Source organism: Bacillus cereus group sp. BfR-BA-01522, assembly GCF_022662635.1.
Taxonomy (GTDB): Bacteria; Bacillota; Bacilli; order Bacillales; family Bacillaceae_G; genus Bacillus_A; species Bacillus_A cytotoxicus.
Genome location: NZ_JAKUDY010000001.1, coordinates 115,344 through 173,014 on the forward strand (window position 1 = coordinate 115,344; position 57,671 = coordinate 173,014).

Below are 57,671 nucleotides of genomic sequence, written 5' to 3' on the forward strand. Positions count from 1 at the left end.
GGAAAGAGATTGATACATTGTAGGGAGGAAGGGAAATACATGACAGTTGATTATCACCTCTCCCCTTTATTTATCTCGCTATTTTAGGGCTCATAATCAGTGGGGGGATGAAGAAAGCCCCCACTGATTAAAGTTTCACTTTATAAATTTTAATGTAGCAACAAGTGACGATCGCAATTTCATCAGGTGCACACTATCCAAATGATTTAGGACGGTGCGGGGATGGCGACATTTCAGAAGCGAGTAAGAGTGATGAAGTGAATCGAAGAGCAGTAAAACAGCTTGAATAAAAAATGATTTTGTGATGAAAACCTCTCTTTTTGTTCACACTATAAAAGAATGAAAAGGAGGGTTTTTTATGCCAAAACAACAAAATCAAAAGATAAAAGGTATGAATGAAAGCTATACTTCTCAAACAAATGAAGAAGTTGATTCTGTTATTCAAGAACAAATTAGCGATACGGTAGCTGAAGGAACAATCGATGCGAAACTTCAGAAACAATCAAATGAAGCACAGTAAAAAAAGAGGAGAACGATTCGTCTCCTCTTTTCTTTGAAAAAGTGTCGATGTTCTAAACGATAATCAAATTTCTTGGCTTTTTTCATATATATTTTTTACAATAAATGAAGAAGTGTTCATTTTTGAAATAGAAGAGGTGCTTATTTTGGCAAAAATATTAGTAGCAGGTAAAGTTCCAGAAATCGGATTACAATTATTAAAAGAACATGATGTAGAAATGTATGATGGAGAAGAATTAATCTCTGCCCAGGAATTAACAAAGCGTGTCCAAGATAAAGATGCTTTATTAAGTTTGTTGTCTACGAAAGTGACAAAAGAGGTCATTGATGCAGCGCCGAATTTAAAAATTGTAGCAAACTACGGTGCTGGATACGACAATATCGCTTATGAATATGCAGCGGAAAAGGGGATTCTTGTTACGAACACGCCGAAAGTGTCTACAGAAGCGACAGCAGAATTAACATTTGCACTTTTACTAGCAGCAGCAAGAAGAATTCCAGAAGGTGATACGTTATGCCGTACAACAGGATTTAATGGCTGGGCTCCACTATTCTTTCTCGGAAGAGAAGTATATGGGAAAACAATTGGAATTATCGGTCTTGGAGAAATTGGAAAAGCGGTTGCGAAACGCGCAAAAGCATTTGGCATGAATGTGCTTTATACAGGACCAAATCGAAAACAAGAAGCTGAGCGAGAATTAGATGCTACATATGTATCGCTAGAACAATTATTACAAACAGCAGACTTTATTACAATTAACTGTTCGTATAACAAAAGTTTGCACCACATGATAGATGAAGAACAATTTAAAATGATGAAAAAAACGGCGTATCTTATTAATGCAGCTCGAGGTCCAATTATAAATGAGTTAGCGCTTGTTCATGCATTAGAAAGAAATGAGATTGAAGGAGCAGCTCTTGATGTATTTGAATTTGAACCGAAAATTACAGAGCAATTAAAAGGACTAAAAAACGTTGTTCTTACTCCTCATGTTGGAAATGCAACATTTGAAACAAGAGACGCTATGGCGGAAATGACAGTGCGAAATATTTTAGCTGTATTAAAAGGAGAAGAAGCACTAACACCTGTAAATTCAAAAATATTGGTAACAAAATAAGAGAAGTCTTCCTCAATGAGGAAGACTTCTCTTATTTTGTTTTGTTAGCTTTTTTTTTATGAGACGGTCTCTGTCGAATAAATTGGGATAACATATACAAAATATAAAGAGGGATGGCAATAAATAGAAAAACAGAAATATTACCAAAGCTTGTTTTATACATTGTATAAATAATACCAATTAAAAATAATGTAATAATGATACTATAGCGCGGAATTGGTACATCTTTAAGACTTGGGATACGAATGCGGCTCACCATTAAAAATGCAAACGTTACAAATACTGTAATAAGAACAATTTTAGGAATGGTATGCGAGAACAATGTTAAGAAAGCAACAAGTCCTCCCGCAGCAGTAATTGGAACACCAGTGAAATACTTCATAGAGGTAGATGATGGTGTCACGTTAAATCGAGCTAAACGATATGCTCCGAAAAGAGGAAATAGCCCAGCTATGTATAGTCCGATAATCCCATAATTTGAAAAAGATGTATAGTACATTAAAACAGCAGGTGCAGCCCCAAATGTCACAACATCTGCTAATGAATCAAGTTCTTTTCCGAGTTGTGAATCGACACGTAATAAACGAGCAATTCGACCATCAAGACTATCTAGCATCATCCCGATGAGTACTAAAATAGCAGCTGATTTATAATAACCTAAAGATGCATAGCCGATTGACAAAAATCCACTATATAAATTTCCGAGCGTAAATAAGTTTGGAATTGCTGCCCTATACAAAATATGATCCCTTGCTTTCTGTTATAAATTCTTAATTAGTGTATGAAAGTTTACTCATTTTATCATACCATAAATTTCTTTCTCATACGAAAAAAATTCTCAAATTGTGAAAGGTTTTACAACAAAATATATGAAACATTATATTATAAAATGATGTTGTTAAAAAGAGGGAATTTTCTATATATATATGACTGTTTCATCCGTTCCAGCAATGAAACAGAAAAGCCCATGCCGTTTTTGTTTTAGCATGGGCAAAACTAAGCACTTTTCCAAAGTTATTCAAATTGTGTCGTCATAGTTCCTGTTTTATATTGATTATTAGAATCAAAGCGTAGTAAGTCACCATAAATGATCTTATCTGAGTAATTTAATTCTGTTTTTGCTTTTTCAAGATATGGCTGACAAAATGAGAGATCAGTCGGTTCACCAGTGCTTTTTTTGTAGCATATATTTTTTGTATAAATGTAGTCATTTGTTACAAAACTACCGTCCCGCATAATCATAAGTGGATTTGTGTTGTTTAGAAATAAATCGGTACCAAATTCGATTGATTTCTTTGTTTTTATACCAAGTAAATGTAGTAAAGTTGGTTTTAAATCAATCTGACCTGAAACTTTAGAAATTACTTTTCCTTTTTGGCCTGGTATATGAATAATGAGTGGGACACGTTGCAATTGCATAGAATCAAAAGGTGTGATAGCATCCCTTCCAAGGAAATGAGCCATTGCTGCATTATGATTTTCTGAAATGCCATAATGATCTCCATAAATGACAATAATAGAATTATCATATAGTCCTTCTTCTTTTAAACGATTAATAAATAGTTTAATAGCTTCATCCGTATAACGAACGGTTGGGAAATAACGATTGAGAACACCGCTTTCAGAATGATATTCACTAATATATTGGTCTTCTGGATTTAAAAGAAACGGAAAATGATTTGTAAGAGTAATAAATTTCGTATAAAAAGGCTGCGGTAAAGATTTTAACTTTGAAATAGATTGTTCAAAGAATTCCTTATCTTTTAATCCCCAACCGACAGACATTTGTTCCGTTCCTACATAATCATTTAAATGAAAATAACGATCGTATCCAAGCGCTGGATACATGATGTCACGATTCCAAAATGTTTTATCATTTGAATGGAAGACAGCAGAATAATAACCATATTTTTTTAGTTGTTCTGGAGTTGCTGTATACTCATTTGTCGCATGAGTAAAGAAGACAGAACCACGATCTAATGGATAAAGTGAATTCTCAACGATAAATTCTGCATCCGATGTTTTACCTTGTCCAGTTTGATGATAAAAGTTATCAAAATAGTAACTATCTGTGATGAAACGATTTAAAAACGGAGTAATTTCTTTCCCGTTAATTTTTTTGTTAATAACAAAATTTTGCGTAGACTCCATGGAAATTAAAATGACATTTTTTCCTTTTGCGATACCGAACAATTCTTTATCAAATCCTGCATCTTTTGTGTCTACATAGTTTTTAATTTCAGAAAAGCCATCTCCGCTCGCAAATACACGCTCGGCAGAATTTTTCGATTGAAGTGTAATATCAAATACATGATATGTGTATAATCCTAAATTTTTAACGACTGTTTGTCGATCAAAAGATCTTGAGAACAACTGTGGTTTATAAATGATAGATACAATGAGCTGTAATGCTAATAAAGCTGTAATACTACCGAAAAAGGTTCTCTTTTCTGTTTTTGATAACGGTGTTGTATTGCAAAACTTCGGAAACTTACGTGAAAGAAACATTAAGATGATTACATCTGCAAATAAAAGTAATGTTTTATACGTAAAGAGTTCTTTAATACTTGTTCCTAAATCAGCCATATTATTCGTTTGGAATAAAACAGGAAATGTAACAAAATCATTATAAAACCCGTAAAACATTGCATTCCCAAATAAAATAAAGGAAAAAATAAAGCTGATTCCAATAATAAGTCGATTTCGATATTTCGATGCAAGCAGTGCAAACCCAAAGAATAATAGTAAAGAAGCTAGCGGGTTGAACAAGAGCATGATTTCTTCAAAGAAATTATCAATTTTAATATCGAAAGCTAGCTTGTACACAATATATGTTTTTATCCATAATAAAACGACTGCGACAAGCGCAAATCGTAATTTTGGAAACAAGTGTTGCAGCATATAGTATACTCCTTTCCTATGTTTATGACAGTTCTTGTAATTGTACTTTGCTAAGTAGAAGCTTCACTTTATATATACGAACAGCCTTATATGGTTATGATTATTGTACTATGTGTACCATTATACGAGAAGAGAAAAGAATTGTGGATGCTTTTTGTGAGAATCGATTAGAACAAGAGAAGTGGGAGATAATAAAATGAAATGACAATCATGCAAAGAACGGAATCAAACATTGCATGAGAATGGGAGGATATCATGAAAAAAATAATTTATTTCGTACTATGTAGTATCTGCATTGTATGTTCTTTTCCTAGATCAGCTGCGGCTCAATACGATGCTCCTTTGCTGGAAGATGCTCTTTACTCAGTATTGTTTCCACAAATAAACGCTGCAATGGAAAAGCATTATGGAAAATTAAAGCCGTATGATTGCCCGAAAATCGTTAGCTTAAAAAAACTTTATAGCGGTACATATGTATTTCAAGCAGTCATTGAAGTAACGAAATATGAACCAGGCACAGGGGGAGAAAAAGTGCCTCCTTTTGAGAAAGTTAACGTCACTTTTAATAATGAAGAAGGGGAGTGGAACGTAACAAAGGTGGAGGTAAAGCGTTTATCAGATCATACAAAAATAAATTGTAAAAAATAGTTTGACAAATAAATTATCTCTTTGGTATTGTTAATAGCAACATAAGATGTTTGACAAATAAATAGACTTACCTCATCTATTCTCAAAGGTAGAGGCCGCGATAGGAAAGAGTAAACTATAGGAGATTGAGTGGAATCGTTGATTATAGTCTGAAAGGGACTGTCGCCGAAATATAAGAATAACCACATTATTCATATATTGGGACTATGTTGAATAAATGTAGTACTGTCATAAGATTTATTTTTATGGAGAGCTATTTGGAGATGTTGATGCGGTTTCTTATTTGAGAAGATAACAACTTGTTTATTTTTTCAATATGTATAATTTCTAATAAGAAACGCGTGTGAACATTGTTCCGCGCGTTTTTTCTTTATCCTGCATAATTCTCCCCCGCCTTAAGATTTCGAGAAGAATAAGGGGGATTGGTGAGGGCTCACAATCAGTAGGGGAGGAAGAACTCCTACTGATTAAAGTTTTACTTTATCTAAAAGCGTGACAATGAATAGAAGATTGGGGTTATGAGTTTTAGAGAAAATAAGGGAGGAATTTACATGTATTTACACGGCACGAGCCGGATTAATGAACAAGGACACTTAGAAATTGGAGGGTGCGATACAACGCAGTTGGCGAAACGATATGGGACACCGCTTTATGTATATGATGAAACTGCAATTAGGGAAAATTGTCGTGCGTTTCACCATGCTTTTCAAAAAAGCGGGTTCTCTTATCAAGTAGCATATGCAAGTAAAGCGTTCTTGTGCATGGAGATGTGCCGAGTAGCATTAGAGGAAAATATGTCTTTAGATGTTGTTTCGGGCGGGGAGTTATATACCGCTTTACAAGCAGGATTTCCAGCATCACGCATTCATTTTCATGGGAATAATAAAACAGAAGAAGAAATGAGAATGGCGCTAGAAGCAAATATTGGATGTTTTGTAGTAGATAACTTTTTTGAATTAGAAGTATTACATGATTTAGCGGAGCAGTATAAAAAAATGGTGAATATATTGATTCGTGTCACACCTGGTGTAGAGGCGCATACACATGAATATATTACAACAGGCCAAGATGATTCGAAATTTGGTTTTGGTGTTTCAAACGGGCAAGCACTGCACGCTATGGAACGTGCATTAGAAAAAACAAATTATAATGTGTTAGGTATACATTCGCATATTGGTTCGCAAATTTTTGAAACAGCAGGTTTTATTCGTGCGATTGAAGTATTACATCATTTTTTAGAAGGAGTAAAAACAAAAACAGGTTATACAATTTCGGTGCTGAATGTAGGGGGGGGATTTGGTATTCGTTATACGGAATCGGATACACCACTTACTCTTGAGGCGTATGTGCAAGCTGTAACAGATGCGGTAAGAGAGCGATTTACAGCATGTGAGTATCCACTTCCGGAAATATGGATTGAACCTGGTCGCAGTATTGTTGGTGATGCAGGAACAACAATTTATACAGTAGGCGCAATAAAAAATATTCCTGGTATTCGTAAATATGTTTCAGTCGATGGGGGAATGACAGATAATTTAAGGCCTGCATTATATGGTGCACGCTATGAAGCGATGCTTGCAAACCGTGCAAATGTAGCAAACGAAGAAGTTGTCTCAATTGCAGGGAAATGTTGTGAGAGCGGAGATATGTTAATATGGGATGTTTATCTTCCGCAAGTAGTCTCTTCAGATCTATTAGCGGTGTCTTGTACAGGTGCATACGGGTATTCTATGGCAAATAATTATAATCGGATTCGTAGGCCAGCCGTTGTATTTGCGAAAGATGGAACATCTCAAGTGGTAGTGGAGCGCGAGTCGTATGAAAATATAATTGGGAACGATCGCATACGTATAAAAGAGCTCGTTTAAAATAAAAAGGAGTTGTTCAAAAGGGAACAATTCCTTTTTTAAATAAAAAAATATAAAATATATCGGAAAACTAGGATTGAAAAAAATCAGAATTATGATACAATACGAATTACAAAGCTTATCAAGAGAAGCGGAGGGAACTGGCCCTATGAAGCTCAGCAACCTGCTCATAGCAGTAGCAAGGTGCTAAGTCCAGCAAAATGGCATCCATTTTGAAAGATAAGGTAACATATATTACCGAACAGTCTTTTCGAAATGGAAAAGATTTTTTTATGAATAAAAAGGGGGACTGTTCGTGGGAGTGCGTGGACATTTTGATGAAGTAGCTGAAAAGATTCAAGCGATGCTTGCTGATATGAAATATGGTTCTGTTACAATTGTTGTGCAAGATGGAAAAGTGATTCAATTAGAAAAAAGTGAAAAGGTACGCTTGAAATAAAAGCGCTGACTAGAAAAACTAGAGGCGGTTTTAATCTATTTTATTGGATTAAAACCGTCTTTTTGCTTTTTATAGGGGGAAAAACATGTTGACATATGAAACGTGGGAAGAAGACAGTATGTCTTTTTCTGAGAGAGATGAAACGAAAGGGGCGTTAGCTGTATTAGAGTGGGCGTATAAACAATATAATGATGAAATTGTATATGCGTGCAGCTTTGGGGTAGAAGGGATGGTTCTTTTACATCTTATCAATGAAGTAAATCCATTTGCTCAAGTTGTCTTTTTAGATACAAATGTTCATTTTTGCGAAACGTATGCGCTAATTGAGCGAGTGCGTCAACGATTTCCAAAGTTGAATATTATTGAGAAACAACCCGGACTGACGCTCGAAGAACAAGAGGATAAGTATGGAAAAGATTTATGGGAACATAATCCTAATCTTTGTTGTAAGCTTCGGAAAATTTTACCTCTTGAAGAATTGTTAGCGAATAAAAATGCATGGATTTCAGGATTAAGAAGGGAACAATCTGAGACGAGGAAGCATACAAAATTTATAAATCAAGATCATCGCTTTCAATCGATTAAAATTTGTCCGCTTATTCATTGGACATGGAAAGAAGTGTGGCGTTATGTGTATAAACATAATTTGCCATACAACCCATTACATGACGTTGGTTATCCAAGTATAGGTTGTGAGAAATGTACATTACCTGTAGGCAAATATGGAAGTTCAAGGGATGGCCGGTGGGCTGGATCGGTGAAAACGGAATGTGGACTTCATGACCAATGAAGTTTTTAGTGATCTGAAATAGAGAAAAGAAGGAGTATAGAAACATGACTGCAACAAATTTTTTAGTAAATCGTATTGATGAAACATATGATACAGCAAATATTGTACAAGAAATTGAACTAGACAGCATCGCTTTAAGTGACTTGGAACTGCTTGCAACAGGAGGATATAGTCCGCTTATCGGTTTTCTAGGAGAAGAAGAGTATCAATCTGTTGTAGAAACCATGCGATTAACAGATGGAAGTATATGGAGTATTCCAATTACACTTCCAGTAACAGAAGAAAAAGCAGAACAATTACAGGTAGGAGAAGAAGCTCTGCTCGTAAAAGATGGCGTCACATATGGGGTCATTCAAATAGAAGATATTTTCACGCCAAATAAGGAAAAAGAGGCATTATTTGTATATAAAACGACTGAAGATGCTCATCCAGGAGTGAAAAAATTATATGAACGTGCAAATGTGTATGTAGGAGGCGCAATTACAATTGTAAAGCGGGTTGAGCATAAGAAGTTTGCTTCTTATTATCTAGATCCAAGTGAAACGCGTGAAATCTTTGAAAAGCGAGGTTGGAAAACAGTCGTCGGTTTTCAAACGAGAAATCCAGTTCATCGAGCGCATGAGTATATTCAAAAATCAGCACTTGAAATTGTAGATGGTTTGTTTTTGAATCCGCTTGTTGGAGAAACGAAATCAGATGATATTCCAGCGGATGTAAGAATGGAAAGTTATGAAGTGCTTTTGAAACATTATTATCCAAACGATCGTGTTTTCTTAGGAGTGTTTCCTGCCGCAATGCGTTATGCAGGACCGAGGGAGGCAATATTTCATGCATTAGTTAGGCGAAACTTTGGATGTACGCATTTCATTGTAGGACGCGATCATGCTGGAGTAGGAAATTATTATGGTACGTACGAAGCGCAGGAGATTTTTAAACTTTTCACAGTAGAAGAGCTAGGAATTACGCCACTCTTTTTTGAACATAGCTTTTACTGCAAGAAATGCGAGGCGATGGCTTCAACAAAAACATGTCCGCATGGAAAAGAAGATCATGTCATTTTATCGGGGACGAAAGTAAGAGAAATGCTAAGGGATGGTGACGTTCCGCCAAGTACGTTTAGCCGGAAGGAAGTCATTGAAGTATTAATTCGTGGTTTACAAAAAGCACGGTAACAGAATAAGGAGAGAATAGCATGGACACAAATATTACGTGGCATACAGCTTCTGTTTCGAAAGAGGAGAGAAGAAAGAGGAATGGGCACCATAGTTTTGTCATTTGGTTTACGGGGCTATCAGCTTCAGGAAAGTCAACGGTAGCAAATGCAGTTGCTAGAAAATTATTTGATAGAAACATAGGGAATTATGTATTGGATGGGGATAATATTCGGTACGGTTTGAATAAAGATTTAAGTTTTTCTGAAAGAGATCGCGCAGAAAATATTCGCCGTATTGGTGAGGTTTCAAAATTATTTGTTGACCAAGGAACGATTGTGCTTACAGCTTTTATCTCACCTTTTCGAGCAGATCGCCAGCAAGTGCGAGCTATTTTTGAGAAAGATGAATTTATCGAAGTGTTTGTGAAATGTCCAATCGAAGAGTGTGAGAAACGAGATCCGAAAGGGTTATATGAGAAAGCGAGACAAGGGGAGATTAAGCTGTTTACGGGCATTGATTCTCCATACGAAGAACCGGAAAAAGCGGAATTAACTGTGGAAACAAACCGTTATTCCATTGAAGAGTGTGCGGAACAAATCATTCATTATTTACAAGAACGTAGCTTCATATAGGGGGATAGATTATGAGTTATGAAAAAGTATGGGCAAGCAATGAGAAATTAAATAGGACAGAGAAAAAGAAACTAGAGAAAGATGGTTTGGAGATTTTTAAAGAGATTCCGTATTATGCTGAAAACGGCTTCGCATCTATTCCGAAAGAAGAATGGGATTCCTTTAAATGGGCGGGGTTATACTTGCAACGTCCAAAAGAGGCAGGGTACTTTATGATGCGTGTTAATATCCCTTCTGGTATTTTAACGAATGAACAAGTGGAAGTATTAGCTTCTATTGCAGAAGACTATGGCCGTGATGTTCTCGATATTACGACAAGACAGGCAATTCAATTTCATTGGTTACAAATTGAACAAATACCGGATATTTTTAAGCGTTTAGAAAGCGTAGGATTATCAACAGCAGGAGCGTGCGGAGATATTACAAGAAATATTATCGGAAATCCGCTTGCTGGTATTGATCGTGATGAGCTCTTTGATACAGCGCCAATTGTAAAAGACATATACGAGTTCTTTCAACATAATGAGGATTTTTCGAATTTACCACGGAAATTTAAAATATCTATTAGTGCTAATGTATATAATGCAGCAAATGCTGAAATTAATTGTGCAGCTTTTGTACCAGCGCGGAAAGAAATAGATGGAAATATAGTCGAAGGGTTTCATGTGCGAGTTGGTGGTGGATTATCAGCGCGTCCTTATTTAGCACAAGAACTCGATCTCTTTATTCGCCCTCAGCAGGTGAAGGACGTAGCGATTGCTATTGCGACTATTTTTCGGGATTTTGGATATCGTGAAAAACGCCATTTGGCTCGTTTGAAATTTTTAGTAGCAGATTGGGGGCCGGAAAAATTTAAAGAAACATTACTAGAATATACAGGCCCTTTATATGAAAAGGGAGAGAGTGCTCTAAAAGGATGGAATGCCGGTTATTTTTATGGTGTGCATAAACAAAAGCAGGAAAATCTATCATATGTAGGCTTTAATGTGCCTGTTGGGCGGTTACATTCGGAGGAGTTCTTTGAAATTGCAAGAATTGCTAAGCAGTATGGAAATGGAGAAATTCGTACATGTAATTCACAAAACTTCATTATTCCAAATGTACCAGAAGAAAATGTAGAAAGTCTATTAAAAGAACCATTGTTTGAATCCATATCAGCAAGTCCAAAATCTTTCATCGGTTATGCTGTATCATGTACGGGAATTGAATATTGTAATCTAGCATTAGTGGAAACGAAAGAAAGGTTACGGCAAATTGCAGATTATTTAGATACGCAACTTGCATTAGATGTTCCTGTTCGAATCCATATGGTAGGCTGTCCGAATTCATGCGGGCAACGGCAAATTGCAGATATTGGATTACAAGGTGTAAAGCTTAAAACGAAAGAAAAAGGGATTGTTGAAGCCTTTGAAATATATGTAGGTGGAACGTTGCTTGAAGGTGGTGCCTATAATCAAAAATTAAAAGGGAAAATTGATGGAGAAGATCTTTCAAATGTACTGGTGGCATTTTTAACTTATTTTAAAGAGCATAAATTGCCAGCTGAAACATTCTATGAGTTTGTAGGTCGTGTAGGGATTGAAAATTTACAAGAGGCATTCAATACCATTATAGAAGAAGGAATTGCATCATAGGGGGGCTAACGTATGGATTTATATCGTTTTGAAGCTGTTTTAGTAAATGGTGTTGTGCCTGTAGTTGTCGTTGCGCAAAGTGAAGAACAAGCATTTCGACTTGTTGAAGTCGAATTAGAAAAATATTTCTTACCTTTGCCAGAAGTGAAAGAAATTTCTCTATATGAAAAAAAGAAGATTCGAAAAGGTGCAGCGTTTGTGATTGATGAACAAGAGACTTTGTAGTACGAAATAAACAATAATGGAAACTTCCATTCATAGAATGGAAGTTTCACTTTAACTAGGAGAAATGAGGAGAGAGGATGGGCAAAGTATATATTGTGGGTGCGGGACCAGGAGATCCAGAATTAATTTCAATTAAGGGAGTAAAGTGCATTGAACAAGCGGATGTCATTTTATATGACCGGCTTGTGAATAAAGAATTACTTTCTTATGCAAAACCAGATGCAGACCTAATTTATTGTGGGAAATTACCAAACTATCATACGATGAAGCAAGAAACAATCCATACGTTTTTAGTGAAATATGCGAAAAAAGGAAAGGTTGTAACAAGGCTAAAAGGAGGGGATCCGTTTGTATTTGGCCGAGGTGGTGAGGAAGCAGAAGTGTTAGCAAAACATGGTATTCCTTTTGAAATTGTTCCTGGCATTACAGCAGGAATAGCAGCTTCTGCGTATGCAGGTATTCCTGTTACGCATAGAGAAGTAAGTGCCAGTTTTGCTGTTGTAACAGGTCATCGCAAAGAAGGGACAGAGGAAGAAATAAAATGGAGAAATTTAGCAGAAGGTGTCGATACATTAGCGGTATATATGGGAGTTAGTAATCTTCCGTATATATGTGAGAAACTTTTGCAATATGGGAAAGAAGCAGAGACACCGGCTGCTATTATTGAATGGGGGACTACTTCGTCACAGCGTACGGTTGTAGGAACGTTAGGGACAATCGTTTCTATCGCGGAAATTGAAAATATTCAAAATCCGAGTATGATTGTCATTGGAGAAGTCGTTCGTTTTAGGGAAAAGATTCACTGGTTTGAACAGCAAACAGAAGTAGCATATTCAGTAAGCGGAGTATTGTAAAATGAAAGCAGTGCTGTATATATGTCATGGAAGTAGATTAAAAGCTGCGAAAGAAGAGGCGATACAGTTCGTTACTTCTTGTATGAGTCACATTCATGCGTCTGTTCAAGAAGTTTGCTTTTTAGAGTTGGCAAGTCCATCCATTGAAGAGGGAATTGCTGCTTGTATAAAAAGAGGAGCAACAAAAATTATTGTCATACCAGTTTTTCTATTAGCAGCAGGACATGTAAAAAAAGATATTCCATATGAATTACAAAAAATAAAAAATAAATATGAGAATCTTGAAATTGTATATGGTGATGCATTTGGAGTATCTGATTCGCTTATTTTAGCCGCTTATAAAGAAAGTGGTTTGGAAGAATATCAGGAAGAAGCAACGCTTTTACTAGTAGCAAGGGGAAGTAGTGAGCCAGAAATAGTAGAGAATATGAGGGAGATTGCGTTTTTATTTCAGCAGCAGAAGAATGTGAAAACGGTGGAAGTATGCTATTTAGCTGCAACAGAGCCAAGATTTGAAGATAAATTACAAGAAATAATAGAAAGAAAAGAAAAGCATATCGTCGTTTTGCCTTATTTATTATTTACAGGACTGTTAATGAAACATATTGAACAAGAAGTAAGTAAATATCAAAATGCGGATATACATATAAGTCCGTACTTAGGAAAGAATCCTACAGTTCGAAATATGCTAATTCAAAAGACAGAACGGCTATTAAGGAGCGATCAATATGTATCCACTTACAGTTCGAATTGAAAATAAGCGCGTTGTTGTTATTGGGGGCGGGAAGGTTGCTGGATTTAAAATTATACCGCTATTAAACCAAGGAGCAAATATTATTGTTGTGAGTCCTAAATTAGATGCAAGCTTAGTGAAACTTGTCGAATCGAAAAAAATCCGCTGGTATCAAAAAGAGTATGAAAATGGCGATTTAGAAGGGGCTTTTTTAGTAGTGGCAGCCACTAGCGATCCGTTCTTAAATGAAAGAATTGAAAAGGATGCTGGGACAAATCAATTGGTAAATGTGATTACAAATCCAGAAAAGGGAAACGTTCATTTTCCATCTACCATTCATCGTGGCAAGCTTAATATAGCTGTTTCTACAGGAGGAGCAAGTCCGAAGCTTGCGAAGAAAATTCGCGATGAAATTGCGCATAAATACGGTGAGATCTATGAAACATATCTCGAGTTTCTATATGAAGTAAGAAGAAAAGTGAAAGAATTACAATTGGAAAAACGGGAGCAAAATAGAATGCTACAAGAAGTGCTAAAGCCTATATACCTTCAAAAAGAAACAGAACGAGAATTATTTTTACAAGCATTAGAGAAAAAGAGTCAAGTAGGATAGAACATGAATCGTACTTTACAAACAGAATCGTATGATTTATAATCACAAGTATCTTTAAAATATGAAATCGATGAGCAAGAAGAGTATGTATATTTGAGGCGTTCAGAGAGCTGGGGATAAGGTGTGAGCCCGGTGCGATAAAATATACAGAATGGGCTTGCGAGAGGTATGCTGAACAATTGAGTAGGCAGCCCGGGTTCCGCCGTTAAAAGGATAGGGTATCGGATGTTTCCTGTACCTGAAAGAAGTGGGATTTTCTTAATCCAATTGAGGTGGTACCACGGTATTCCATTACATATATCGTCCTCTACATGCATAGCAGCGTGTGGAGGACTTTTTTTATTTTAAAAAGGGGGTGCGCGAGTATGAAATGAAAGGGTATAATTTACAAAAGTAAGAAAATTCAGAAAAGGAGAATATATGATGAAAGACAAACAACAATGGACGTCGAAAATTGGTTTTGTACTCGCAGCTGCTGGGGCCGCAGTAGGACTTGGAGCAATATGGAAGTTTCCGTATGTGGCAGGTAATGGAGGGGGCGGCGCGTTTTTCTTAGTCTTTTTGCTGTTAACATTATTTATTGGTATGCCTCTTTTATTAGCGGAATTTGTCATTGGACGTAGTACACAAAAAGAAGCTGTGACAGCTTATAAAGTATTAGTACCAAATAGTAAGTTATATCCATGGATCGGCCGCATAGGAGTTGTCACTTGTTTTAGTGTTCTATCTTTTTATAGTGTTGTAGGCGGTTGGATTTTACTATATTTATATTTTAGTTTGACAGGTACTTTTTGGGAGGAAGGAGTAAACTATGGTGAAGTGTTTGGAGCAACAATTTCGAATCCTACAAGTGCAGTTGGAGCACAACTTCTCTTCATGCTTTGCACTATTTTCGTTGTGAGTAAAGGGGTGGAGAAAGGGATTGAAAAGGCAAGTAAATATATGATGCCGCTCTTATTTGTTTTATTTGTTACGATTATTATTCGTGCGCTTACGCTGGATGGTGCTTTTGCTGGGGTCGAATTTTTCTTAAAACCAGATTTTTCAAAGCTAACGGCAGATACGATTCTATATGCAATGGGACAATCTTTCTTTTCGTTAACAGTGGGCGCATCTGTCATGGTTACGTATAGTTCGTATTTAAAGAAAGAAGAACATTTAGCGAAATCAGCAACATCGATTGTAAGTTTAACGGTATTTATTACAGTGCTTGCCGGTTTAGCTATTTTTCCAGCTATCTTTGCATTAGGGGTTAAACCAACAGAAGGACCAGGATTATTATTTATTATTCTTCCGGCTGTATTTGCCAAAATACCGTTTGGACAATTTTTCTTTATTATGTTTTTGATCTTATTTTTCTTTGCCACATTAACTTCAGCTATTTCAATGCTTGAAATTGTTGTTGCTTCTACAGCGAAAGATCATGTAAAGAAACGTCCTTCTGTATCTTTCATCATTGGTTTACTTATTTTTGCTGCTGGAATTCCATCTGCATTATCATTTGGGATTATGAGTGACGTTAAGATATTTGGAAAGACATTTTTTGATTTAGTTGACTTTGCAGTTAGCAATATTTTGCTTCCATTAGGTGTATTAGCTATTTCGCTATTTGTGCCAAATAAAATGCGTAAAGATTTACTGATGAAAGAATTAGAAGTTACGGAAAGAAGAGGGAAAACATTATTTAACATTTGGTTTTTCTTACTTCGTTACATTATCCCAGTAACAGTTATCATTGTATTTTTAAATGCAATTGGTATATTTAAAATGTTATAAAACAAAGTAAAACTTTAATTCAGTAGGTGCTTTTCCATCGCCTATTGATTATGAGTTTGGTGCTTGTTTGTCTAATGAACGGTTATAGGCTTTGTAAGTAACGGCGGCAGCTATAAATAATCCGATTAAAAAAGTATCGAACCCCCGAGAGTAAAGAGGCGTCCTATATAAGTTTCTTGTGCTTCTTGTAGCTCGTTTTGTAATTTTTCTTTATTCATAATCAAATCCTCCTAGATGAATTGGACTATTATTTTAGTCTATGGAAAATGCCTACAAGATATTAAAGAAATAAAAAACTCGGTATGTACCGAGTTTTTTATAGTCCGATATAAGGAGAAGGGTCTACTGCGTTTGTTTTTCCTACATTCCATTCGCCAATATGAAGTTCGAAATGCAAATGTTGACCGAAAGATTGTCCTGTATTTCCCATAAATCCTAATTGTTGTCCTTGTTTAACAGTTTGTCCGTTTGAGACAGAACGGCTGCTCATATGCGCATATACAGTTGTATATGTTTTCCCATTTATTCGGTGAGATAAGTATACAACATTTCCGTAACTAGAAGACATCTCAGAGCGAATCACAACACCATCGGCAGCGGCAATAATGGGAACTGTACCAGAGGCTGCAATGTCGATACCGAAGTGATTCCCTAAAGAACGAGAACCAAATCCAGAGGTCTTTGAGCCAGCAGCTGGTTTAATAAATCCGCCTACATTTGTATCATGTGGTACTGAGGTAGCTTCCGTTGAAGCGGCTGCTTGTTTTTTTGCTTCTTCTGCCTTACGCGCCTCTTCTGCACGTTTCTCTTCTTCCATTGCTTTTTGAACAGCTTGGCGCTGATTCTCTAAAATATTTTTCGATTCTTCTAAACTCTCAATCTCTGAATCTACTTGTGATACTTTTATATGTAAATCATTAATGAGACTTTGTTGTTGTTGTTGGTTTGTTTGTAATTCTTGTTGTTTTTGCTGTAATTTTTGTTCAGCTTCTTTTAGTTGCTGTTCTTTCTTTTCAACAGCTTCTTTTTCGTTTTTTACAGTTTCCCGATCTTGTGTTTGTTTTTTTACGATATCAGTATCATTATTTAAAATTAAACTAACGGAATACATATTATCAACGAGATCTGCGAGGTTATTTGAACTTGTTAAAACTTCAGTTATAATATTTGTTCGCGGTTTTTCTTGCATCGATTGTAAACGTTGTTTAATCACTTCTTGACGTGTATCAATATTCTTTTGTAGTTGCTCAATATGTTTCTTTTTCTCATCAATAAGTTGCTGTGTTTTAGTAATTTCTTTTTTTGTATCGTTTAAATCAGCTTCATTTTTATTAATGGAAATTGTTAATTCATCAATCTTCTTTTGTAATTCTTGTATTTCTTTCTCCATTTGTTCTTTTTCAGCTGACTTATTTTGTAGTTCTTGTTGTTTACCTTCTAATTCTGATTGAATATTGGACAGTTTATCTTGACTTGTTTCTGCGTGTACTGGTGAAAGTAACGGAGAAACAAAAAGAGTTCCCACTGCTAAAACGCTAAAAGCTGCAAATTTCTTATTCATGAGTTGTCTAGCTCCTTTCCCATCTATGATTGTATATAAGAAGAAGAATGCTGTCTATTGTTGTAATCATAATGTAAAGAAAATTTTATAAAATTGCTGAATATTGTCGAAGTTAGTTATTTATATGTCTTGTAATCCTTTTCTTTCCTACTTCAATAAAAAAATGAAAAATGGTAAATATTCATTTTTCTGTTATATGCATAAAAAGAAGGTGCAACAGAAAAACGCTAATAAATCAAAGGAGGGAGTATTCTTATGTTAGGTTTTCTTACATGGGTTTTATTTTTGTCAAGAAAAATATTTGTATTCAGGAAAACTTATTTTGTTGTCAGATTTCATTTTATGATTTATCATTTTAAAGGGAGACAAATGTAGTGAATTGTCGAATTATATGTAATACGCTTAATTTCTTTATTTCATAGAAAAATAGAGTTATAGCATCTAAGAAGGGGGTTGGCAGCAAGTATGAAGAGGATTGGACTTGCATGGCAAATATTAATAGGGCTTGCACTCGGTATTGCAGTTGGGGCGATTTTTTATGGCAATCCAGAGGTTGCAAAGTTTTTACAACCAATTGGTGATATTTTTATTCGATTAATTAAGATGATTGTTGTACCAATCGTTGTAGCGAGCATCGTTGTTGGGGTTGCAGGTGTTGGAGATGTGAAAAAGCTAGGTCGATTAGGCGGAAAAACAATTATTTATTTTGAGATTATTACAACAATTGCGATTGTTGTCGGCTTGCTGGTAGCGAATATTTTCCAACCAGGAAAAGGTATTAATATGAATGAATTAACAAAAACAGATATTTCAAAATATACAGCTACAACTGAGCAAGTACAGAGTCATTCATTTGCGGATACATTTGTAAACATTGTTCCGACAAATATTATAGAATCACTGGCAAAAGGTGATATGCTTGCTATTATTTTCTTCTCTGTATTATTTGGTTTAGGGATTGCAGCGATTGGTGAAAGAGGAAAACCGGTTCTGCAATTTTTCCAAGGGGTAGCAGATGCAATGTTTTATGTTACAAACCAAGTAATGAAGTTTGCACCATTTGGGGTATTTGCTTTAATTGGTGTGACCGTTTCTAAATTTGGTCTAGCATCATTAATCCCACTAGGGAAGTTAGTGATTGTTGTGTATGGATCGATGATTTTCTTTGTTGTTGTCGTACTAGGACTTACAGCGAAAATCTTTGGAATTAACATATTTCAGTTCTTTAAAATTTTAAAAGATGAGCTTATTTTAGCGTATTCTACAGCGAGCTCAGAAACAGTTTTGCCAAAAATTATGGAGAAGATGGAGAAATTCGGCTGTCCAAAGGCGATTTCATCTTTCGTTATTCCAACTGGTTATTCATTTAACCTAGATGGATCAACGCTATACCAAGCGATTGCTGCAATTTTCTTAGCACAAATGTATGGTATTGATTTATCGATTACACAGCAAATTACATTGTTACTTGTATTAATGTTAACATCAAAAGGGATTGCAGGGGTACCAGGTGTATCATTCGTTGTACTATTAGCAACGTTAGGTACAGTTGGAATTCCGGCAGAAGGTTTAGCGTTTATCGCAGGTATTGACCGTATTTTAGATATGGCACGTACAGCAGTTAACGTTGTTGGAAACTCTTTAGCAGCTGTTGTTATGTCTAAATGGGAAGGACAATATGATGATATAAAAGGACAAGCTTATTTGAAAGAGATATCTGGAAAACAAGTAGCGTAATAACGATTGAAAAAGCTCTCGCATCAATATGTGGGAGCTTTTCTATATTGGAAAGGAGTGGGATGTATAATGAAGAGAAAATATGGAAATGGTGCTTCGTGGAAAAGATTGTTACAGAAAACGTATGAAGTGCGGGAATGTGAGCAAGGTATGTTAGGAATTTTGCATGTGATAAAAGTAAAGGAACCTAGTTATAAGCAGTATGATCATAGTGAAATTTGTATTGTAAATGATGGCTATACATGGGTGCAGTATTTTATAAAAGGTAAAAAATTTGTTATTACAGCTATGTTAGATGAACAAAAAAATATAGTACAGTATTATATTGATATTGCTAAAGAGTTCGAAATAGATGAGAATGGCTTGCCATATTTTGATGATCTATATTTGGATGTCGTATTATTTCCAGATGGGAAAATATATTTATTAGATGAAGATGAGTTGGAAGCGGCTTATGCAGAAGAAACCATTTCCAGAGACGAATATAATGAAGCGTGGGATATAGCAAGGTGGGTTATGGAGAGAATCGAAAAAGAAGAATTTCCATGGATTTCTATTTTAAAACGTGAAATAGAAACATTGAAATGATCATTTTTTATGTATAATGATTGGTATATTCGTCGCATTATATGAATAAGAAGAAAAATACCGATTATTTCTATAAAAATAATAATTGACTTTTGATTTATAAGCGAGTAAAGTTAGGAAAGACATTATTACAAATAAAAATATGAAACCTTCTTATAAAGAGAGGCGGAGGGACTGGCCCTATGATGCCTCGGCAGCGGACTCGATTTTGGAGTGCTGTGCCAAATCCAGCAAGCATGTGCTTGAAAGATGAGAAGAGTGTTTCTTATAGATGTATAAGACCTCTTCTTCTTGGAAGAGGTCTTTTGTTATTCAGTAGAAAAGGTTTAAAACTAGGGAGAGATGATATGGTGAAGGAAACGAGAGGAAATATTTTTGCTTTATTGCCACTTGGAATATTTTTAGTACTATTTATTGGTTCTGGAATCATTACAGGTGATTTTTATAAATTGCCGATTTTAGTAGCGATACTAATTGCGGTAGGAGTTGCTTTAGCGATGAATCGGAAAGAGAGTTTTACAGCGAAAGTAGAACGCTTCGCTAAAGGAGCTGGGAATCCAGACATTATGATTATGGTATTAATATTTGTACTTGCTGGTGCTTTTTCAGAAACAGCAAAGGGAATGGGAGGAGTGGACTCTACAGTTAATTTAGCTTTAGCTGTTTTGCCACAAGGATTTATTATAGCTGGCATTTTCGTGATCGGTGCATTTATTTCATTAGCAATGGGAACTTCAATGGGAACAATTGCAGCATTAGCGCCGATTGCTGTAGGGATCAGTCAACAAACAGATATTTCAATTGCGTTAGCGATGGCAACAGTTGTAGGTGGGGCTATGTTTGGAGATAATTTATCATTTATTTCTGATACAACAATCGCAGCTGTTCGTTCACAAGGGACAGAAATGAAAGATAAGTTTAAAACGAACTTTTTAATTGTTTTACCCGCTGCTATGATTACCGTTATATTATTAGTTGTTCTTACTTTAGGAAATCATACAGAAATAAAGACACATGCATTTGATTGGATGAAAATATTGCCGTATGCAGGGGTGCTTGTTACAGCGCTACTTGGATGGAATGTACTCGTTGTATTAACAGGTGGAACCATTTTATCTGGTATCATTGGTTTTTTAGATGGGAGTTATACGTTAGCTAGCTTCTTTAAAAGTGCTGCAACAGGGATGAATGGAATGATGGAACTCGTACTATTGGCAATTTTAATTGGTGGAATGGTTGAAATCATTCAATATAATGGTGGTATTCAATATTTAATGAATACATTAACGCGTAATATCCGTTCGAAAAAAGGTGCGGAATTTGGAATTGCTGGATTAGTAAGCATGACGAATATATGCACAGCGAATAACACAATTTCGATTATATTCACTGGTCCTCTTGCAAAAAATATTGCAGATCAATATGAAATTGATCCACGAAAATCGGCGAGTGTACTAGATGTGTTCTCGTGTTGTGTTCAAGGGCTAGTTCCATACGGAGCGCAGATGTTAACAGCAGCAGGATTTGCGGCTTTATCACCAGTTGAACTATTGCCGTATGCATTTTATCCAATTTTAGTTGGACTATGTGGTGTAGTCTCAATCTTAATTGATTTTCCGAGATTTTCAAAAGTCGAGGAAAAAGGACAATTTCATAAAACAGCCTAATTTTTTATTAGAATAAGGCAAAAAAGACGCTCATAAAAGTGATTTTGAGCGTCTTTTTATCGTTTATACGTCCTTTTTAGTGGTTGTATTTCTCTTTTTTATGATTTGTAAAGTCGTCCTTTACATCTTCTCTCATTTTTTTTATCTGTATTAACCTCTGTCTCAAAATTTCACGAAAGCAACGACATTAGGTGAAAATATGCTTATAAAAGTTCGATTCGTGAAGGGGAAGTTGGCAAAAGACTGATTGTGTCTCAGTCTTAAGTCTGAGATGAAAACGGTTCTTAAGCTCGTTATGGAAAATCAAAAAAATAGTTAAGATAAGAGTATCAAATCGAAGGGAGGCGAGCACAAGATGAAACAATTTCTAGCGTTCATTGCAGCCGGTATTTTGGCTTTAATTGCTCTTGGTAGCCTTGGTGGTATGATAGGATTTGCCATTGGAGCGGGAATTGTGTACTGGAGCTATAAATCATTTGTGCGAGCACAATCATTTTTTGGAAAGTTAGCTTGGGGGATTGTTGGTTTAATCGGTCTATCAATTGCTCTTTCACATTCTCCTGCATTAATTGGTATTGTAGCCTTGGTAGTTTTATATTACGGATACCGTGAGTGGAAAAAGGAAAAAGATGTAGTAATGGATTCTACTTCAAGGAGTTCTACAAGATATAGCAACTTTGAAGATGAGTGGAATAAGTTAATGAAAAACTAGTATAAACGAATTTAACTGATAAAATAGAAGAGAGGAAGATTAGGATGAAACAATCTTTATTTGGCCGTGTACGCGATGCGATTTTAGCAGATCTTCATAATGTATTAGATGAAAAAGAAAGAAAAAACCCAATTGCTATGTTAAACCAATATTTACGTGATAGTGAACGTGAAATAACAAAAATTGAAAAGTTAATTGAGCGTCATAAAACGTTAAAAACGAACTTTGCTCGTGAGCTTGAAGAGGCACGTTATTTCGTAAATAAGAGATCTAAGCAAGCCATTATTGCACAAGAAGCAGGAGAACTGCAACTACATGAGCGTGCTTTAGAAGAAGTCGCATATTATGAAGGACAAGTGGCTCGTTTAGAAGAAATGTATGCAGGTGTTATCGAACAAATTGACGAATTAGAACGTCGCCTTTCTGAAATGAAAAATAAATTAAAAGAAATGAATGCAAAGCGTATGCAACTGATGGCGCGTGAGAATATGGCGCATGCGAATCGTCGTATGAATACAGCGCTTCATAAAATGGATGAAAGCAATCCGTTTTTACGATTTGAAGAAATAGAAGATCATATTCGTGATTTAGAACTTCGCATAAATGAAGGGTATGAACGTGATACTTTTGATATGAAAATTGCTAAACTGGAGCGCGAAATGAAAGATAAAAATGAAGTATCTTTAAACAAAGAAGGGATAAAATAATTGTAGTATATTATAAAACGAGCATATGATATAGTGATAGAAGAAAAGGTGTTGGTAAGCAATACCTTTTTCTTCTATTTATCTCGCAGTAACGGGTAGCCTGATTGGTGAGGGCTCATAATCAGTGGGGGATGAAACCCCCCCACTGATTCAAGTTTCACTTTATATGTAATGAGAAGGGGGGAGCTGAAATGAAGCAACAATTTTCAAAAACACAATTTGTGGGGATGCTCCTCATTATATTTGGATTTGGTCTTTTTATCGATATGATTTCTGGACGCTTTGAACCAGGAGGTCTCATTTTTGCCTTTATTATGATTATGTTTGGAAGACATTATCGAAAGAAGAATCGTTATGTGAGAGGTAATGTGTTTTTATTTATTGGAGGACTTGTATTTTTATTTTTTCTATTTTCATCAGCGGCTTTCGTACTTGTTGTATTCGCTTGTTTCGCATTGATCGGTTATCGACTGATTCAAGGGCAGCAGAAACAGCAAGTTATTCAAGTTCAGATTAAGGAGAAAGGATATATTGATGAGGATAAACCAATCTATCGTTCTGAACCATATTTGAAAAATATGATGATAGGAAACGTACGAATGATGGATCATATTTATGAACTAGAAGATATTAATGTTCAATATGGAGTCTGTGATGTTGAAATGGACTTAACAACGGCTATGATTCCAGAAGGAGAAACCGTCATTGTTATTCGTGGGGTAATCGGAAATATTAGATTGTACGTTCCATATGACATTGAATTATCTTTAAATCATTCGGTTATTGTTGGGAGAGTATTACTGCCAGGGCATGAAGAAACAGGTTTGAACCGAAATGTTACATTTAAAACAGAGCAGTATAGAGAAGCTCCTCGTCGTATTAAAATTATTTCTTCGCTTGTTGTAGGAGATACGGAAGTGAGGAAAGTATGATGAAAAAACAAGGAAATATTTCATGGATGTACATTCGTTATTCTATGCTATCTTCCATTAGTATTGCACTCATTTGTACTATTATCTATATGTGGAAAAGCAAGCAAGATATATATGATTTCCTATGGAAAGAATCCATCGCCTCTGTTCCTGTTGGTTTGTTAATCATGAGTACAAGTCTTCTTATTGGAGGCATTGTAGGATATGCGATTGGCTATTATGTAAAGCAGCGTATTCAAGGTTTGAATACTTTCTTATTTGAAGTAGAGCGAGGGAACTTTCCGAAAGATGTTTCGTTTACGGCAGAAGACGAATTTCATGAAATAGAGCGAAAAGTTATGACACTTACTCGAAGATTAGAAGAACAAGCTGGATTATTTCAAAAGGTAACAAATGAACGAGCCCATTGGAATGAAGAAATGAAGCAAGAAGCTATTTCTCAAGAAAGACATCGCTTGGCAAGAGAACTGCATGATTCTGTAAGTCAGCAGCTTTTTGCAATGTCTATGATGATGTCAGCAATTAATGAGCAAGTAGATCAATTTCCAGAAACAACAAAAAAACAATTGAAGCTTGTAGAGAACATGGTCGTGAATGCGCAATCCGAAATGAGAGCATTGCTTCTTCATTTACGTCCTGTACAATTGGAAGGAAAAAAACTCACAGAAGGTATAGAGGAACTATTAACAGAGCTGTCTAGAAAACAGCATATGAAAATCGAATGGTTCGTTGAATCCATTCAGTTAAAAAAAGGTGTCGAAGATCATCTATTTCGTATTTTACAAGAAGCATTGTCTAACACACTGCGACATGCAAAGGCAAAGAAAATAGAAGTACGCCTTCGTCAAATTGATCAATATGCCATTTTGAAAATAATTGATGATGGTGTTGGGTTTGAAGTTGGAGTTGGAGTTGGAGTAAATAAAGCAGGATCATATGGATTACAATCTATGCAGGAACGTGTTCATGAAATTGGAGGGACGTTAAAAGTACTTAGTTTCCCAAATAAAGGAGCACAAATTGAAGTGAAAGTGCCAATTATGATAGAGAGAGGGGGAGAATGATGATTAAAGTATTACTAGTTGATGATCATGAAATGGTTCGCATGGGAGTATCTGCTTACTTATCAACACAACCAGATATTGAAGTAGTTGGGGAAGCGGAAAATGGCAGAAAAGGTTCAGAGCTAGCATTACAATTAAAACCAGATATCATCTTAATGGATCTTGTTATGGATGAAATGGATGGAGTGGAGGCGACGCGTGCGATTATTAAGGAATGGCCGGAAGCAAAAATTGTGGTCGTAACGAGCTTTTTAGATGATGAAAAGTTATATCCTGTTATCGAGGCGGGGGCAACGAGTTATTTATTAAAAACGTCACGAGCAAGTGATATCGCAGATGCGGTGCGAGCAACTTATGATGGGGAAACGGTGTTGGAACCAAAAGTGACCGGGAAAATGATGTCTCGGATGCGCCAAAAGAAGGAACAACCATTACATGACGATTTAACAGAAAGAGAGTTTGAAATTTTATTATTAATTGCAGAAGGAAAAAGTAATCAAGAAATTGCAGATGAGCTGTTTATAGCACTGAAAACTGTGAAAACGCATGTAAGTAACATTTTAAATAAATTGAATGTCAGCGATCGAACACAAGCAGTTATTTATGCATTTAGACATCAACTTATAAAATAGAAAGGAGCTTCAACGAAGTATGTGTGTATTTTGTTGAAGCTCTTTTTTAAGTATGATTATCCAAAGTAAAAATTTTTTACATCCTCTATATGAAAATCTTTTAGTTATACTTTCAAAATACAAATGTACAAAGAAAAGGTACCTTTGCTGCAAGGTACCTTTTCCAAGGGGCATAACTCATGATTTCAACAATCTAAAGACTTACGAATGAGCTATATACTTATGATAGATGGATTCCACCTAACTCATTAGGATTGGATTTATTTTGTTTGAAATGATATATCCCCTTACCTTGATGGTTTAGGATACTTTCGATTCAGAGGTATTTTCTACCGATGGAACTAGTTTTGCGTTTTTTTGTTTTGCGACAATAAGACCAATTATTGCTCCTAAACATGATGGTAATAGCCAACCGATGCCTTCTGTATATAATGGAATCCATTCAAAGTAAGAAGTAATAAATGAAACGGAAACATTTCCTTGCTTTAAACCATCAAACACACTTACTACTCCGGCGCCGACTAAAGTGCCAACATAAACTGAGCGATAACCGCCAAAAAATTTATGAAGGAGTGAAAGGAGTACAAGGACAATTGCGATTGGATATACAACAAGTAAAATCGGTATAGAGATTGCGATAATTTTTGTTAATCCTAAGTTGGCTACGAGAAGCCCGGCTACACAAATGCCTCTAGCGAAATTTTTGTATGAAAATTTTACTAATAATGTTGAAAAATATTGGCTACATGCTGAGACGAGTCCTACGCATGTTGTCAAACAAGCAAGCGTTACAATAATAGCTAATAAAGAAAGACCATATGGACCGAATAGTTGTTGAACAATCACTGTAAGTAATTGACCACCATTTTTTGCATATCCAAGTGAAACGCTCGTTACACCTAACCAACCGAGTGCAACATATACAAGGATGAGTCCGATAGCGGCAACAAGGCCTGCTTTTGTTGTTGCGATTGCAACCGTTTTTCGATCTTCTACACCTTTTGAGCGAATGGCGTTTACAACAATAATTCCAAATGCAAGTGCAGAAATCGTATCCATTGTTAAATATCCTTCCATAAATCCTTTGAAAGTAGGGGAAGTTACATAGTCTTGCATAGCTGGACCTGACGGGCCAAGTGGCGTAAACACACTTTTTACAAATAATAAGAAAATAGAAAATAATAAAACAGGTGTTAATATATTACCGATACGATCTACTAGTTTAGAAGGATTTAAGCTTAGCCAATATACAAGAGAAAAGAAAACGACTGTGTACACAAACAATGTAAGTGAACTAGTACGAATGTCTTCGGGTAAAAATGAGCTAATTCCCATTTCATAAGCAACATTTGCAACACGTGGAATTCCCATAGCTGGACCAATTGAAATATAAACGATAACCGCAAAGAAAATTCCGAATATTGGGTGAACGTGACTCGCAAGCTGCTGCATTCCATTTCCAGAAAGAGAGATTGCAATAACGGTTAATAAAGGCAAGCCGACACCTGTTAATAAGAACCCGACCATAGCTGGCCAGAAATGATCACCTGCATTTTGTCCAAGCATTGGAGGGAAAATTAAGTTACCTGCTCCAAAAAATAAAGAGAATAGCATAAGTCCTGTGAAAAACACATGCTTTCTTGATACAGTGTTCATTGTTTTTTCCTCCTTTTATAAAAATTCATTCGTAAGAACATAAAAAACTCGCCCCTTCATAAAGGGACGAGTTATATTACCCGCGATACCACCCTAATTTATACATGTAGAAAAATATCTATCTGTATACGGCTTTGCAACGTACAACATGATACGTGTTCCTTGTAACGGAGGACAGCCGGTAAGAACTTACTATTTCTTTCAGTTCTACTTCTCGGAGATGATTTTCGGTTATGCACTGAACATTGGCTTGCAGCAAAATGCCAACTCTCTAGGGAACAGTCCTATAACGTACTCGTTCTCGTCAATGAATTTTGTTTAAGTATTTTGACAGTATTTTTGCATGTTTCTTCAAAAAAGTCAATAGTTTTTTTGGATGAAACTTTGTGGAAGCGTATTGATATATGAAATGGAGCGTATGTAATTTGCAAGAGCTTCTTGATCTGTTGGGCCTTCGATTCGATTTCGCCCTGCTTTAAACACACTAAATTTATCTCCGCCATTTGCTAAAAATGAATTGATGACAACTGAATATACTTCATTATCTCGCAATGGTGTTCCGTTTTCTAGTGAAATATTTTGTAAAGTATAATCCTTCAAACTGTAACGTAGTCCTGAAACTTGTAAAATACGCGTTTCACCTTCCCATTGTTCTTGCAAGGCTCTTCGAATTTCTTTTCCGGATAGATCCATTTTAATAAGTTTGTTTCCAAATGGCTGTATGAGAAAAGTATCTTCCCATGTAATGTTCCCTTTCTGTAAGTCGTATCGAATGCTTCCAGGGTTTACAAAGGCAATATTAGCATTCATTGTTTGGCGTTGTGCTGTAGCAATCAGTATTCCTAAATCGGATTCCCCATGTTTATTCTGCTTTCGAGTGAGCTTGTAATTTGTTACGCCTAATGTCTCTTCTACCTTAGAATGAATTTTTGAAGAATAAGTTTGTAGCCATGATGTGATGTGTGGATTCGGCAGAAGTTTCTCTTGGTAAACAGGGATAATCTCGGCTTGTTTTTTCATAATGTCTTTCGTTGTTCGATTTAAGGTAAGAGTAACGTTTGAAAAAGCTTTTCCATAAGAATAAGCTTGAACAAGTAATTTTCCGTTCATATTTCCGTTTATATAAGAATGAGTGTGCCCTCCAAAGATAATATCAACATCAGCGTCTACTTTATTTGCTAGATGAGCTAGTTCTCCATTTGTAATACCTTCATTTGTGCGACCGCCAAGATGCGCAAGAATAATAAATGCATGAATACCTTGTTGTTGTAGGTGATGCACATAATCATTAACTGTAGAAGCTTCATCTAAAAAGCGCACAGAGGACATATTGCTATACATTGTGACAAAAGGAGTATCTTTTGTTGTGATACCAATAAATGCAATCGGAATCCCTTCAATCCATTTAATTGTATAAGGTGGAAAGAGAGGCTTATTGCTACGATTATCTACTACATTTGCACATATATAAGGAAATGTACTACCAGAAAAAGTAGTTTTTTTATAAAAAAGTTCACCATTAATAAGTTGGTATAGCGTGATAGGACCTTTATCAAATTCATGATTTCCAACTGTACCTACATCAAATTGTAGTTTGTTGAGAAATTCCATAGTTGGTTCGTCATGAAATAATGCTGAAATAGGAGGGCTTCCACCGATCATATCTCCAGTATGTACAAGCAAAGTATTTGGATTTTTCATGCGATACATTTGAATATAGCTAGCGAGGTAATCTGCGCGTCCTACAGCTTTTCCATGTAGCATAGATGTTGTATTTAATTGTCCATGAAAATCGTTGAGGCTAATAATCTGTACGGGTATGTTCGGAGAAGGAATGAAAATAGAGATAACCAATTTCATCAAGAAAGTAAACAAGAAGAAGGGATACATGATGATACTCCTCTCTGCAACTCATTTTTTGAAAAGGTATCTTCTAAAAGTCTGGGTGATTGTAATACGATCACCTCAAAAAAAGCAGATTCGTAAAACGTTGGTTATGAAGAATGTAAGTATAGATGAAGAGACGTCTCTGTTTGAAGGTTCACTTTAGTGTATGAGAGTGAAACAATATTTTTTGTAAAAATTGTGTAAAACAATATAAAGGATTGTTAAATTTACAGATAAATAAGACGATTATGGGGGGAGAGAAGGAATTTTAAAATTTTATAGAGAATAATACAACAATCCACTTGCTGGAAAGAACAAACCTAAAAAGAGGTGGCAGAAATGCTTGCAATGGGAGTTTTATTGGGGATTCTCGCTATTTGTGGTTTTATATGGTTATATTATTCACGTTCATTTAAACAAGCAGAAGTGTTACTCCTTCCAAAAGGTAGTTTGTTGGCAAACCAGTCTAGATATTTAGTATGTCCAAAGTGTGGAAGTGCACAGGCTAGAAGTGGAGGCTATCAAGAGTGTTGCAAAATGAGATTATGAAATGAGGAAGCCTCACAGATAGATGTGAGGCTTCCTTACGCTTTTATTAGTGCAGATTATAAGTATTTCTTATACTTAGTAAGATAGAGGGGATCGAGTGAAGAGAAAATATGTATTATGTCTATGGATAATCTTGCTTGTATCATGTAGTAAAATAGGACAGCCGAAAGAGAAAGGACAAAACGAAGAGATGGTGAGTAGTGTGCAAGAAAGCATAAAAGTTACCATTTTACAAAAAGGAAAGATAGAAAAAATTTTGAAAGAGGAAGAGGCAAAACGGGTAGTAGATATTATTCATAAAGCTAAAAAACAAGAGATAATAGGGAGCTTCGGAGAACCTGAGTATGAAATACAAATTGAGAAGGAAGGGAAAAAGGAAATATACCGTGCATGGCTTAGAGGAGAATCTCGCGAAGGGTGGCTTCAAAATGAGAACGGAATATATAAGATTCCTAAACAGGAGACAAAGCAGCTTCTAGCTCTCCTTCCAATGATTCATCATAATCATATAGAGGGGGGGAGTTTAGCAGAAGTAACAAAAAATGATATGCAAATTACAGCTTTTCATATTAAAGTAGACAATAACAACGCACATTATACTATATTTTATACAATCTCAAATTCTTTATATAAAGCGTTAGAAACTGAAAAAGAATATTATTTTCAAATTGTGTTTCCAGAAAAGATTCAACAAATAATTGGACGGAAAACGAGTGAAATGATTTTAGGAGAGCAAGTAAGAGAAGGATATAAGCAATATGAAGCTCATTTTATCGTGCCGCTTAACAATGTATCAATTTCACAGCAAAAGGCAATAGAAGTATATTATGATTATTATGATTTATACATGTTAAATCATAACAAAGAAAGAATAGGTATATTTCAAAATATTATTCAAATTGTAAAAGATTATGGTGAAAAAATGAATTTTCAAAGATGAATGTAATCTTTCCTAGGAAATGATAATGGAGCTAGCCAAGAGGTTCGCTCCATTACTTTGTTTTTGCAGAAGGTTTATTCATTGATTTTCTTGTAATAAGATAAGAAATCATGAGAGCAGAAAGAATAATTAGAGAAATAACGAAATGATTCGGTAACAAGTCTAATAATAAGACGTAACTAACTGTATAGAAAATGAATGTAGAAGCTAAAAAAGAAAGAGTTCCTATTATGAAAACTTGTAATGTCATGTTATAACCTCCTTTCATTTATATTTTTGGCTAAAATTAGATGTTATAAACATAGTTTCCAATAAAAGAGCAAATTATGGCATAATAGAAAGAAAAAAGGAGAAAATGATGCAAAAGAAAAATACAAAGGGATTATGGGGAATTTTGGCTGCAGTCGGAATCTTTTTATTTTCTAAGCTGAAATGGGTATTAGCAATTTTGAAATTTGCTAAATTTTCAACAGTATTTAGTATGTTGTTATCACTCGGAGCATATGCAGCTATATATGGTTGGAAATTTGGAGTCGCACTCATTTATTTACTTTTCGTACATGAAATGGGACATTTATGGGCGGCGAAGCGAAAAGGTATACCTACGTCACCGGCAATTTTCATTCCATTTATGGGTGCGTTAATTGGAATGAAGGAGATGCCGAAAAATGCAAAGGATGAGGCGTATCTTGCTTATATGGGACCTTTATTTGGTTTGTTATCATTTTTACCAGCTATTCCGCTTTATATGCTAACGAATGAGCCATTCTGGGCACTCGTGATTTTACTGGGAAGCATGTTGAACTTTTTTAATTTAATTCCGGTATCGCCTTTAGATGGCGGAAGAATTATTTCGGTTGTTAGCACGAAAATTTGGATTGGCGGTCTTGTTTTATTGCTTGGCTATTCCATTTTCTTTACAAGTATTATCGGATTTTTCATTTTTGTTATAGGATGCATGGAACTGTATCGAGTAATGAAGCGTGATAAGCCGATTGAAGAATTAGGTTACAAAGTAGAAATATTAAAAACGTATCTTTCTAAATTGCAAGAAGAGTTTCTTGAAACAGGAGCAGTGCATCGAACGCTTTATGTAGCTCACCATGAAATGGGACAATTGAGACAAAAGGCGAAAGAAAAGAAGCTTGAAACAGGAGAAAGCCAAAAAATTGAAGTATTAGAGTATATTGTGCCTAAATTTGAAGCGCTTGATTATGTGCCATATGAAGAGGAAAAAGAAGAACATACCAATCGTATGAAAGAAGCGATCGCGTTATTAGAAACAAAAGGAAATCAATGGGAGAAGGAAAAGAAACAACAAGAGGAATATTATAAAGTCGATGCGAAAACAAGGTGGATTGTATTTGGTTGTTACATTGGTCTACTTGTCATATTAGGCTATGCTGCTTATGAAGGACATGTGATTCTACAGCAGTATTTACCAGCGCGAAATGTGTAGAAAAACAGTGTTGAAATGATAAGAAGTATTTATACAGGAATTCTTTTTCAATTAGAGAATGTTACAAATATAACGATTTATAGAAATAAATGTAATATTCCTAATAGAAAAGGAGTCGGCATATGAAGAGGATATTGGGTGTACTGGGAATGATTATGATAATGGGGCTTGCAAGCTATGGATGTATGAAAGTATTGTTACATTATGCAAGTAAACCTGCTGGTGTATCGACAATGCCTAAAGTAGATGATGTGAAGGAAAAAAAGCATGTATTACAATTTATCCGTACAACTCATGAAGACTATAATGATTTTTTAAATTACGGTAAAGCGGATCAATATACAGAGGGAGATTGGAATCATCTTGTGAAATGGTTTCAAGAACAAGAGCAGTTTCTAAAAGGTATACATAAACAAGTGAAAAATGAGAAGATAAAGCGCGATGTAAGACGGAGTTATGACGTTATGAAAATGGGTATAGAAGCACGGAATATTGAATATGTTGTATATGCTCATCGAATTTATCATGATTTAGATATCATTGTAAATAAGTATACGGGTGAGACAAATATATGGGGATATACGGAATTTGGAGACGGAAAAGAGGTGCAAGTTATTGAACAAGTTCTCCAAAACAAAGAGGTTTTGCCAAAAGTATCGGAATAGCTACTTTTGGCAACCTCTTTTTTTACGTATTTAGTTTTTTGTATTCAGTAAAGTGAAATTAAAGCTAGAAAATTGCGTATTCGGTAAAGAAAACTACTGACTTTTATTAAATAACTGCACCGAAGTCATATTATGAGAATAGCATGTGCTAGCACTTATTTAGTATCCCTCACTACTTTTGACATAATCTTTGTAGTTCATTTTGGAAAAGCAAAAAAGAAATTATGGTAAATAAAAGAGAAGGAGCTGTCCAAAAAGTTCCTTTAAATGACTAAAACCCATGGAGAAAATGTAGTTTCTCCGTGGGTTTTGTTATTTTTTTGATTTTTTTCCTCAAACGAGCGTTTTTTTTTCGCCTGTTTGAGGAAGTTGTGGGCTATGGCGATTAGCCACAAACTCAATCGCTTCTATTTTTGTTCTATCCAAAAAGTAGTTCTCCATAGATATGTAGTTTTGTTTTCATAAGAGCTGAATGAATTCCGAGAAAAGAGGTTCAATCCTATCTTTCATTCGTTCGGAGCGAATGCGATTAATCGTTCGAAAATCCGGCATTTGTTGCCCAGATACTCACATCATTGGTAGGTGTTCTCGTAATGATTTGGCAATATCACGACAAGAATAGATTTTTTTGCGTATACGTATAGAGAATCACTTTTGTCATCATTTTTGGGTGGTAGGAACTAGGGGCAGCCCCTTTTCTAATGATTTTCTGATCTGGGAAATCATGTTTTTTCTTCTCTTGACCAGATCAATTATAAGAGAGTACAATATCTGGTAAAGTAATGCATGTAACATAGAAGAGTATAAGAGACAGGTGAAATTCATGAATACAAGACAAAAAGAAATTTTGCTTCTGTTGTTATCTGAACCTAATGACTATTTATTAGTACAATACCTTGCAGAACAAGTAAATTGCTCCGAAAAAACAATTCGTAATGATTTTAAAGTAATTGAGGAATATCTGACGAATTATTCGAGTGCAGTTCTTGTAAAGAAACCGGGCTTAGGGGTTTACTTAGAGATTGAAGAATATGAAAAGGTAGATTTATTTAATAAACTTTATCGTATAAATAATTGTACAACGTATGAATCAGATGAAGAAAGAATCCTACGAATTGCTTATAACTTGTTAATGAATATAAAAGCAGTTACTGCACAGGATATGGCTTCTCAACATTTTGTAAGCCGGACTACTATAAAAAAAGATTTAGATAAAATTGAAAAGTGGTTACATCATTTTGACTTAACTGTCGTTTCAAAACAGCGAGTAGGATTGATTATTGAGGGGAATGAAAAAAACAAAAGGAAAGCGTTGGCTAGATTATCAGATTTAATTTGTAACTCTGAACTAACGAATCAATTTATTAAGGAACAATTTTCATATCATGAAGTTGAATTTGTTACAACTGAATTGAAAGCGCTCCAAAAACGATATGAATTGTTTTTTTCAGATGATGCATTTGAAGGATTATTAATACATACGTTGCTTATGGTACGGAGAATGAAACTGAAGCAACCCATTTTAACTTCTGAAGAGGAAATGAAAACAATGCAAGAAACTAAAGAATACAAATGGACATTAGAGTTTTTAAAACGATTAGAGAGTGTTTTCGCGGTTCATTTTACAGAAGAAGAAGCAACGTATTTAACAGCTCATATTTTGGGTGGGAAATTCCGTTATCAAGATAAAACAGGAGGAGGGGATAAACTTACTGAAAGTAATCCGATCCTTTCTAAGGTTGTAAAGCAACTAGTTCAATGCATGACACAGTCGTGTGAAATGGATTTCAGTAGGGACCAAATTTTAATCGAAGGATTAACTATTCATCTATACACCACATTGAACCGCTTGAACTATGATCTTTCTGTATCTAATCCTATGCTACATGATATAAAAAGAATGTATCCTTATATGTTTAATATGTTGATTCAGGTATTAGAAGAAATAAATAAATCTCTAAATCTATGTATTCCGGAAGAAGAAGCAGCATATCTCACTCTACACTTTGAAGCATCTGTTGAACGGTTAAATCATCAGGAAAAATCAAAAAATGTAATTATTGTCTGTCATCTAGGAATTGGTATGTCACAGCTGTTACGGACAAAAATTGAGCGGAAATTTCATCATGTCCATGTGATGGACTGTATTGCAAAAGCTGATTTACATGAATATTTAAAGAAACATCGCCAGGTGGATTTGGTTATTTCTACCGTTTTTCTCTCGGATTTAAATATTCCTCATATTGTAGTATCCCCATTATTAGAGGGAACGGAAGAAAAGAAACTAGGAGACTTCATAAAAGAATGCGATGAACCGAGTTATAAAAAACAAAAAGATTTTGTTATGCTTAATTATACATCTCCATTTTTAATATTTTTACAACAAGATGTACAACATCCATATGAATTAATTGAAAAGTTAGCATATGCTTTACATAGTAAAGGGTATGTAGACAAAGAGTATGCAGAAAATGCGATTGTAAGAGAGAAGATGTCGGCAACAACAATTGGAGCTGGGATTGCGATTCCTCACGGCAATCCTAAGTTTATTAAGGAGTCAGTCATTGCAATTGCTACATTAAAAGAACCGATTGATTGGGGGGCAGAGAAGGTATCACTTGTATTTATGCTAGCAGTTAAAAGTGATGGACAAGAGGTAACGAAACGATTGTTCTACGAGCTATCTTTAATAAGTGAGCAACCATACTTTGTTCAAAAGCTGACGAAAGAAACAAATGTAATGAAATTTTTATCCTATCTACATAATTAAACGAAAAGTGGAGGTCTAAATACTTCACTTTTTTGTTTGTTTAGGTAAAAGAGTTATTTTTCCGGAAGTTCCGGTAAAAAATGAAACTTTTATTATCATAATATTAATTTATATTATATGTAGGCGCTTACAAAGCAGTGTGAGGAGGACTAAAAATGAAACTGTTAGCGATAACATCGTGTCCGAATGGAATTGCCCATACTTATATGGCAGCAGAAAATTTGCAAAAAGCAGCAGATAAATTAGGGGTTCAAATGAAAATTGAAACCCAAGGTGGTATAGGGGTAGAAAATGAGCTGACTGAACAAGATATTCGAGAAGCAGACGGGATCATTATAGCTGCTGATAGAGCGGTAAATAAAGATAGATTCATAGGTAAAAAATTATTAGTTGTCGGAGTTCAAGATGGTATCCGTAAACCAGAGGAATTAATTCAGAAAGTAGCAAGTGGAGATGTACCCGTCTACCATTCACAATCGAAAACAGTAGCAAGTAATCAACAGGAAAGAAAGCAAAATCCGATATATCGTCATTTAATGAATGGTGTATCTTTTATGGTGCCATTTATTGTAGTTGGTGGATTATTAATTGCAATCGCATTGACGCTCGGTGGAGAAAAAACACCTGGAGGTTTAGTAATTCCAGAGGGATCTTTCTGGAAAGAAATTGAACAAATTGGCGGTGCATCATTTACATTTATGGTTCCAATATTAGCTGGATATATTGCATACAGTATAGCTGATAAACCTGGTCTTGTTCCTGGTATGATTGGTGGATATATTGCAGCAACAGGAAGCTTTTATGGAAGTGAAAGTGGCGCTGGTTTTCTTGGCGGAATTATCGCTGGTTTTCTAGCAGGTTATATAGTATTAGGAATTAAAAAAATAAAAGTCCCGAAGGCGATTCAACCTATTATGCCAATCATTATTATTCCAGTGTTTGCTACACTTGTAGTTGGTTTAGCATTTATATTTATTATAGGTGCTCCTGTCGCACAAGCTTTCGAGTTATTAACTGCTTGGCTGGCGGGTATGCAAGGATCGAGTTCAATTCTCTTAGCATTGATTTTAGGAGCAATGATTTCATTTGACATGGGTGGTCCAGTCAATAAGGTTGCATTCTTATTCGGTTCAGCAATGATTGGAGAAGGAAACTATGAAATTATGGGGCCAATTGCTGCAGCAATCTGTATTCCACCAATTGGAATGGGACTTGCTACGTTTATAGGAAAGAGAAAGTTTCAAGAGTCAGAAAGAGAAATGGGAAAGGCATCATTTACAATGGGACTCTTTGGTATTACTGAAGGAGCTATCCCATTTGCTGCACAAGATCCACTTCGTGTGATTCCAAGTATTATGGCTGGTTCAATGACAGGTGCTGTGATTGCGATGATTGGGCATGTAGGTGATAGAGTGGCACATGGTGGTCCAATTGTTGCAGTGTTAGGAGCAGTAGATAATGTATTTATGTTCTTTGTAGCTGTAATTGTTGGTTCTATTGTGACTGCACTTGTGGTAAACGTGTTGAAAAAAGATATTTCAAAAGCCGACATGTCAGAAGTAGTAGAAATAAAAGAAGTTTCAGCGACAAAAGAAATACCACAGGTACTACAAGAAACAGAAGTAGAAAGCAAACAAGTAGAAATAAAAAAATTAACAGATATTACAAGTTTAGAGTTAATTGAAACAGATTTAACAGGAGAAACACGAGATGACATCATTGATGAAATGATTCAAAAATTAAACCATATTGGTGTACTGCATTCAAAAGCAGAATTTAAACAAGCGATTATGAACCGTGAGAACGAAAGTACAACAGGAATTGGTATGAATATTGCGATTCCACACGGGAAATCAGCTGCTGTTAAGAAACCGAGTGTAGTATTTGGGATTAAACAATCGGGCATAGATTGGAAAAGCCTTGATGGAACGAAAGCGAAATTAATATTTATGATTGCAGTACCAAAAGAAAGTGAAGGAAATGAACATTTAAAAATCCTTCAAATACTTTCTCGGAAACTAATGGATGACAGTTATAGAGAGCGTTTATTATCCGTCCGAACAAAAGAAGAAGCATACAAACTATTAGATGAAATTGTATAGAATGGAGGAGTTTAATTATGACTGAACCATTATTTTTTGCACCTGTTTTTAAAGAAAGAATTTGGGGGGGAACCCATTTAACTTCTTTTGGATATGAGATTCCATCAAATCAAACTGGAGAGTGTTGGGCTTTTGCAGCGCATCAACATGGACAAAGTATTGTTAAGAACGGAAAGTATAAAGGGTTATCTTTAGGTGAATTGTGGGAAGAACATCGAGATTTATTTGGAAATGTGGAGGGAAAGCGTTTCCCTCTTCTTACAAAAATTTTGGATGCTAATCAAGGTTTATCTGTTCAAGTTCATCCAAATGATGAGTATGCCAATGTGCATGAAAACGGAGAATTGGGAAAGACAGAATGCTGGTATGTAATCGATTCCGAAGAAGACGCAGAAATTATTTATGGACATCATGCAAAAACAAAAGAAGAATTAGTGACTATGATTAAACAGAAAGAATGGAATCAACTGTTACATCGTGTGAAGGTGAACCCGGGAGATTTCTTCTATGTGCCAAGCGGAACTGTTCATGCAATTGGTAAAGGAATTTTAATACTAGAAACGCAGCAAAATTCTGATACAACCTATAGATTGTATGATTATGATAGAAAAGATTCAGAAGGGAACTTACGTGAACTTCATCTTGAAAAGAGTATTGAAGTAACTGAAACACCATGTATACAAAAGCAGTTATCGGTGAAACATGAAAAAATAGAAGATTTGAGTGTAACAAACTTTATTGAATGTCCGTATTTTTCAGTGGAAAAATGGGAGTTAGATGGATCAGCTAGTTTAAAACAAGAAAAACCCTTCCTTCTTGTTAGTGTAATCGAGGGGGAAGGGGAATTAATTAAAGAAGGCGAACACTTCTTCTTTAAAAAAGGAGATCATTTTCTATTACCTAGCTACTTTGGGGAATACAATTTGAGAGGTAACACTAACTGTATTGTTTCAAGTTTATAATATATTAAGTTAATTATCTATATATAAAATTATAAAATTATTGTTATTAAGTACGGTTCTAGTGCAAAGAATACCTATATTTGAAAGAGGTATATAGATTCTTAATGGAATTTTTATCGCGCAACTATTCTAAATAGTTGCGCGATAAACTTTAGTTGATTTTGGACAGGCTGATCCCGTAAAGTAAGTAGTCTTTTTTCATCATATGCATAGCTTCTATTTCAGAAAGAATGGATATAGCTGTTTCAAAGTATTTGAACTCTAGATAGAATGGATCCGTTTCTTTATAAAGCGAAGATCTTGTTTTACTATGTCTTTTGTTGTCTAAGTCGAGGATGTTTCCATCAAACAAAATGCTGTATATAGGTTCGTTATCATTATTACACATGTATATGTAGTATCGGAAAAGGGTGTTCCATAACTAAACTGTATCCTTTAAAATGGACAGTTTCATAAAAAGAACTTTAAAAATCAAGCACTTAAAAGATGATTCCGGTATTGTACCGGAATCATCTTTTTGAGTGTCCATTGATAACGGTCATAATGATAATCTTGCATATACTCGTCTATCACTTCTGGGTGACATTGTAATGTTTGACAACATTTATCATTTCATTCATCCTTCATATGACCGAAAAAGGATTCCATTGGAGCGTTATCTAAGCAGTTGCCTCTACGTGACATAGATTGTCTGAGCCCCATTTCTCTTACTCGCTTTTGGTATTCCGGATGAGTGTAATGAACACCTTGATCGGAATGAAGCAGGACTTCTGGATGAATGGTGCCTCCGAATCTAACTTTCCATTTTTTGAGTGTTTGATAGACGATCTCCATTTGTAAAGAGGGAGAGACGTGATAGGCTAAACTCTCTCGCATCTTACAATCTTTTACACACGATAAATATGCTTTTTTCCCTTTCTCATAAAATAAATACGTCATATCGGTTACCATCTTTTGTTCCGGTTGATTCTTTTCTAGTTGTTTCCTTACCTCACTGTAAATGATTATTCTTAAAGGTACAGTTTTGCTTGTATAAAGTTGTACAGAAATGCTTTAAATATCAGCAGAAATTGTGTGTTTCTAGAACTTGACTAACGCCTTTCGCTAACGCTTCAGTTGTTGGCACACATATATTGAAATGGCTTTGTTACACAAATCCTATTCAAGGATATGTATGAAAAAAGTAAAAAAACAATGTACAACAGATATTCCTGTACATATATTTTTGACGAAAATGGCTTAGTAGCTATATTTCACTTATACTTCCTCAATCATTTTAGAGCATATTTATTCAATCAAAAGTGTACATCTCAACACTAGCATTTATACCTCACTTCTATCGTTGTATCTATTATAACGAGGTTTGCTTATAAATATACACAAAAAAACCGAGTCATGGACTGTTTTTAGTGTTCACGATTCGGGGTACAGTTCGTAGAAGGAAATTAGTAAGTTTCATTTCCTACAAAGTATTCTGTTATCCGTATAAAAGGAAAATATACAATGGTGTATGATATAGAACTCGTTTTATAATAAATCGCCTTTATGAATCGGTCAATCTACTTCTGCCTAATTTTTATGATATGAGAACTTTATTGTAGGATAAATTTAAATTGTTCATATATTTTTCACAAAAACACCGTGTTTATAGTGATTAAAATCACAACGTTCCATCAAAAACTCTTTTACACTAACAGTAGTCAAGGAAACAGAGGAGTGAGATACAATGTTAAGTCAAAAAACAATTGAAATTGTAAAATCAACAGTACCATTATTACAAGAAAAAGGTGTTGATATCACGACACGCTTTTATCAAATTATGTTTGCGGAACACCCGGAGTTATTAAATATTTTTAATCATACAAACCAGAAAATAGGAAGACAACAACAAGCGTTAGCAAGTGCAGTGTGTGCGGCGGCTATGTATATTGATCACTTGGAAGCCATTATTCCTGTTGTCAAACAGATTGGTCATAAACATAGAAGCTTAGGAATTAAAGCTGAACATTATCCAATTGTAGGAAATTGTTTATTACAGGCAATTAAAGAGGTAGCAGGCGCACCGCAAGAAGTGTTGGATGCTTGGGGCGAAGCGTATGGTGTAATTGCTGATGCATTTATTCGTATCGAGGCGGAAATGTATGAAGAAGCAGCAAAAAAAGAAGGCGGCTGGAAAGAGTTACGTAACTTTATTGTTGTGAAAAAAGAGAAAGAGAGCGACGTTATTACATCGTTTTACTTAAAACCAGAAGACGGTGGAGAACTATCAATGTTTTTACCTGGTCAGTATGTAACGGTTCAAATTCGTATAGAAGGAGAAACGTATATACATAATCGCCAGTATAGTTTATCGGATGCTCCTGGAAAAGAGTATTATCGTATTAGTGTAAAACGTGAAACAAGTGCAGAAGCACCGGATGGGAAAGTTTCGAATTATTTACACGACCATGTTCACGAAGGAGATATTTTGCCACTCAGTGCACCAGCTGGAGACTTTGTATTAAATATAGATTCAAACTTACCGGTTGTATTAATAAGCGGTGGTGTAGGAATTACGCCTATGATGAGTATGTTTAATACGTTAACTGAGAGAGAAATGGACCGCGATGTATACTTTATTCATGCAGCGTTAAATAGTAAAGTCCATGCAATGAAAGAGCATGTCCAAAAGGTAGCAGAAAGTAAAGAAAGAGTGAAAGTATATACTTGTTATTCAGCACCAACAAAGCAAGATGTACAAGCGGAAAATTTTGAGAAAGAAGGACTTATTGATTTAGCTTGGTTACAATCTATTATTCCTTCAAATGAAGCGGAATTTTATTTCTGTGGTCCAGTACCATTTATGAAACATATCAATGCAGTGTTACTAGAGTGGGGAGTTCCAGCTGATCGTATTCACTATGAGTTCTTTGGACCAGCAGTTAGCTTACAATAAAGAGAATTTACCAAATCAAAAACGAGGTTATTTCACCTCGTTTTTGATTTGATCTCGTAATAAACGATTTACGGTTTCACGTCGCACACCAATGAGTTGACCAATTTCAGTTTGCGTTAATATTTCATAAATCGGAATGCCACCTAAATATAATGAAAACCATTGTTGTAACCGATGAAGGCGCTCCCTTGGCGAGACCGTTGTTAATTGATCAATTCGCTGTTGCATCATTCGTAATTTCGTTTGTAACTGTAGTGCAACGTTAGCATATAATTCTGGATTTTTTCGCAGCTTATCATACCATTCTTGACTCATAATAGGTTCAATTTCAGTTTTCATTAAAGCGATGGCTGTTCCGTGGTATTCTTTAGGTGAAATTAAAGAATGATGAGGAATTGTCTCACCTGGAACAATAATATTAAATAAAAATGGTGTTCCATCTTCTTGTAATCGAACCACTTTTAATAGACCTGTTTTCACAAAGTATAAGGGTCCTTCTTCACCTTGACGGAATAATAGCTCTCCTTTATGTAAAATCAATGTTAGCACCTCATTTAAATATTCCTATGTATTTTATTTTAATCGATATAGTCGAATTTGTGTTTATAATATGCATGTATATGTTCATTCGTTTTTTCATACTTATTTTTTTCGACATGGAGCGAAAGTAGAAGACATGATAAACCATGCTTTTTCTATTTTGTATCCATGTTGTAATTGTATTGACGAAATATATGCTATTACAGTAGTATACTATTTAGTGTGTAATCGTACGAACCATGAATATGCTGTAGGGGGTTTAGTATATTGTTAGATCCGAAAATGACTGATATGAAAATACCAGCTAATGCAATCATACATGTGGAAGAGATGAAAGGCGGAGTCGTTCTATCCGTTGTAATAGATGGTCAAATCATTTATACAATGGCTTACGATGAGAAAACTGATAGTTATGCTGAACTATATGATCGAAATGACAAACGAGCGTGCCAAGTACATGAAGATTTTATGGGATGGTCACTCCTTCATTAAAAAGATGTCGATATGACATCTTTTTTATATAATAGATAGACTATACAAAGGAATGCAATAAAGAGATTTAATCTGTAATAATTGATTTTGCATTGTTAGTGCTTTGTAACGATAAGATAGCTGTTTTTTCGCTATGATAAGGGTAAGCAGTTATAAGGAGTGATTCACTTGAGAAAAATGTATATATCAAATTTCATGTTGCTGTGTATGTGCATTGTCCTATGTATTGTGTTAGGTGTCTTTTTCTATTCGTGTGTATAAAAAAACGCATTCTAAGGAGAACGCGTTATAGGAATGAAGTAATAATCAACCTTGCCCCAAGGATTATTAATGTAATGCGTAATAAGTTAATGATTGCATTGCCACTTAACTTTGTATTAATATAAGCCCCGATTTTCCCTCCAATCCAAGCACCTGGAATTAAGATTAATGCATAAATCCAACTTACATTACCAAGGGAGATGTGAGTGAAAGAACTTACTATTGCTGATAATAAAACGATAAACATGGAAGTTGCAACAGCGATTTGAGCTGGAAAAGCAAACAACAGCATCATAGCAGGAACGAGTAAAGCTCCTCCGCCAATGCCGAATAGTCCAGATATGAAACCGACTATAAATGCGATAAGGATAGAAAGAAATGGCGGAAACTGATAATAAGCAGTATTTCCCTCAGTATCCGTGAAAGAACGCTTAATAACCGTTGCATTTGATAAGGAAAGAGGTTTCAGCTTATCGCGTAACATAAGAAGAATCGATACGCAAATAAGAAAGATTCCAAAGTATAAAGAGAAAGTATCTTGATTTAAAAATTTGTTTGCCCACGATCCAATGATGCCACCAGGGCCACTACCAATAAATAAAATAAGCCCACTTTTATAATCTACTCGTTTATGCTTCACATAAGCAAGCGTAGAAGAAAGGCCTGTGAAAACAACAGTTACAATGGAAGTCCCTACTGCGATTTGGGGCGATAAGCTATGTAGTCCAATCAGTAAAGGAACAACGATAATTCCTCCTCCTAGCCCTACAAGACTTCCAATTGTTCCTGCAATTAATCCAATAAAAAGTAGCATGATATATTCCAAAATTGCCAACTCCTCTATATAACAAGTCCAACATTCATTATACACACTTTTTGATAAGAAATAAGACTGTTCACAAAAAAGTCGCCTTCCTGGAAAAAATAAGGAAGGCGACTTTTGATTAAAAAATGAAATGTAATGCGTAATAGAATAAAGCTGCTAAAGAAGCGGAAATTGGGAGTGTAATGACCCAAGTAATTAACATTCTTTGGGCAGTTCCCCATTTTACACCTTTTACACGATGTGATGCTCCTACCCCTAAAATAGAGGAAGAGATGACATGTGTTGTACTAACTGGCAAGTGAATAAATGTTGCACCGAAAATAACAAGAGATGATGATAAATCGGCAGCTACCCCATTTACAGGGCGGATTTTCATAATTTGTCCACCGACAGTTTTGATAATTTTCCACCCGCCAATAGAAGTACCAAGTCCCATTGCGAGAGCACATGAGAATTGAACCCAGAATGGAATATCTTCAGAACTATGGAGGTTGTTTGTCATCAGTGCCATTGTAATAATACCCATTGCTTTTTGCGCATCATTTGTACCATGTGTATAAGCTTGTAAAGCTGCGGTTCCAACTTGGAATAAACGGAAATTTTGGTTTGTTTTTGTTAAGTTGAAATTTTTAAAAGCGACTTTAAAAATACTGTATACAATAAATCCAATTACAAATGCAACAATCGGTGAAATAATTAATGATTCGATGATTTTAATAAATCCTTTAAAGTTAATGGATGCTACACCAGCAGCAGCAATTGCAGCACCCGCGATTGCACCAATAATTGCATGCGAAGAACTACTTGGGATTCCATAGTACCAAGTAATTAAGTTCCACGCGATCGCAGCAAGTAAAGCGGCTAAAATAACTTCTGAACCGTGTTCTAATGCAAACGGATCAACGATATCTTTTGTAATTGTTTTTGCTACACCAGTAAATGTCATTGCACCTAAAAAATTCATAATAGCTGCCATAATAATCGCTTGTCGTGGCTTCAAAGCTTTTGTAGAAACAGCTGTTGCAATGGCGTTCGCTGTATCATGGAATCCGTTAATAAAGTCGAAAGCTAAAGCACAAATGACTATTAAAACAGTTAAAATCAAGACTGTATCCATGATCAAACTCCTTATGCGTTCTTCATAATAATTGTTTCTAACACGTTTGCTACGCTTTGGCAGCTATCAGCTACTTCTTCTAATTCTTCATAAATTTCTTTGAACTGAATGATCTTAATAGGATCTTTTTCACGAGAGAATAGATGCTTAATGGCATGACGACGAATATCGTCACATTGTGATTCGTAATCTTTAATCTTAATCGCGTTTGTACGAATGTCAAGCAGTTTCTTATTAGACATTAATTCTACAGAAGCAGCAATCTCGATTGCACATTGATTAATTGCTTCAACGAATTTAATCATGTATTCATCAGCTTCTGTGATAGAGTACATTTCAAATAAACCAGCACTGTGATCTAATCCGTCTAATACATCGTCCATGCTCATTGCCAGTTGTAAAATGTCTTCACGTTCAATTGGAGTGATAAACGCTTTGTTTAGCTCCATAATGATTTCGTGAATAAATGAGTCACCCTTTGACTCGTATTCTTTCATGCGCATAGAAAATTCTTTGAGATCACTAGCGTTCTTAATTTTATATTCCACAAAGAACTTAGCGCCTTCTTTTAAATTTTCAGAAACGTTCATTAACATTTCAGAAAATTTATCTTTTTTAGATTTAAAAACCATTATTGTTACCCCCACCGAAAAGTAATATATGTAAAATATATTGGCTAATCAATTCTAACAAAAAACTGTCGTTTTTTAAAACATTTTATCGAAAAGTTTACAAAAACTTAACATAACTTATCTTGATGCATTAATAATATTAGTAATCAACTGTGAATATCTTACTTGTAGAATGTCCTTTTCTTGTAAAAAGTATGAATGTAAAAGAAATACTTTACACCTAAGAATGGATTACGATATTATAATGAATTTAAAAGGAGGGAGTTTCTTCCTTTTAATACAAGAGTGTAAAGGAATGAAGGAAGTGGATAAATGAAATTGGACAACACTCATTTTAAGAACGTGCTTGAGTGGTTCAACAAGAGAAAGAAACTGCGCAATACATTATTGATTTTAGGTGGTTTATTCATAACTCTCTTTGTTGCAATAAATATAATGATATCCATTCAAGACATATCAGCATTAAAACAAGCAGTTCCACAACCAACACTTATTTATGATGCAAATAATGAAGTGGCAGCTAAGTTATCGTCTTCTAAAACAGAAGGAATTAAAAGAAAAGACATACCTGATATTATGGTTCAAGCCATAATATCAGTAGAAGACAAACATTTTTATAACCATCATGGAATTTATTATAGTGGAATTTTGAATGCTATATTAAAGAATGTTACTGCGGGTGAAGTCATTGCGGGAGGGAGTACAATCACGCAACAGCTTGCGAAAAATGTATTTTTAACACAAGAACGAACATTTTCAAGGAAATTTAAAGAATATTTTTTAACGAAAAAAATAGAGCGCACATATACGAAAGATGAAATTATTGAGATGTATATGAATCAAATTTATTTTGGTGAAGGCGCTTGGGGGATAAGGAAAGCTGCTAAATCATATTTTGATAAAGAAGTGAAAGACTTAACGATAGCAGAGGCTGCTACCATAGCTGGTCTTATTAAGGCTCCGTCTACTTACTCCCCCTATAAAAATTTCAATAAATCCATTGAAAGACGGAATATTGTGCTAGCTTTAATGAAGGAGCAAGGGTATATTTCGGAGGAACAATATAGCAAAGAAAAAGAAAAAGGACTTGTGCTACGCCGAGGTGTAGATGATAAATATAAAGGGAAATACTCACAATATGTAGATTATATTGTAAGAGAAGCAATGGAGAAATATGATTTAACCCAAAATGAAATTTTAGCTGGTGGTTATCACATTTATACCGAACTTGATCCTAAAAAACAGCAAGCGGTAGAAGATGTTGTTAATAATAATAGGTATTTTAAAGATCGTAGCTCAGATCAATTACTTCAAACAGGCATTGTACTGATGAACCCGAAAACAGGTGGTGTTCCGGCACTAGTTGGTAGCAGGGGACCATATCAATTTTTACAATTTAATCATGCGACGCAATTAAAGCGTCAACCAGGATCAACGTTAAAGCCGTTTGCAGTGTACGTACCAGCCTTAGAAGAAGGGTATGAAGTATATGATATATTGAAGGATGAACCACTGCATATAAAAGAATATGCACCTCAAAACAGCGATCATATTTTTCATGGGGATGTGACGATGTACGAAGCGATTGCAAAGTCGTATAACGTATCAGCTGTTTGGCTATTGAAACAAATCGGTTTAGAAAAAGGGCTGAAATCGTTAGAGCGTTTTGGTATTCCGTTGCAAGAAGAAGATCGTACGTATCCTATCGCACTCGGTGGAATGCATACAGGGACTTCCCCATTTGTTATGGCTCAAGCGTATGCGACATTTGCTAATAATGGAGTGCAGGTAGAGGGACATGCAATTCGCGAAATAAAAAATACTGAAGGCGAAACAGTAGGGAAATGGTATAAAAAAGAAACACGTATAACAACCGAAAAAGTTGCCCAAAAGATGACATATTTATTAAAGGGTGTTGTTGAAAAAGGAACGGGTGAAAAAGCAAAGCTGAAAAATATTGATACAGCAGGAAAAACAGGAACAACTCAAATTGTAGGTGGTCCAAGCAGCGGGGCAAAAGATTCATGGTTTGTAGGGTATACCCCAGACTTAGTAGGAGCAATTTGGGTTGGATATGATAAGACAGACCATGAGCATTATGTGCCAAGTGGCAGTCATATTACAACAACGATGTTTCGGGATATTATGAACAAAGTAGGAGAAAAAGCATCTCAAAAAGCATTCCAGTTATCCTTAATACCGGAGGCTGAATATACAAAACAGTTACAAACAATTGAAGAAGAAAAAAGAAGGAAAGAAGAGGAGAAAAGAAGAAAAGAGGAAGAACAGCAAAGAAAGGAACAACAGAAAGAATGGATTGATAAGGTAAAAGAGTGGATTCCATTTTTTTGAAAAGAGGCGATGGAAACGTTCGCCTCTCTTTTTATGGCATGTGGATGTTTATATTTGCTGCAGTTGATGATGTATAAATAATCGAAATGGTTCCTTTACGAATCGGTTCATAAGGTAGATCTTCTTCATATTGTCCGTTGTTTTTATTGTGGATGGATAGAGTCATTTCATGTAGTCCTTGATTTTGATAACGCTGTTGGAGTTCACTTGCAATTTGAGCGAAGTCTTGATAAGTGGAAGCTTCTGTAATGAGCATTCCCTTTATCACTCTTTTTTCTTTATGAGGGGAAGACGAAAGAGGTATCAGAGTTTGTTTTGCATGTACGAGCTCGTATGGAGCGGTAGCGCGGTTTTCAGCTGCGTTTGATGTTATGGTATAAATCAAAGTAAACAAGAGTCCTGAACATAAAAAAATACAAAATATGAGGACGATCCCAAAGTGTTTTGACAATAAAACTTTCATTTTCATCCCTCTTTCATGTCATTTGTCTTCATTACTTATCATACAAAATTAGCATTAAGATAGCGTAAATTTGAAGTAAAGAAACGTAAAAGAGGGATGTATAAAAGAAAGAGCCATGTTATCACGAAGGAAAGAACATCTTGTGACAACATGGTTCTTATCATTTCTTATATTTCATGTTTTTTGGGGGATAACGGAATAGAAATAAAAAAGGTTGTACCATTTGAATCACTAGCAACCTTTAAGGTACCAGCATGATTTTGAATAATTTTTTTCGTAACAGATAATCCAAGACCAGTTCCATCATCTTTCGTAGAAAAGAATGGATCAAATATATAATCTTGAATTGCTGGAGGAATACCAATTCCATTGTCTTGAAATGTAATGCGTACAAAATTTTCTAGACGATGACTTGTAATTTTAATAGATAGAGGCTTATCGCTCTTTGCATCAACAGCATTTTGAAATAAGTTTAGAAAAACTTGAACAAGTTCATGCCGATCAATCGGAACAAGTACATCTTCCAATTCAGAAGATAGATTATATTCGATAGAGATATTATGTAAAAACGCTTCGCTAGCAAGCAATTGCTGAATATATTCACGTAAAAAATTGTTGATAGGAAATGGTTCCCGTTTAAATTCGTGAGCTTTTGAAATCGATAAAAATTTTGTAATAATACTATTTGCACGATCTAATTCAGGAATTAGTAAGTTTTTAAAAAGTTCTTTATGAACAGGTGAAACATTTTCTTGTAAAAATTGTAAATATCCTCGTACTGTTGTAAGTGGATTGCGAACTTCATGTGCAATTCCAGCAGCAATTCGCCCAGATAAGGCGAGCTTTTCTGCATCACGTTCTGTATTCAAATAATGAAAAACACTAATCACGCGGAAAATTTCACCATTTTGATCACGAATAATACGATTGTTACAAATACCATAATTTTTATCTAATATTTCTTCATTATAGTTCTCTTTTCCCGTTTTTAATGTTTCTAGTGCTTTTATTTTTTCTGGTGGCAATTGTAATAAGTCTTGAATGGGTTTTCCAATTATAGCGCTTCTTACTACACCGAAATCATCAGCAGCAGCTCGATTACATAGTGTAATGATTCCGTTTTTATCAATAAAAGTCACATGATGAGAAAAAGCATCGAAAATATGAATGAAGTGCTTTTCTAGTTGTTCAAATAGAAATAAAGAATCACAAGTAAGTTCAAAAATTGGTTCTTTGTCTTCCTTTGGAATATGCTGGATAGAATACGCCTTCCCCTTCTTCTGCATCTGTAAGCCGAGCTGAGAATTTTTATATGTAAAATGATGTGGCAAGTGATTCAATAGTTGCTCATAAAAACGAACTTTATTTTCTAGCTCTTTTATTTGATTTTCCTGAGATAAAATAGTATCCTCTTGAAGCATAAGTAAATAACCCCTCAATTTAAAAATTCTTCCATATAGTATATCATATTTTGACAGAGAAACTAGTTTCATTTGATGAAAGACAAGGAAAGGAGGAGCATAAATGATTTCTATTGGATTAACAGGATGGGGAGATCATGACTCTTTATATACAGATTCCTACGAAAATAGAAATAAATTACGAACATATAGTGAGTATTTTCCTATTGTGGAAGTCGATAGTTCATTTTATGCGATGCAACCTGCTCGCAATTATACAAAATGGGCAGGAGAAACGCCGAAAGATTTTTCGTTTGTTGTAAAAGCATATCAAGGAATGACTGGGCATATGCAGGGAGAAATCCCATTTGCAACAATTGAAGAGATGTTTGAAGTATTCAAACAATCCATTCTACCTCTTCAAGAGGTAAATAAATTACAGGCGATATTATTCCAATATCCACCATGGTTCGATTGTCAGAAGAAAAATGTAGAATTGCTGCGTTATACAAAGGAGAAAATGGAAGGGTTTCCATGTGCCATAGAGTTTAGAAATCAAACGTGGTTTCGCCCTCATATGCATGATAAAACATTACAATTTCTAGAACAAGAGAATTGGATTCATACAATTTGTGATGAACCACAAGCGGGTATTGGTTCCGTTCCGCTTGTATTAGAAGCAACTCATTCTGACATGGCACTGATCCGTTTTCATGGACGAAATGTTCATGGCTGGCTCGATAAGAGCGAAAATTGGAGGGCAGTTCGCTGTTTATATCGCTATAATAGGCAAGAGTTGGCGGAATGGGTAGACCGATTAAAACAGTTGCAGAAGAAAACAAAAAACATATATGTGCTATTTAATAATAATTCAGGTGGGGATGCAGCTGATAATGCAAAACAATTGATGGAAATGATGAATATTACATACGGGGAGCCAAAGCCAGAGCAGCTGAATTTATTTGAATAAGTAGAAGCTGATTGTTCTTGATGTATGTAGAAAAAAAAAGAAAAGCACTGTACAAACAGGGGGAATGTACAGTGCTTTTCTATATGAAAAAGAGGGGTAACAATGTTACTGAGCGTTTGGTTGATTCATCAATTGTTGGCTTCATAATAAATGATAATGGTTATCATTATCATTGTCAATGGTTTTCAAAAATAAAATAAAAAATTTATATATATTTGAGAGGAAACGTCCTCCCTCTACTTTTACATTCGTTCAGAAAAAAGAGGAACTATAAACTTTTCGTAATGCCCTTAGGAAGATGACTTCGCTTCGATTTTTTTGAAGAAAAGGATGCTCTTATTTAAAATAATAAAAAACAGCATTAACGCTGTTCTTTTTCTATAACATATTGTTGTAAATCAAAAGGAGTTATTTTTTGAACAAACTCCTTGGAGATAAGTGTACTGTCTGAAATAGTAGCACCTGTTTTCTTTTGATACACTTGTTTTAATAAATCGAGTTTTTCAGCAATATCTTTTGGCAATTCAATTGTTAATGTGCTCATCATTTTCCCCCTTATTGTTAGAGTACCGCTATAATACTAGGAGAAACAAGAAAAGAGACTGTGAAACATAAAAAAGGTTACCAGCAATTAATTGTTGGTAACCTTTTTTATGTATAAGAACAATATCTACTTTATGCAATACCGATATATTTTAAAGTTTTTGATGGGGTACTATGGTCAAAGAAGTGTTGTAAAAATGCGATATCAACACCAGATTTATATGCACAATATCCCCAAGTTTTTCGAAGTGTATGTGAGCTAATCCCTTCTAAACCAACTTCTTTTGCTGCTTTATTTAAAATATACCATGCATGCTGCCTTGTAATAGATTTTGTTCCTTTTTGAGACTTTAATAATGGTTCATTTCGTTTCCATGATTTACGTTCTTTCATATACTCTTCAATTGCGTGCTGTAAGTCTTCATTTACAGCGAACCATTTATGTTTTTTCACTTTTTCATTGTAAAATAAAATGGAATGACGAACAGTGTCATTTTCATCGATGACATCTCCAACTTTTAATTGTAAGATTTCACTTACTTTTAGGCCAGAGTTAACTGCTAATACGAATAATAGGCCATCACGTTTTGAAGATTGTAAAAGTATATTTTTGATTTTTTCTAATTGTTTCTCGTTTTGAATAGGTTGTCCTGCTTGTTTCATTTTATGCACTCTCCTCTTTTATATGTGTAAAGGAAAGGATTAACTTGGTTACTACTATAAAGGGAGAGTGTGAATTCCATGTGAACTCCTCGTGAAATTAAGACAAATTATTTGACTTCTTTTACTTTTTGTAAATCAAAATAAAAAACAACCCCGTTGTCGATATTATATACACCGTAATTAGCATGGTGTAATTCTAAAATATTTTTGACAATAGATAGACCAAGTCCAGTTCCACCAGTATGGCGGCTTCGTGAAGCATCTAAACGGTAGAAGCGATCCCATATTTTTTGTAAGCTTTCATCTGGAATTGGGTTACCGTTATTTTCAATTTCAACTTTTACTTTCTCTTCTCCATCTATCACACGAATACAAATATGCTTTGTATCAGGAGTATAACGGATGGCATTACTTAGTAAATTCACAACAACTTGTTCAATACGATTTCGATTTGCTTTAACGTATATAGAACAATCTATATCCATTTCTACCTGTAAATGTTTTTCTTCCATACTAAATAGTAACTTTGTATATACTTGCTGAATAAGATCCCCAATTGAAAAAGTCGTCATTTCTAATTTATAGGTACCAGACTCTAGTTTGGCTAGTTCTAACATTTCGACAATTAATCGATTCATATTTTCTGTTTCTTCTAAAATGACGTCCGTATAGTACGTTGTATCTTTACTAACACCGTCTTTAATTCCTTCTGCAAAACTTCTAATCACACTGAGTGGTGTTTTTAATTCGTGAGATACGCCAGAAATAAATTCTTTTCTTGTTCGTTCTAATTGTCGTTCTCTTTCAATATCTTGTTGTAATTTTGTATTTGCAATATTTAGGCGATCAATACGGTCTTTTAAATTAACCGATAGCGTATTAATACTACTAGATAGACTGCCAATTTCATCGTCTGCTGAAATTGGTAATTTTTCAGTGAAATCAAAGTTAGCCATTTTTTTTGTGACTCGATTCATTTTAATAAGCGGTTTTACAATGATTTTTGAATAATAAAAGGATAATAAAATAATAACAAAAAATACGATGATAAGTGCATACACGTAGTAATCTTTTAAAACAAGCATCGCTTCATTAACAGGTTGCAACGAAGTCATGGCGAAAACAAATTCTTTAATATGTCCACTTTCTACAATAGGTTGTACGAAAATTTGACTTTTACTGTCATCATCGTCACCTACTGGATAAGTAGTAAGTTCATTTGCGTTCGCATTATCAGGACTTGATGCAAAGTTCCATTGTTGAATGGCATACAATGTTTCTATATTATTTGCAAGGCGAATTTCATTTTTAGACGGAAGGTGAATTTGAGAAATAACACCTTCAAATGTACGAATCGTATATTTTGACTGTCCTTCTGTGTACTTGTTTTTTGGAGTAATCAATGGCCCAATGTCAGCTAAGAGATTATCATTTCGCCATACATTATAATTGGTTCTAATTTTAGTAGGGAATATTGAATTTTGTCTTACAATCCCCTGAACTTGGATAGGATCGTTTACCTTCAACTGTAAATTTATAAATTTATTATATTCATCAATTGTTAAAATATTGTTAAGAGGAATCATAAGCTGTTTATTAGATAAACGATCAACGATTTCAATATAGTAATTATTTTCACTTTTTATGCTTCCATCTGAACCTAATAAGACAATATCGGAATTGGTTTTATCATGAAACTCTTGTTTTAGTTTTCTTACTTCTTCAAATGTACCATCACTTTTTTCGTAACTTGTCACAAATTTTTCAAAGGCCGTTTGAACTGTTTTTATTTTTTTATCAATATAAAATTTTTCTAAATATAAAGATTGTCCAATGAAAAAGAGGAGAAAAGTAATCGTAAATAGTGCCGCTGTTAATAAAAAAAGTTTAAAGACAATGCTTCTTTTTTTCACTTCTTCACCTCAGTATATGCATATAAATATTTTCTTTATTATAACAAACGATAGTAGTAAGTAAAAATTGAAAATCTGTCTCTGTTTAGAAAAGTTTTTTGTAAAAAGTCATATACTCGTATGAATGGTTTTCTAAATATATTTATATATCATAGCGTGTTTTAGTACATTTTTTATGAGTAGTAACGTTCTTACTTTCAAATGTAGCAAAGAAAGAAGTTATCCTGAAATATGAAAAAAGAACTCGCCAGACGTATGACGAGTTCTTTTACGCTATTATTGTTGGATTGCTGCTTCTAAAGCAATTTCAATCATTTCGTTAAATGTAGTTTGACGCTCTTCTGCAGTTGTTTCTTCTCCCGTAAAAATATGGTCACTTACTGTTAATACAGATAGGGCATTTACACCATATTTTGCTGCCAATGTATAAAGTGCAGTTGTTTCCATTTCTACTGCTAATACACCGTAATCACCAAGTTTTTTCACCATATCCATGCTCTCGCGGTAGAATACATCTGCTGTTAATACATTCCCAACACGAATATGAAGTCCTTTTTCTGTTCCTGCATCATATGCTTTCTTTAAAAGATCAAAGTTTGCAGCTGGTGCAAAATCGAAACCAGGGAATGTTAAACGATTAATATTAGAATCTGTACATGCTGTCATTGCAATAATCACATCGCGTACTTTAACATCTTTTTGAATGGCCCCACAAGTTCCTACACGAATTAAATTTTTTACTCCATAGCTTTGGATTAATTCGTTAACGTAAATGGAAATAGAAGGTACCCCCATGCCTGTTCCTTGAACAGAAACACGTTTCCCTTTATATGTTCCAGTGAACCCTAGCATACCACGCACATTATTATAGCAAGTTACATCTTCTAAAAATGTTTCCGCGATATATTTTGCGCGTAATGGATCGCCAGGTAATAAAATAGACTCAGCAATTTCCCCTTGTTTCGCTTCAATATGAACGCTCATAAAATAACCTCCTTCATTATGTATGAATACAAATCAATATCATCTGCATTATACACTAGTAATACTACTAATTTAAATCTTTTTCTTACTTTTAGTAAAATAGAAGGATTTCATAAATGGTTATATAGAATACATAAAAAAGAGAGATGGAGTAACGAAATAAGAACCCGAATTGGTAAAAAATGCGGTGGGTGATTTGATGAAAAATCTTGGGATTGCATTTGTAGCTTTATTCTTGCTTGTTGCTGGAGGTTTTTACATAAAGAAATATCAAGGAATAGCAGAAACAACTGCCATGATTCAAGAAGTGAAATGGGATATAAAGAAAGGAAAAGAAAATAAAAAAGTAGATCTTGCATTTCAGTTGTTTAACAAAAAGAGCAATGCGATTCGAGGGGTAAATGATCAACTTCGAGCAGTTGTTGTAGATGAGAATTTAGGAGAGATACAGGAGGTAAAACCTATCTTTATCGGTAGTGGATCCTATAAAATAACGCAAAAGATAGAGAAAAGTAAGGAATATACAGTTTTTTTATATGAAGACCATAATAAAACGGAATCATCCTTTTCTAAGAAAAACTTTGGAGAAAAAAATAAGAACAAGCCAAAAGGTTTGGTAGGAGATACCATTTTAACAAAGAAGATTGGTGACCACCAAGTTTCGCTTTTATTTGGTGCTCTACATCCAAATGAAGCAGCTACATTAACGTTTCAGTTTCAAGCTAAAAAAGGGGAGAAGCTGAAAATAGGCTCTCATCGGGGAGTAAAAAGTACACTTTCCATTGTTGATGAAGAGAGAGAACATTTTATATATGGAGTACCTTTTCATGTGGAAGAACAATTGCAGTATCGTATAACATTTCCACAAGAAGGAACATATAAAATATGGGGGACGTTTTATTTAAATGATAAAAAATATAAACAGGAGTTTATTGTTCAAGTACAAAAGCGAAAAAACAGCTAATCATTAGCTGCTTTTTCGCTTTCCTATTAACTTTGTTACAGCAAGCATTGTAACGGGTAATGAATGGTTTTTCCTAAATGCTAAATATTTTCCGCTCCAAACTGGTTTATATTTTTCTTTAAAATGTCGTAACCCGCTAAAACTATATGTATAACGTACATTGTTAAAAATAGCAGCGGCAACTCGTTCAGACCAAAATGATTGAGCAGACAATCCAACATTAGAAAGAGGTGCCATACCAATATTAAAGGAATGATAATCGTTTTCTTTCGCCCACTGGAATAGATGAATAAAGATTGCATCCATAATTCCGCTCGGTGCGTCAGGATAATAGCGCATTAAATCTACAGAAAGGATACCGCTTTGGTAAACAGGCATAAATGTAGTAAAGGCGATTATTTTGCCTTCTGCATCTGATAAAGTAGCGATTGGAGCACGATTGATATACTCTCTATCAAAATATCCAAGCGAAAAGCTTTTCTCTTTTTTTCCGCCAAGCCATGCGTCCGATACTTTTTTTAGCTCTTCATATAACGCATCTGAAAATGGAGGTTGGTGAATCGAGAACGTGTAACCTTCTCGTTCAAAACGGTTAAAAGTAGCGCGTAATCCAGCACGTTTCTTTCCGGAAATCGTAAATGTATTTAGGTCTACAACAGCTTCCTCACCAAGTTTAAAGAAGTTATAGCCAAAGTCATGATATAAACTCATCCATCTACTTTCAATTTGATAAAAAACGCAAATATAGCCAAATCGATCAGCTTCTATTAGAAATTCTTGCAGTACTGTCCGAAAGGAAGTAGGATCACCAATTGGATCGCCGAGTACGACTAACCGTTTTCCTGTGATAGAAAATAAAAGAAGTGCTTTTCCATCACTGCTGAAGAAGAATTGTTTATCTCCTAAAAAGCCTAGATGGCTTAATACGTTTCCACCATATTGGTCTAAAAAATTTTGCAAACGTTTATCGTTTGCTGGTTGCCCAGGAAATTCATTGCGGTAACGGTTGGCAATGAGCGAACCGATAAGTAAAAAAGTTGGCACAAAGAACGCAGCTGCAAGTGCACTTCGTTTTACTTGTGTAATATTACGAACGACAAAATCAGGTTTAAATGCATCTTTTGCTTCTGCAAATACAACTCCTAAGTTCTTGTACAAATATAAAATAATGAATAAAAATATAAATAGTTTTATGATATCTGAGAAAGATACTTCCATTCTCTCACGTACAAACCTTTTTCGGAGCATGTATAGAACAGCAAGTACAATTAGTAAAATGAAAGTTTCTTCAATATCAATCCCTTTTAACGTATTAAAAATAGCAGCACCAATTAATGAGACGATGGTCATATAGTAAGACCGTTTTGTTCCATAGTAAATCCCTCTTGATAAAATAAAAAGAAGGATACCAAATGTGAGTGATAAGCTAAAAGAAAATTGAATGAGATGTTTTGGTGCTAAAATATGTAATGCATGTGCTCGGTCTATACTCGTCGGTAAAATCGTTGACAAAATAACCATTAAACCAGCAAAAGCTGTTAGCGCTGCTGAGGCCCAAGATCCTAATTTTCCGATGAAATCGCGCTGTAATGTCCAAAGAACCCCCGTTGTTTCTAAAGCGGGTGCGATAAATGGTTTGTCTTCCATTTTTTTTAGAGCAGCCCCTGTCATTTCAAAAGCAGCAAATATAAGGCCGAGGCAAAACGGTAAAATATAGTATACAAGTCTGTATAGTAACATGGCAGGTAATAAAACGCCTGTATCAATCCCGTATTGTCCTAAACCACTCAAAAATACAAGGTCAAATGAACCAAGACCACCTGGGACAAGACTGATAACCCCAGCTAAAGCAGCAATTACATATACCCCTAAAAATTTACGGAAATCGATGTGAATTCCAAATAGCATCAAAATCACATACATAACAATTCCAGCAGAAAGCCATTCCACTAAAGAAACAAGTGAATAGAGAACGGTTGGATTTTTTTCTTCTTCTTGTCCATCTACATTTTGTTTTTTTCTATTTTTTAGTTTTGAAAAACCAATATATAGAGGAACAAAAAGAGCGAAGAAGATGAGAACGGGCCATAGCCAAGGGTTTTCATGCAAAATAAACTGTGTA

54 protein-coding genes, 2 pseudogenes, 3 riboswitches and 2 other annotated features (2 of these 61 cut by a window edge) are annotated in these 57,671 nt (G+C 35.0%); of the genes and pseudogenes, 36 read left to right on the top strand and 20 right to left on the bottom strand.

What is annotated here, in order from left to right; genetic code table 11:
• From hisE to MR059_RS00615, 4 genes are all read left to right on the top strand, one after another.
• Positions 1–23: the 3' end of a phosphoribosyl-ATP diphosphatase gene (gene hisE / locus MR059_RS00605; RefSeq protein WP_011984213.1), read on the top strand. It extends 301 nt beyond the left edge of the window; 23 of the gene's 324 nt are visible here — the last part of the coding sequence; its start codon lies beyond the left edge, outside the window; its stop codon occupies positions 21–23.
• Positions 24–164: 141 nt separating this feature from the next.
• Positions 165–290, top strand: coding sequence for a hypothetical protein (locus tag MR059_RS21755; RefSeq protein ID WP_255815432.1), 126 nt, complete (start codon positions 165–167; stop codon positions 288–290).
• A gap of 68 nt (positions 291–358) precedes the next feature.
• Positions 359–520, top strand: coding sequence for a DUF4025 domain-containing protein (locus MR059_RS00610; RefSeq protein WP_011984214.1), 162 nt, complete (start codon positions 359–361; stop codon positions 518–520).
• 145 nt (positions 521–665) lie between these two features.
• Positions 666–1,637 carry an NAD(P)-dependent oxidoreductase gene (locus MR059_RS00615; RefSeq protein ID WP_011984215.1) on the top strand — a complete coding sequence of 324 codons (972 nt, stop codon included), beginning with the start codon at positions 666–668 and terminating at the stop codon, positions 1,635–1,637.
• Between the two features lie 31 nt (positions 1,638–1,668).
• Here the strand turns inward: MR059_RS00615 and pssA are convergent, their stop codons facing one another.
• Together pssA and MR059_RS00625 are read right to left on the bottom strand one after the other, a co-directional pair.
• Entirely contained in the window at positions 1,669–2,376 is a 708-nt protein-coding gene (gene pssA, locus MR059_RS00620) for a CDP-diacylglycerol--serine O-phosphatidyltransferase (RefSeq protein WP_011984216.1), read from the bottom strand.
• A gap of 275 nt (positions 2,377–2,651) precedes the next feature.
• Positions 2,652–4,538 carry an LTA synthase family protein gene (locus MR059_RS00625; RefSeq protein ID WP_011984217.1) on the bottom strand — a complete coding sequence of 629 codons (1,887 nt, stop codon included), beginning with the start codon at positions 4,536–4,538 and terminating at the stop codon, positions 2,652–2,654.
• A 255-nt stretch (positions 4,539–4,793) separates the two neighbouring features.
• Here MR059_RS00625 and MR059_RS00630 point away from each other — a divergent pair, with 255 nt between their 5' ends.
• The 12 genes from MR059_RS00630 to MR059_RS00685 all read left to right on the top strand — a co-directional run bounded on the left by MR059_RS00630 (position 4,794) and on the right by MR059_RS00685 (position 15,904).
• Positions 4,794–5,186 (top strand): DUF3888 domain-containing protein, encoded by a 393-nt coding sequence (locus MR059_RS00630; RefSeq protein ID WP_011984218.1) that lies wholly within the window; start codon positions 4,794–4,796, stop codon positions 5,184–5,186.
• Positions 5,187–5,267: 81 nt separating this feature from the next.
• Positions 5,268–5,450, top strand: a riboswitch (Lysine riboswitch).
• Positions 5,451–5,737: 287 nt separating this feature from the next.
• Positions 5,738–7,054, top strand: a complete 1,317-nt coding sequence (lysA, locus tag MR059_RS00635) for a diaminopimelate decarboxylase (RefSeq protein WP_011984219.1) — start codon at positions 5,738–5,740, stop codon at positions 7,052–7,054.
• Between the two features lie 115 nt (positions 7,055–7,169).
• A riboswitch (SAM riboswitch) is annotated at positions 7,170–7,280 on the top strand.
• Positions 7,281–7,349: 69 nt separating this feature from the next.
• Entirely contained in the window at positions 7,350–7,493 is a 144-nt protein-coding gene (locus tag MR059_RS00640; protein ID WP_011984220.1) for a YezD family protein, read from the top strand.
• A gap of 85 nt (positions 7,494–7,578) precedes the next feature.
• Positions 7,579–8,283, top strand: coding sequence for a phosphoadenylyl-sulfate reductase (locus MR059_RS00645; protein WP_011984221.1), 705 nt, complete (start codon positions 7,579–7,581; stop codon positions 8,281–8,283).
• Between the two features lie 44 nt (positions 8,284–8,327).
• Entirely contained in the window at positions 8,328–9,455 is a 1,128-nt protein-coding gene (sat, locus tag MR059_RS00650) for a sulfate adenylyltransferase (RefSeq protein ID WP_011984222.1), read from the top strand.
• A gap of 20 nt (positions 9,456–9,475) precedes the next feature.
• The gene (cysC, locus tag MR059_RS00655) at positions 9,476–10,069 is read left to right on the top strand and encodes an adenylyl-sulfate kinase (RefSeq protein WP_011984223.1); all 594 of its coding nucleotides are present in this window, start codon (positions 9,476–9,478) and stop codon (positions 10,067–10,069) included.
• A gap of 11 nt (positions 10,070–10,080) precedes the next feature.
• Positions 10,081–11,703: a nitrite/sulfite reductase gene (locus tag MR059_RS00660; RefSeq protein WP_011984224.1), complete on the top strand. Its 1,623-nt coding sequence runs from the start codon at positions 10,081–10,083 to the stop codon at positions 11,701–11,703.
• A 12-nt stretch (positions 11,704–11,715) separates the two neighbouring features.
• On the top strand, positions 11,716–11,928 hold the full coding sequence (locus MR059_RS00665) for a DUF3906 family protein (RefSeq protein WP_011984225.1): 213 nt from the start codon (positions 11,716–11,718) through the stop codon (positions 11,926–11,928).
• 77 nt (positions 11,929–12,005) lie between these two features.
• Positions 12,006–12,782: a uroporphyrinogen-III C-methyltransferase gene (gene cobA, locus MR059_RS00670; protein ID WP_011984226.1), complete on the top strand. Its 777-nt coding sequence runs from the start codon at positions 12,006–12,008 to the stop codon at positions 12,780–12,782.
• Position 12,783: 1 nt separating this feature from the next.
• Positions 12,784–13,536 (top strand): sirohydrochlorin chelatase, encoded by a 753-nt coding sequence (locus MR059_RS00675; protein ID WP_011984227.1) that lies wholly within the window; start codon positions 12,784–12,786, stop codon positions 13,534–13,536.
• The gene (locus MR059_RS00680; protein WP_011984228.1) at positions 13,511–14,128 is read left to right on the top strand and encodes an NAD(P)-binding protein; all 618 of its coding nucleotides are present in this window, start codon (positions 13,511–13,513) and stop codon (positions 14,126–14,128) included. Before MR059_RS00675 ends, MR059_RS00680 begins: the two co-directional genes overlap by 26 nt.
• A 61-nt stretch (positions 14,129–14,189) precedes the next feature.
• Positions 14,190–14,439: a binding site (T-box leader), on the top strand.
• A 112-nt stretch (positions 14,440–14,551) separates the two neighbouring features.
• Positions 14,552–15,904, top strand: a complete 1,353-nt coding sequence (locus tag MR059_RS00685; protein WP_041809568.1) for a sodium-dependent transporter — start codon at positions 14,552–14,554, stop codon at positions 15,902–15,904.
• 316 nt (positions 15,905–16,220) lie between these two features.
• Here MR059_RS00685 and MR059_RS00690 read toward each other — a convergent pair whose 3' ends face one another.
• The gene (locus MR059_RS00690; protein ID WP_011984230.1) at positions 16,221–17,465 is read right to left on the bottom strand and encodes a murein hydrolase activator EnvC family protein; all 1,245 of its coding nucleotides are present in this window, start codon (positions 17,463–17,465) and stop codon (positions 16,221–16,223) included.
• 465 nt (positions 17,466–17,930) lie between these two features.
• Here MR059_RS00690 and gltP point away from each other — a divergent pair, with 465 nt between their 5' ends.
• From gltP to MR059_RS00730, 8 genes are all read left to right on the top strand, one after another.
• Positions 17,931–19,202 carry a glutamate/aspartate:proton symporter GltP gene (gltP, locus tag MR059_RS00695; RefSeq protein ID WP_011984231.1) on the top strand — a complete coding sequence of 424 codons (1,272 nt, stop codon included), beginning with the start codon at positions 17,931–17,933 and terminating at the stop codon, positions 19,200–19,202.
• Between the two features lie 69 nt (positions 19,203–19,271).
• The gene (locus tag MR059_RS00700; protein ID WP_011984232.1) at positions 19,272–19,790 is read left to right on the top strand and encodes a ribonuclease FAU-1 family protein; all 519 of its coding nucleotides are present in this window, start codon (positions 19,272–19,274) and stop codon (positions 19,788–19,790) included.
• Between the two features lie 150 nt (positions 19,791–19,940).
• A riboswitch (SAM riboswitch) is annotated at positions 19,941–20,046 on the top strand.
• A gap of 94 nt (positions 20,047–20,140) precedes the next feature.
• A complete protein-coding gene (locus tag MR059_RS00705; protein ID WP_041810293.1) occupies positions 20,141–21,457 on the top strand; it encodes a Na+/H+ antiporter NhaC family protein in 1,317 nt (438 codons plus the stop codon).
• 355 nt (positions 21,458–21,812) lie between these two features.
• Entirely contained in the window at positions 21,813–22,169 is a 357-nt protein-coding gene (locus MR059_RS00710; protein WP_011984234.1) for a lmo0954 family membrane protein, read from the top strand.
• Between the two features lie 44 nt (positions 22,170–22,213).
• Positions 22,214–22,876: a PspA/IM30 family protein gene (locus MR059_RS00715; protein ID WP_011984235.1), complete on the top strand. Its 663-nt coding sequence runs from the start codon at positions 22,214–22,216 to the stop codon at positions 22,874–22,876.
• Positions 22,877–23,067: 191 nt separating this feature from the next.
• Positions 23,068–23,808, top strand: a complete 741-nt coding sequence (gene liaF / locus MR059_RS00720; RefSeq protein WP_011984236.1) for a cell wall-active antibiotics response protein LiaF — start codon at positions 23,068–23,070, stop codon at positions 23,806–23,808.
• On the top strand, positions 23,808–24,872 hold the full coding sequence (locus MR059_RS00725) for a sensor histidine kinase (protein WP_041810295.1): 1,065 nt from the start codon (positions 23,808–23,810) through the stop codon (positions 24,870–24,872). The genes liaF and MR059_RS00725 overlap by 1 nt, the downstream gene beginning before the upstream one ends.
• Positions 24,872–25,504 carry a response regulator gene (locus MR059_RS00730; protein ID WP_011984238.1) on the top strand — a complete coding sequence of 211 codons (633 nt, stop codon included), beginning with the start codon at positions 24,872–24,874 and terminating at the stop codon, positions 25,502–25,504. The genes MR059_RS00725 and MR059_RS00730 overlap by 1 nt, the downstream gene beginning before the upstream one ends.
• 300 nt (positions 25,505–25,804) lie before the next feature.
• On the opposite strand, the gene brnQ3 is transcribed toward MR059_RS00730, so the two are convergent.
• Entirely contained in the window at positions 25,805–27,160 is a 1,356-nt protein-coding gene (gene brnQ3 / locus MR059_RS00735; protein ID WP_011984239.1) for a branched-chain amino acid transport system II carrier protein BrnQ3, read from the bottom strand.
• A gap of 59 nt (positions 27,161–27,219) precedes the next feature.
• Positions 27,220–27,477, bottom strand: a binding site (T-box leader).
• Between the two features lie 43 nt (positions 27,478–27,520).
• A complete protein-coding gene (locus tag MR059_RS00740; protein ID WP_011984240.1) occupies positions 27,521–29,050 on the bottom strand; it encodes a bifunctional metallophosphatase/5'-nucleotidase in 1,530 nt (509 codons plus the stop codon).
• A gap of 336 nt (positions 29,051–29,386) precedes the next feature.
• Between MR059_RS00740 and MR059_RS00745 the strand changes: the two genes are divergently transcribed.
• On the top strand, positions 29,387–29,596 hold the full coding sequence (locus MR059_RS00745; protein WP_011984241.1) for a hypothetical protein: 210 nt from the start codon (positions 29,387–29,389) through the stop codon (positions 29,594–29,596).
• 97 nt (positions 29,597–29,693) lie between these two features.
• Positions 29,694–30,536, top strand: a complete 843-nt coding sequence (locus MR059_RS00750; RefSeq protein ID WP_011984242.1) for a YhfM domain-containing protein — start codon at positions 29,694–29,696, stop codon at positions 30,534–30,536.
• Positions 30,537–30,588: 52 nt separating this feature from the next.
• Here MR059_RS00750 and MR059_RS00755 read toward each other — a convergent pair whose 3' ends face one another.
• Positions 30,589–30,786 (bottom strand): hypothetical protein, encoded by a 198-nt coding sequence (locus MR059_RS00755; protein ID WP_011984243.1) that lies wholly within the window; start codon positions 30,784–30,786, stop codon positions 30,589–30,591.
• Between the two features lie 108 nt (positions 30,787–30,894).
• On the opposite strand from MR059_RS00755, the gene MR059_RS00760 reads away from it, so the two are divergent.
• Together MR059_RS00760 and MR059_RS00765 are read left to right on the top strand one after the other, a co-directional pair.
• Positions 30,895–31,995, top strand: coding sequence for a site-2 protease family protein (locus tag MR059_RS00760; RefSeq protein ID WP_011984244.1), 1,101 nt, complete (start codon positions 30,895–30,897; stop codon positions 31,993–31,995).
• A 122-nt stretch (positions 31,996–32,117) separates the two neighbouring features.
• On the top strand, positions 32,118–32,660 hold the full coding sequence (locus tag MR059_RS00765) for a hypothetical protein (protein ID WP_041809571.1): 543 nt from the start codon (positions 32,118–32,120) through the stop codon (positions 32,658–32,660).
• Between the two features lie 375 nt (positions 32,661–33,035).
• Here MR059_RS00765 and MR059_RS22430 read toward each other — a convergent pair.
• Positions 33,036–33,345 (bottom strand): annotated as a pseudogene (locus tag MR059_RS22430) (transposase); the annotation flags it as partial.
• Positions 33,346–33,483: 138 nt separating this feature from the next.
• On the opposite strand from MR059_RS22430, the gene MR059_RS00775 reads away from it, so the two are divergent.
• From MR059_RS00775 to manA, 3 genes are all read left to right on the top strand, one after another.
• The gene (locus tag MR059_RS00775; protein WP_011984246.1) at positions 33,484–35,430 is read left to right on the top strand and encodes a BglG family transcription antiterminator; all 1,947 of its coding nucleotides are present in this window, start codon (positions 33,484–33,486) and stop codon (positions 35,428–35,430) included.
• A 155-nt stretch (positions 35,431–35,585) separates the two neighbouring features.
• Positions 35,586–37,532 (top strand): PTS fructose transporter subunit IIABC, encoded by a 1,947-nt coding sequence (locus MR059_RS00780; RefSeq protein WP_011984247.1) that lies wholly within the window; start codon positions 35,586–35,588, stop codon positions 37,530–37,532.
• Positions 37,533–37,546: 14 nt separating this feature from the next.
• Positions 37,547–38,494 carry a mannose-6-phosphate isomerase, class I gene (manA, locus tag MR059_RS00785; protein ID WP_373367227.1) on the top strand — a complete coding sequence of 316 codons (948 nt, stop codon included), beginning with the start codon at positions 37,547–37,549 and terminating at the stop codon, positions 38,492–38,494.
• Positions 38,495–38,965: 471 nt separating this feature from the next.
• Here the strand turns inward: manA and MR059_RS22120 are convergent.
• Positions 38,966–39,085: pseudogene (locus MR059_RS22120) on the bottom strand (IS3 family transposase); the annotation flags it as partial.
• 21 nt (positions 39,086–39,106) lie between these two features.
• Positions 39,107–39,544: a DDE-type integrase/transposase/recombinase gene (locus MR059_RS00790; RefSeq protein ID WP_308806024.1), complete on the bottom strand. Its 438-nt coding sequence runs from the start codon at positions 39,542–39,544 to the stop codon at positions 39,107–39,109.
• A 676-nt stretch (positions 39,545–40,220) separates the two neighbouring features.
• Between MR059_RS00790 and hmpA the strand changes: the two genes are divergently transcribed.
• On the top strand, positions 40,221–41,429 hold the full coding sequence (gene hmpA, locus MR059_RS00795; RefSeq protein ID WP_011984249.1) for an NO-inducible flavohemoprotein: 1,209 nt from the start codon (positions 40,221–40,223) through the stop codon (positions 41,427–41,429).
• Between the two features lie 27 nt (positions 41,430–41,456).
• On the opposite strand, the gene MR059_RS00800 is transcribed toward hmpA, so the two are convergent.
• Complete coding sequence (locus MR059_RS00800) at positions 41,457–41,969, bottom strand: Crp/Fnr family transcriptional regulator (RefSeq protein WP_011984250.1); 513 nt, start codon at positions 41,967–41,969, stop codon at positions 41,457–41,459.
• A gap of 267 nt (positions 41,970–42,236) precedes the next feature.
• On the opposite strand from MR059_RS00800, the gene MR059_RS00805 reads away from it, so the two are divergent.
• The gene (locus MR059_RS00805; protein ID WP_011984251.1) at positions 42,237–42,461 is read left to right on the top strand and encodes a hypothetical protein; all 225 of its coding nucleotides are present in this window, start codon (positions 42,237–42,239) and stop codon (positions 42,459–42,461) included.
• Between the two features lie 286 nt (positions 42,462–42,747).
• Here MR059_RS00805 and MR059_RS00810 read toward each other — a convergent pair whose 3' ends face one another.
• From MR059_RS00810 to MR059_RS00820, 3 genes are all read right to left on the bottom strand, one after another.
• Positions 42,748–43,548, bottom strand: coding sequence for a sulfite exporter TauE/SafE family protein (locus MR059_RS00810; protein WP_011984252.1), 801 nt, complete (start codon positions 43,546–43,548; stop codon positions 42,748–42,750).
• 118 nt (positions 43,549–43,666) lie between these two features.
• On the bottom strand, positions 43,667–44,665 hold the full coding sequence (locus MR059_RS00815; protein WP_011984253.1) for an inorganic phosphate transporter: 999 nt from the start codon (positions 44,663–44,665) through the stop codon (positions 43,667–43,669).
• Positions 44,666–44,676: 11 nt separating this feature from the next.
• Positions 44,677–45,297, bottom strand: coding sequence for a DUF47 domain-containing protein (locus tag MR059_RS00820; RefSeq protein ID WP_011984254.1), 621 nt, complete (start codon positions 45,295–45,297; stop codon positions 44,677–44,679).
• Between the two features lie 312 nt (positions 45,298–45,609).
• Between MR059_RS00820 and MR059_RS00825 the strand changes: the two genes are divergently transcribed.
• Positions 45,610–47,649, top strand: a complete 2,040-nt coding sequence (locus tag MR059_RS00825; protein ID WP_011984255.1) for a transglycosylase domain-containing protein — start codon at positions 45,610–45,612, stop codon at positions 47,647–47,649.
• 31 nt (positions 47,650–47,680) lie between these two features.
• On the opposite strand, the gene MR059_RS00830 is transcribed toward MR059_RS00825, so the two are convergent.
• Positions 47,681–48,112 (bottom strand): hypothetical protein, encoded by a 432-nt coding sequence (locus tag MR059_RS00830; protein ID WP_011984256.1) that lies wholly within the window; start codon positions 48,110–48,112, stop codon positions 47,681–47,683.
• A 167-nt stretch (positions 48,113–48,279) separates the two neighbouring features.
• Positions 48,280–49,533: an ATP-binding protein gene (locus MR059_RS00835; RefSeq protein ID WP_011984257.1), complete on the bottom strand. Its 1,254-nt coding sequence runs from the start codon at positions 49,531–49,533 to the stop codon at positions 48,280–48,282.
• A 103-nt stretch (positions 49,534–49,636) separates the two neighbouring features.
• Here MR059_RS00835 and MR059_RS00840 point away from each other — a divergent pair, with 103 nt between their 5' ends.
• Entirely contained in the window at positions 49,637–50,482 is an 846-nt protein-coding gene (locus MR059_RS00840; protein ID WP_011984258.1) for a DUF72 domain-containing protein, read from the top strand.
• A 361-nt stretch (positions 50,483–50,843) separates the two neighbouring features.
• Here MR059_RS00840 and MR059_RS00845 read toward each other — a convergent pair whose 3' ends face one another.
• From MR059_RS00845 to deoD, 4 genes are all read right to left on the bottom strand, one after another.
• The gene (locus MR059_RS00845; RefSeq protein ID WP_011984259.1) at positions 50,844–51,026 is read right to left on the bottom strand and encodes a DUF3924 family protein; all 183 of its coding nucleotides are present in this window, start codon (positions 51,024–51,026) and stop codon (positions 50,844–50,846) included.
• A 131-nt stretch (positions 51,027–51,157) separates the two neighbouring features.
• A complete protein-coding gene (locus MR059_RS00850; RefSeq protein WP_011984260.1) occupies positions 51,158–51,688 on the bottom strand; it encodes a tyrosine-type recombinase/integrase in 531 nt (176 codons plus the stop codon).
• Positions 51,689–51,795: 107 nt separating this feature from the next.
• On the bottom strand, positions 51,796–53,601 hold the full coding sequence (locus MR059_RS00855; RefSeq protein WP_011984261.1) for a sensor histidine kinase: 1,806 nt from the start codon (positions 53,599–53,601) through the stop codon (positions 51,796–51,798).
• 276 nt (positions 53,602–53,877) lie between these two features.
• On the bottom strand, positions 53,878–54,585 hold the full coding sequence (deoD, locus tag MR059_RS00860) for a purine-nucleoside phosphorylase (protein WP_011984262.1): 708 nt from the start codon (positions 54,583–54,585) through the stop codon (positions 53,878–53,880).
• A 199-nt stretch (positions 54,586–54,784) separates the two neighbouring features.
• Here deoD and MR059_RS00865 point away from each other — a divergent pair, with 199 nt between their 5' ends.
• Complete coding sequence (locus tag MR059_RS00865; protein ID WP_011984263.1) at positions 54,785–55,549, top strand: hypothetical protein; 765 nt, start codon at positions 54,785–54,787, stop codon at positions 55,547–55,549.
• Positions 55,550–55,552: 3 nt separating this feature from the next.
• Here the strand turns inward: MR059_RS00865 and mprF are convergent, their stop codons facing one another.
• A protein-coding gene (mprF, locus tag MR059_RS00870; protein WP_011984264.1) for a bifunctional lysylphosphatidylglycerol flippase/synthetase MprF crosses the window boundary here: on the bottom strand, positions 55,553–57,671 show its 3' portion. 458 nt of this gene lie beyond the right edge of the window; the window shows 2,119 of its 2,577 coding nt (coding positions 459–2,577); its start codon lies beyond the right edge, outside the window — the gene reads right to left on this strand; the stop codon is at positions 55,553–55,555.

Bases quoted from the DNA above. Each gene is read 5' to 3' on its own strand.
- MR059_RS00610 (WP_011984214.1), top strand. From the start codon at position 359: ATGCCAAAACAACAAAATCAAAAGATAAAAGGTATGAATGAAAGCTAT.
- MR059_RS00625 (WP_011984217.1), bottom strand. From the start codon at position 4,538: ATGCTGCAACACTTGTTTCCAAAATTACGATTTGCGCTTGTCGCAGTC.
- MR059_RS00630 (WP_011984218.1), top strand. From the start codon at position 4,794: ATGAAAAAAATAATTTATTTCGTACTATGTAGTATCTGCATTGTATGT.
- lysA (WP_011984219.1), top strand. From the start codon at position 5,738: ATGTATTTACACGGCACGAGCCGGATTAATGAACAAGGACACTTAGAA.
- MR059_RS00645 (WP_011984221.1), top strand. From the start codon at position 7,579: ATGTTGACATATGAAACGTGGGAAGAAGACAGTATGTCTTTTTCTGAG.
- sat (WP_011984222.1), top strand. From the start codon at position 8,328: ATGACTGCAACAAATTTTTTAGTAAATCGTATTGATGAAACATATGAT.
- cysC (WP_011984223.1), top strand. From the start codon at position 9,476: ATGGACACAAATATTACGTGGCATACAGCTTCTGTTTCGAAAGAGGAG.
- MR059_RS00660 (WP_011984224.1), top strand. From the start codon at position 10,081: ATGAGTTATGAAAAAGTATGGGCAAGCAATGAGAAATTAAATAGGACA.
- MR059_RS00665 (WP_011984225.1), top strand. From the start codon at position 11,716: ATGGATTTATATCGTTTTGAAGCTGTTTTAGTAAATGGTGTTGTGCCT.
- cobA (WP_011984226.1), top strand. From the start codon at position 12,006: ATGGGCAAAGTATATATTGTGGGTGCGGGACCAGGAGATCCAGAATTA.
- MR059_RS00675 (WP_011984227.1), top strand. From the start codon at position 12,784: ATGAAAGCAGTGCTGTATATATGTCATGGAAGTAGATTAAAAGCTGCG.
- MR059_RS00680 (WP_011984228.1), top strand. From the start codon at position 13,511: ATGTATCCACTTACAGTTCGAATTGAAAATAAGCGCGTTGTTGTTATT.
- MR059_RS00685 (WP_041809568.1), top strand. From the start codon at position 14,552: ATGAAAGACAAACAACAATGGACGTCGAAAATTGGTTTTGTACTCGCA.
- MR059_RS00690 (WP_011984230.1), bottom strand. From the start codon at position 17,465: ATGAATAAGAAATTTGCAGCTTTTAGCGTTTTAGCAGTGGGAACTCTT.
- gltP (WP_011984231.1), top strand. From the start codon at position 17,931: ATGAAGAGGATTGGACTTGCATGGCAAATATTAATAGGGCTTGCACTC.
- MR059_RS00700 (WP_011984232.1), top strand. From the start codon at position 19,272: ATGAAGAGAAAATATGGAAATGGTGCTTCGTGGAAAAGATTGTTACAG.
- MR059_RS00710 (WP_011984234.1), top strand. From the start codon at position 21,813: ATGAAACAATTTCTAGCGTTCATTGCAGCCGGTATTTTGGCTTTAATT.
- MR059_RS00715 (WP_011984235.1), top strand. From the start codon at position 22,214: ATGAAACAATCTTTATTTGGCCGTGTACGCGATGCGATTTTAGCAGAT.
- liaF (WP_011984236.1), top strand. From the start codon at position 23,068: ATGAAGCAACAATTTTCAAAAACACAATTTGTGGGGATGCTCCTCATT.
- MR059_RS00725 (WP_041810295.1), top strand. From the start codon at position 23,808: ATGAAAAAACAAGGAAATATTTCATGGATGTACATTCGTTATTCTATG.
- MR059_RS00730 (WP_011984238.1), top strand. From the start codon at position 24,872: ATGATTAAAGTATTACTAGTTGATGATCATGAAATGGTTCGCATGGGA.
- brnQ3 (WP_011984239.1), bottom strand. From the start codon at position 27,160: ATGAACACTGTATCAAGAAAGCATGTGTTTTTCACAGGACTTATGCTA.
- MR059_RS00740 (WP_011984240.1), bottom strand. From the start codon at position 29,050: ATGTATCCCTTCTTCTTGTTTACTTTCTTGATGAAATTGGTTATCTCT.
- MR059_RS00745 (WP_011984241.1), top strand. From the start codon at position 29,387: ATGCTTGCAATGGGAGTTTTATTGGGGATTCTCGCTATTTGTGGTTTT.
- MR059_RS00755 (WP_011984243.1), bottom strand. From the start codon at position 30,786: ATGACATTACAAGTTTTCATAATAGGAACTCTTTCTTTTTTAGCTTCT.
- MR059_RS00760 (WP_011984244.1), top strand. From the start codon at position 30,895: ATGCAAAAGAAAAATACAAAGGGATTATGGGGAATTTTGGCTGCAGTC.
- MR059_RS00765 (WP_041809571.1), top strand. From the start codon at position 32,118: ATGAAGAGGATATTGGGTGTACTGGGAATGATTATGATAATGGGGCTT.
- MR059_RS00775 (WP_011984246.1), top strand. From the start codon at position 33,484: ATGAATACAAGACAAAAAGAAATTTTGCTTCTGTTGTTATCTGAACCT.
- MR059_RS00780 (WP_011984247.1), top strand. From the start codon at position 35,586: ATGAAACTGTTAGCGATAACATCGTGTCCGAATGGAATTGCCCATACT.
- hmpA (WP_011984249.1), top strand. From the start codon at position 40,221: ATGTTAAGTCAAAAAACAATTGAAATTGTAAAATCAACAGTACCATTA.
- MR059_RS00815 (WP_011984253.1), bottom strand. From the start codon at position 44,665: ATGGATACAGTCTTGATTTTAACTGTTTTAATAGTCATTTGTGCTTTA.
- MR059_RS00820 (WP_011984254.1), bottom strand. From the start codon at position 45,297: ATGGTTTTTAAATCTAAAAAAGATAAATTTTCTGAAATGTTAATGAAC.
- MR059_RS00825 (WP_011984255.1), top strand. From the start codon at position 45,610: ATGAAATTGGACAACACTCATTTTAAGAACGTGCTTGAGTGGTTCAAC.
- MR059_RS00830 (WP_011984256.1), bottom strand. From the start codon at position 48,112: ATGAAAGTTTTATTGTCAAAACACTTTGGGATCGTCCTCATATTTTGT.
- MR059_RS00835 (WP_011984257.1), bottom strand. From the start codon at position 49,533: ATGCTTCAAGAGGATACTATTTTATCTCAGGAAAATCAAATAAAAGAG.
- MR059_RS00840 (WP_011984258.1), top strand. From the start codon at position 49,637: ATGATTTCTATTGGATTAACAGGATGGGGAGATCATGACTCTTTATAT.
- MR059_RS00845 (WP_011984259.1), bottom strand. From the start codon at position 51,026: ATGAGCACATTAACAATTGAATTGCCAAAAGATATTGCTGAAAAACTC.
- MR059_RS00850 (WP_011984260.1), bottom strand. From the start codon at position 51,688: ATGAAACAAGCAGGACAACCTATTCAAAACGAGAAACAATTAGAAAAA.
- deoD (WP_011984262.1), bottom strand. From the start codon at position 54,585: ATGAGCGTTCATATTGAAGCGAAACAAGGGGAAATTGCTGAGTCTATT.
- MR059_RS00865 (WP_011984263.1), top strand. From the start codon at position 54,785: ATGAAAAATCTTGGGATTGCATTTGTAGCTTTATTCTTGCTTGTTGCT.